The following is a 57671-nucleotide window of genomic DNA, read 5'->3' as shown; positions in this document are numbered from 1 at the left end:
CAGAGGATTCTCCTGAGTGGTACGAGACGTGGGCAGGGATTCTGGCCATCCCCACTGCAATCCTGACTCTCGTCGGTGCTCCAATCCTCATTCGGAAGGCCAATCTCGAAGCACGAAAGACCAAGCTCGAGATCCAGGAGAAGGAGTTGGCGCTATCCACGGCGGCATCGCAAGCCGAAGCGGATCGAGCAGCTAATCCTCAGCAACAGCAGCTTGTGGACCTGGTTGCGACACCGCTTTTCGAAAGCAGGCGCGTACAGGAGATTATTCTACGATTCATCATCCTTTTCCTGGCGTTGCAGGCGTGGAACTTCGCTGAGAGGCTTCTTGACGTCCTTTCGAGCGGATTCGCGCTCATCGCTGGGGGCGCCGGCGAGAGCTTGGCCCTCTACCTCGTCTTCATCGCTCTGCAGCAGCTCCCTTCCGTGGGCTACTACCTGATCGTGCTCGGCCTCGGTGGGCCGCTCCTGATGGACATTCTTGATCACTTCGGGATTACCCCGACTCGGCTCAACTTCTTGCGCCAACCACAATGGTGGCTGTACCTAATCGTCGCCCTCGTCGTTGTGCTCGTGGGAGTATCCAGCCGGTTCGGAAACGTCTAACGCGGGACTATCGTCGCTCGCCTTTCGGCATCGCCACAACTCGTGCCCCGGCTCATCTCGGAGTGGGATCCAGATACGCGACGGGAGCCACGAGATTCCGGTGTATCTCTTCGACCACCCGCAGCTGTGACGCAGGCAGTGTTCGCTGTGTTCGTCACGAACAACACGTGCATATGGGGCTCGACCAAGACGGCACAGTTGACGGACGCTAATTGTCGACCGCAGGTGCATCCCACAAACTTGATGACGCCACCGCTACTTTTATGCCATGGTGTCAGAGCTCGATCGAACCATCCTGGCTCGGGACGTCTACCGTTCGTGGAGGGCGCGCGTTCAGGCAGCGACGGAGTCGGTGCGGGTGTTCACGCCGTACCTCGATCGCCTGCTCGACCGACTGCTCGAGAATGCGACGCTCGGTACCAATGCGCTCTCCGTCGTAACAGACCTATCACCAGCAAGCGGCGCCCTTGACTATCGCGGTCAGCTCATCGGCGTTCGATCGCTTCTCCGGCGCGGCATTGAGGTCCGGTCGATCCCGCGTCTCCATGCAAAGATTCTTGTCTGCGACGGCAAGCTCGCGACCGTCGGGTCGCAGAACTTCACCAGCTATGCCCGTCGAAGCAAGGAGACGACGATCGTCGTCCCGGACGACGTCTCGGACACAGCCTTCGCAGCCACACTCGAGGACTGGTATCAGGCGGCCACTCCCGTCAGCCTCGAGTTCGTGGAGAGTCTCCTCGTTGAGCTTGACGAGGCGACAAGGGTCGCTCGCGAGGCTCGTGAGCGACTGACCGAGGGCTTTGACGAGCACTGGAGCTCCTATCTCCAGACGCTTGAAGCCGAGCGGACGAAGCGGGAGGCGGCCAATCGGCAAAAGCCACTCGCCTTGCAATTAGCGCGTGCCATTCGGAGGAGTACGGACCGGCAAGCGCGCCCGTTCGTTTGGGCCAGGCTTCGACGGGCTGGCGCGTGGGACGAATACGAGACGCTGCTCGCTGACAATGACGCCACGCTCACGACTTGGTTGACGCGTGATGGCAACGGCGGCGTGTCGTATGCCGGACTCAAGCGGCTCAACTTCTACCCCATCATCCTGAACCCGTCAGGGAGGATGGGCTTCGGTCGTGTAGCCCAGACCCGGATCACGTACGTCCGGAGCTCGGTCAAATGGTCGCAGCCACGTGTGCTTTTCGGCCGAAGCTACAACGTGACGGTTCGTTTCCCTAGCGACGATCTTGAGTCCGCGAACGTCTCCATGACACTCGGTATGGCCGGCGAACCTGCGTATGCATCGCTCGAGCTTCGGTTGCGATTCGACGGGTTGGAGGCGACGCTCAACGACTGGGACATCACCACCGACCCACGCGCCCGGGCCTATGCGGAAGATGAGGTCGACGCTCAGGCCAACCGCCTCAAGGCGCTTGTCGATCAGTTGCATGGGCCGACGAGCCTGGCGGCGCTGGTGCGAAGCTCCTTCGCCGCGTTTACATTCAAGGAGCTCGGTCTTGGCAACCGAAATGCCGATGATTTCTTCCCGCGTGGGTGGGTGCGTATCACGAGGATCGATTATGGCGAACGACCAGTGCTCGTCGTGACTGCGAATAAAGGCTGAGCTCGAAAAACGCAAAACGAATCAGTGGAATGCCGTCGGTCGCCGCGACGCTGTCTAATGCCGCGAGTTTCACAAAGAGGTCGACTGTTGTGGAATATACAACGCGAATTGACATTTCAGACCAATTGCTCATACTCAGTCATCCACTCCTCATCGGGCTGCGGTGTAGAGGATCCCATCCCGGGCTCATCCACCGCTTCCGATGAGGAGGCTCACATGAGTGAGAACAGTCCCGCCGCCGGCTCAACGACGGCACCGAGTCAGATCCGCACCCTCGCGGTGCGTATCGCCGACGACCTGCGGGCCCAGCTGGACGTTATCGCCCAACTGAATGACCGCAGCGTCACCGAAGAGATCCGCATCGCCCTCGAGGCCTGGGTCGAGACCAGCAAGTCCGACCCCAAGGTCCTCGAGCGGGCTGAGACGGTTCGAGCCGAGATCGAACGCGAAGCGAAGACCAAGCAGAGCGCGATCGAGGCCATCTTCGGCGGCACCAGCGGCACGAAGGCACCACGTAAGCCCTCGAGCGCCGCCTAACCGGCAACGCTCCCAGCGGGAGTGTGCGGCCACCCGGGGATTCGAGTGCTCCATGCACCGTCCCCGGGCGGCCGCCAAATCACCGATGCCACCTCGTGGCTGCCACGCGGCTTCCTGAGAGAACCCAGCCGGGTTCTCGGCCGCGACAACAGTTAGGAGGTGGGACGGATGGTCAACGGCATCGTCATCCCGATATACGACAACGAACCGATCACGGAGCTCCAAGTTGAAAAGCTCGAGGATTATCAGGCCGTGGTGGGTGGCTGGATCGAACCAGTCGACATCCCCGCGCTCGGCGTGACCATCTACGTGCACGAGGAGGGCCGCCTACTGAACCTGCCCTTCAACTCACGCGCCTCGTTCCTCTGGTGGTACTTCGTTCCCGAAGCTCGCCAGCGGGCAATGCTGGTTGGGCCGGCGCTCTTGGTGGGGTTGCCGAATCGCAGTGGTGAAAGCACCAACGTTCCAGGTTGGGTCGTCGAGCTTCTGACGCGTTCCGGTGTCTGGAGGGTCGAGGTGCTCACGGTCGGCGACCCGAAGTGGTACAGCAATCAGGTCACCTACGACGACTACTTCGAAGCGCTCGTGTGGGCCATGGTCACCTTGGAACGCTGGAGCGCCGCAGAGGACGTTCGTATCGTCCCTGTGTCCGCCGACGAAGTGACTATGGAAGCGGAACCACCCGCTGCCTGAGCTGACCTCAGGTACCAAGGCGGCGACCGCCCGGACTAGAGAACCTCAGAGTCCTCGTCCGGCGTGGTCGCCGCCCTCTTCATTTTTACATCCGACGGTCCTTGGGGCGCCTGCTGGCGCTTCAACGTGAGGCTCCTGGTCTGGGGAGGAATGGCTGCTACTTCACCTTGTGACGACGGAACAGGAGGACGACTCCAACCAGGAGCACAAGCGCCGACGGGACTAGGAGAAGCGTCCCCTGAGTCCAGCCGATGACCGCGCCAAGACGCTAACGTCCTGGGAATGTGTTCCTTGATAGATAAGGAGACTCGAAAAGAGCACCCCAACGACGCCGACTATGAAGATCGCGATGCTTAGCAGTTTCCTGTACATAGCTGCCCCTGACTATGAATCACGGGCGCGATGCAGTAAATACCGTTCTGTTGTGGTTTTCGCAACCCGCAAGGGAGTTCGCTTACCGAACAACAGCAACTATGCACGTACAACGAGCCGGGGCGGCGTGCGCGAGGCTACTCGATGATCTGTGGTTGAGGAGGGAGCGTGCGCTTAGCGGCTGCGGCTTCGCGTGCTTCCTGTAGAAAGACGGCGACGGCTTCTCGCTGGCCGTCATCAAGCTGGTCGGCTCTGCCCTCGAGCATCAGCGAGACCGACTGCTTCAGCTCCGGCGAGAGATCCTCGTCGGTGACTTCGGCGTGCGCAAGGAGCCATCTCTGCTGCGCTACGAAGTCCTCTGCAAGTTTGAGTTGGAGCTGGGCAAGGAGGAGGTCGCTTCTCGTCACGGCAATACCTGGTGCCGCAACCTCAACATCGGCGGCCGTCGACCCCGGCTCTGTCTCCTCGACTACCTCGACCTCGACGACGTTCGCCGCGAGCGCCCTTGCTCTGATCTCAGCACGTACGAGTGCATTGAAGCGCCGTCGTTCGGCGAATTCGCTCAGCTTCGCCTTGGCGGCCGGGAGGGCAACCTCCCTGACCACGGGGACCACGAACTCCCGTATGAGCACGGTGCTTAGCTCGATAATTGCGTCGGCAAGTGCTTGCTGGGCGGGTGAGGGCTCTCGCTGAGGACCGTACGCGGGATCGCCTTGGTACCTCCGGCGAAGTTCCGCTTCGTCGATTGGTCGAGATTCTGTCGGGCCTGCGACGTTCCTGGTGCCTTTGTTGCGGAGGAGGTCGCTCTCGAATGCATCAGACTTCGAGGAGTTGGAGCGATATGTGTCCTTCTTCCGCCGGACGAGACGAATCTCTTCGACGTACTCTTGGTCGCTCATGAGCACCCCGCGACTTGAGCGCGACCGAACTGCCCACTTACGGGCGTGGACAATTCATCAGTAGCCATGACCGCAGTGTACTTGTGGCTCCGGACAGGCGTCTCTCCTCATCGCTTCGGCTGGAGCCTGCGGCGAGCGTTCGTTCAGCAGCAAGACTCCAGGAGCAAACGCTCGCTTACGAGGCCGCCGCGCGATATTGCTCCTGCACGCTGGCAGGGATGCGACCGCGGGCGGGCACGTCTACTCCGTTCGCGGCAGCCCATGCTCGGATGTCGCGCGCATCACTCGTCCGGGATGCGGGGCGCCGCCCGGTACGTACGCTGGTCTTGCGGCCAGCATCGACGTACGACTGCATCGCCTTCCGGAACGCCTTCGCATTGCTCTTTGAGAGGTCGATCTCGTAACTCGTCCCGTCAAATGAGAACGCGAGAGTCTCGATGGCTTCGCTGCCGTCGATGTCGTCAACAAGCGTGACGACGGTCTTCTTTGCCATGATTATTCAACTTTCTGACGCCCAGACACCGCAGGTGAATGGGCATCTCGCAAGGGGTTACCTTTCACGATAGTCCCAACCGCGAAGAATTGCGCGGTGCCGTATCAGGCGGGAACAGCCGATAGGCGCTGGACTTCCGTTGGGGGGCGCGACGCGACACATGTAGCTGAAGCGAATCAAGCGACGAGAGGTGGATTAGGGGGCTGCAGACATAACTAGTGATCGTGGGTGGGCGATGCGGACCAATACTCGCAGGAGGGTGTCTACAGCGCGGGGTTGGTCGAGGTCAGGCAGGTTGGGGAAACCTAAGTCCGCCGCGCGCCGAAGACCAGCTGCCCTGCCAACGACGGAGCAACGGCCTCATGCTTGGCGTCACCCCGAGGACGGCTCGGCGCTTCGACACCCCGCCCTTCCAGACGCCACAGCACGAGGGCGCGACCGCGAGCCCAATCGGGGCCCGCCCTGAGACGCAGCAGCCCGCCGAGGCGTAGCCTGTGCGCATATCGACGCAAGTGGGAGCCATCGTGGCGGAGATAGCAAGAATTCTTCGAGATCTCGCAGGGCTCCAGCCCGCGTTTGAACAGGCGATGGGCCCGGCCTATCAAGATTTTGAGCGACGTCTCGAGTCTCTAATTCGTGAGCTTGAGAGCGATCCGACTCGGTACCCGAGATGGGAGATTCGGGCGCTCATAGAGGAATACCTTCCCGAAGACCTGGCGTGGGATCTCCTCGAGGACACGGTGCCGACGCGAGTCGGGGGAGCCTCGTGACGTCACCTACTTTCCCGGCGTCCCGATGAACTGGGAGGTCGGCGGTCGCACTACCTTGTACCTCATGGCCGATCATGAGCTCGAGGCAATGACGCTTCCCGACCTGCTCTCGCTTTATGGCGCCATTCAGAGGGAGTTTCAACGCCGCGGCGTCTCGCGCACCGCAGGCAGCATCGAGGGCGAGATCGGGGAGCGGTTGGCGCTTATGGTCTACGGCGGCACGCTGCCCCCGCCTGGAACGAAGGCTTATGACCTGATCGATGCCGCCGGCCGAAGGATCCAAGTGAAGACCCGGACCCTGCCGCGGGACGATGACCGGATGTTTCAGTTCCACAGCCTGGACATCGTCGTTGCCATCTGCATCCGGTTTGAGCGTGACACCGGGAAGCTCGACTGGGCACGTGAGTTCTCGATCGCCGAGCTGCGCGAGCTGGTGAGTCCCCACGCCGCCGGCCCACGGCTTTCAATGGCCAGGGCAAGAGTGAACGGTCAGGACGTGACAACCGCGTTCCGCCAAGCCTGGGAGACGCTTAAGGGCCTCGAGGATTGGCGCGGATTGCCAACGATTGCTGCTAACTCCGGACAGGATGAGCCGCCGCCTGAGTCGCAAGTACTTCACAGGAATTCCTGATCATGCGATAATTGCGGCAGCTTGCAGCGTTCGGTCGAGAACTTGAGTCTCCCGCCTGTATCGCGAATCGACATCACCGCCGCGCGCGGCACCCTTGGGCTGTCCCCTGTCGCCGCTACGGTTTGATGCGGAACCACACAACTATTGACCACGCGAATGCGTAGGAGACCCACGAACGATGCCCCCGACCACCAAAGAAGGACAACGAGCCGAGCTGCACAAGACGATCTGGCGGATCGCGAACGATCTGCGAGGGTCCGTGGACGGCTGGGACTTCAAGAGCTACGTGCTCGGCATGCTGTTCTACCGGTTCATCTCCGAGAACCTGACCGCCTACCTCAACGAGCAAGAACGTGAGGCGGGCGAATCGGACTTCGACTACGCCAAGCTCGATGACCCAGCGGCCGAGTTCGGACGCAAGGAAACGGTGGCCGAGAAGGGCTTCTACGTCCTCCCGTCGGAGCTCTTTCGCAATGTGCGGGCACGGGCTAAGAACGATGCCAACCTGAACGAGACGCTGGAGAAGGTCTTCAAGCACATCGAGGGCTCCGCAGTAGGGACGGACAGTGAAGACGACCTTAAAGGCCTCTTCGACGACCTGGACGTCAACAGCTCCAAGCTCGGCAACACGGTCGCCAAGCGCAACGAAAAGCTCGTGAAACTGCTTGATGCGATCGGCGACCTCCCGCTCGGTGACTTCGGCGACAACGCGATCGATCTGTTCGGTGACGCCTACGAGTTCCTGATGACCATGTACGCCTCGCAAGCCGGCAAGTCTGGTGGCGAGTTCTTCACTCCGCAGGAAGTCTCCGAAGTGCTCGCGAAGATTGCAGTCGTCGGAAAGACGCGCGTTAACAAGGTCTATGACCCCGCGGCGGGATCCGGGTCTCTCCTGCTCAAGTTCGCAAAGGTCCTCGGCAAAGAGAACGTCGGCGGGTTCTTCGGTCAGGAGATCAACCTGACCACCTACAACCTCGCTCGGATCAACATGTTCCTGCACGACGTCAACTACGAGAAGTTCGACCTGGCGCACGGTGACACCCTGCTCGACCCTGCGCATTGGGACGACGAGCCGTTCGAGGCGATCGTCTCCAATCCGCCGTACTCGATCAAGTGGGACGGCGACGCCAACCCGCTGCTGATCAACGACCCGCGCTTCGCGCCGGCAGGTGTACTCGCGCCCAAGTCGAAGGCAGACCTCGCCTTCACGCTGCACATTCTCAGCTGGCTGGCCGTCAACGGCACCGCCGCCATCGTCGAGTTCCCAGGTGTGTTGTACCGCGGGGGAGCGGAGCAGAAGATCCGCAAATACCTCATCGACAACAACTACGTCGACGCCGTCATCCAGCTTCCGCCAGACCTCTTCTTCGGCACCAGCATCGCGACCTGCATCATCGTGCTCAAGAAATCGAAGACGGATAACGCGGTGCTTTTCGTGAATGCGTCGAACGAATTCAAACGTGTGGCCAACAAGAACAAGCTCACCCTCGACAATCAGCAGCACATTCTCGGCGCCCTGGAAGACCGTGTGGACGTCGAGCATTTCGCTCGGCTCGTGTCAAACGAAGCCATCCGCGACAACGGATACGGCTTGGGAGTATCCGCTTACGTCGCGACGGAGGACCGTCGAACGGCGCTTGACATCGCCGGCCTGAACGCTGAGATCGAGGAGACTCTTCAGCGTCAGACCGCTCACCGAACTCGTGTCGACGCTGCTGTAGCGAAACTGATCCGGGAGTCACAGTCTGAAGGTGTGACATTTGCGCGCATCGGTGACATCGCGCAAGTTGGTACTGGCCGAAGCGATCGGAACCAAGCGGTTGACGGTGGCGACTACCCCTTCTATGTCAGATCTCAGACCGTCATGCAGATAGATACGTACGAGTTTGACGAGGAGGCCATCGTCATACCGGGTGAAGGTGGCATTGGTGAGATCTTCCACTACGCAAACGGAAAGTATGCGCTGCACCAGCGGGCCTACCGAATTCACTTCACCGATGAACGGGTGGACACGAAGTTTGCCTATTACTACTTCGCAGCTCATTTCAAGCAATTCATTATGCAGAAAGCTGTTAGCGCGACGGTCACCTCCATCCGCAAGCCGATGATTACCGACTTCCCGTTCCCAATCCCGCCCCTCGACACCCAGCTCGAAGTCGTGAGAATTCTCGACCAGTTCACTTCACTAAACGCCGAGTTGGAAGCGGAACTTGCGGCGCGTCGCGAGCAGTACCGCTACTTCCGTGATCGTCTACTGACGTTCGATAGGGCATCCCATGACTGAGATGCCGCTACGCAAGTATGATCCAATTGCCGTATCCGCCGAGAGCACGGTCGTCGCTGAGTACGTCGCCGAACCGTCACACGCCAGTGCCTACCAATCGGAAGCCGACCTCGAGCGCGAGATGATTCGCCTGCTCGAGTCGCAGGCCTTCGAGTACCTCCCCCTCATTTCGGAGGCGCAGTTGATTGCGAACCTCCGCAGCCAGCTTGAGGCGCTCAACGACGTCGTGTTCAGCGACAAAGAATGGGTGGCCTTCTTCAGCGAGAAGATCGCCGGCCAAAACGAAGGCATCGTCGAGAAGACCGTTCGTATCCAGGAGGACCATGTCCAGATCCTGAAGCGCGACGACGGCTCAACGAAGAACATCACGCTGCTGGACAAGACCAACATCCACAACAATCGCCTCCAGGTAATCAACCAGTACGAGATCGCCCAGGGGGAGGCGGAGGGTGGGGGCAACTTCGCGAACCGCTATGACGTCACCGTGCTCGTCAACGGCCTCCCGATGGTCCACATCGAACTGAAGCGCCGCGGCGTCGACATCCGCGAGGCGTTCAACCAGATCAACCGCTATCAGCGCGACAGCTTCTGGGCCGGCTCGGGCCTCTTCGAATACGTCCAACTCTTCGTCATCAGCAACGGCACGCTGACGAAGTACTACTCGAACACGACGCGCAATCGGCACCTCAAGGAGGGGCAGAAGGCCGCGCGGGGCAAGAAGACGTCGAACAGCTTCGAGTTCACGTCATGGTGGGCCGATGCTCAGAACAAGCCGATCCAAGACCTGAAGTCGTTCGTGCGAACGTTCTTCGCGAAGCACACGATTCTGAATATCCTGACGCGCTATTGCGTTCTCACGGCCGACCGTGACCTGCTCGTCATGCGGCCGTACCAGATCGTGGCGACCGAGCGGATTCTCCAGAAGATCGAGATCTCCACCAACTATCGAAAACTTGGCACGGTCGAGGCCGGCGGGTATGTCTGGCACACGACCGGGTCCGGCAAGACACTTACGTCATTCAAGACCGCTCAGTTGGCCTCGAAGCTGCCGAGCGTGGACAAGGTACTGTTCGTCGTCGACCGCAAGGATCTCGACTACCAGACGATGCGCGAGTACGACCGCTTCGAAAAGGGCGCCGCCAACTCGAACACGTCCACCGCCATCCTGAAGCGCCAGCTCGAGGATGCGAGCTCAAGGATCATCATCACGACGATCCAGAAGCTGTCAACGTTCATCAAGGCAAACAAGGGGCACGAGATCTACTCGGGCCATGTCGTGATCATCTTCGATGAGTGTCACCGCTCGCAGTTCGGTGACATGCACACCGACATCACTCGCGCGTTCAAGCGGTACAACCTGCTCGGCTTCACGGGCACGCCGATCTTCGTGGCCAATGCGGGCACCGGTGGCAACCCGCAGCTGAGGACCACCGAGCAGGCCTTCGGCGACAAGCTGCACACCTACACAATCGTCGACGCCATAACCGACAAGAACGTCCTGCCGTTCCGTATCGACTACGTCAACACCATTAGGGTCGGGAGCCCGGACGACAAGCAGGTCTCCTCGATCGAGACCGAGAAGACGCTGCTCGATCCCCGCCGGGTCAACGACATCGTGCGCTACATCCTGGAGCACTTCGACCAGAAGACCAAGCGGGCCTCGAGCTATGAGCACTCGGTCGTGACCAACGTGGCGGAGTCAGTTCGCGCACGCAGGCAAGCGGAAGCAATCCGCGAGAAGAAGCGGGTGCGAGGCTTCAACGCCCTGTTCGCCACTGCGTCGATCGACGCCGCGCAGCGCTACTACCTGCAGTTCAAGGCGCAGCAAGAGCAGCTGACCTCGGACCGCCGTCTCAAGGTCGGCGTCATCTTCTCGTACGGCGCGAACGATGCGAGCGACGACGGCATCCTCGACGACGAGGCGTTCGACACCGAGGGCCTGAGTGGCGACGCCCGGAGCTTCCTCGAGGGCGCAATTCAGGACTACAACGGCTATTTCGGCACCAGCTACGACACCAGCGCAGACAAGTTCCAGAACTACTACAAGGACCTGTCGCAGCGAATGAAGAACCGCGAGATAGATCTGGTCATCGTGGTCAACATGTTCCTCACAGGCTTCGACGCCACCACTCTCAACACCCTTTTCGTCGACAAGAACCTGCGCGCCCACGGCCTGATCCAGGCGTACTCGCGAACCAACCGAATTCTGAACTCGGTGAAGACGTACGGGAACATCGTGGCGTTCCGCGACCTCGAGGAAGAGACCAACGGCGCGCTTGAGCTGTTCGGCAACAAGGATGCCCGCGGCATTGTGCTTCTCAAGCCCTACCTCGAGTACTACAACGAGTACGCCGAAAAGGTGGCGATGCTCCTGCGTGAGTTCCCGCTCGGACAGCAGATCGTCGGCGAGGCGGCTCAGAAGGACTTCATCAACCTATTTGGCGCCATCCTGCGCCTGCAGAACATCCTCACCTCGTTCGACGACTTCGCCGGCAATGACCTTCTCACGGAACGCCAGGGCCAGGACTACCGGAGCGTCTACCTCGACCTTTATGCCGAATTCCGGAAAGGCCATGACGCCGACAAGGAAATCATCAACGATGACGTTATCTTCGAGATCGAGCTGATCAAGCACGTCGAGATCAACGTCGACTACATCCTCATGCTCGTTGCGCAGTACCGGACTGAGCGCGGCGACGGCGACGACAAGGAGATCCGCGCCCAGATCAGCCGAGCCGTCGACGCCAGCCCGACGCTGCGCAGCAAGCGCGACCTCGTCGAGAGCTTCGTTGACTCGGTATCGGTGGACGGCTCTGTCAACGATCAGTGGCGGGCGTTCGTCGCCGCCAAACGCGAGGCCGAGCTCGAGGCCATCATCGCCGATCTACAGCTACGTCCCGAGCAGACGCGGGCCTTCCTCGATGCCGCATTCCGCGACGGCCAGCTTCGCACCTCGGGAACAGCAATCACCAAGATTTTGCCTCCAGCGTCCCGCTTCTCGGCCGGAGGGGGCCATGCCGAGAAGAAGCAGCGTGTGATCGAGAAGCTCGGGGCGTTCTTTGAGCGGTTCTTTGGGTTGGGTGCGGGAGAAAAGGACTGATGGCTTCAGACTCGAAAGACAAGGCCAAGACCTTCGTCAAGGTTGTCTACTTTGATGAAGAATCAGCATCCGACTTGCTAGACATCGCGGCGGGTGGCAAAGAGACCATCGCGAGAGACCAGACGCGGGAACGCACCGCCGAGGTGGAAGCGAGCGCGAGTGCGAAGGCGGCCGCGAAGTTCAATTGGCTGCCGTTCTTTGGAGGCTCCGCCGAGGCCGGGGCAGCTGCGAGCGCATCGGCACTCGGGCGCAGCATCCTCAACAAGACGCTCTCGAACACCATCCTCACTGACTACCTTGCCAAGCTCGATGAGTTGAAAGGGATAAAGCGGCTGGGCGGCCTCAGCGTGAGTGCTCGCAGGGATTCGGCTGCTTGGATGAAGATGTACACGCCATACATGGCGATGATGAAGACCGACGAGCTACCGGTGAACCTCGCTGTGTTGGACGAGGCGCTGGAAGCGGCCAAGGGCTACTACGAACTGCTCGCGGAGGACGACGAGGGTGCCAATTGCATTCTGCGCTTCAACATCCAAGCTTTTCGCAACAACTACGGGCTTGTTGATCTCGGAAGAATGGATCTTGTCTTCCACGGGGTGCGAGTGGGGCAAGCATCTCAATCCAGCCTGACGATGCAGGCCGAGATGTCGCCAGACTCCGGCCCAGAGGTCACGGCGAGCCAGATCGTCCGCCGCGACGACGCAGTGGTGCAAGACGAGCAGCTCGACGTGTACGACGTTCTCTTGGCCGGGGTTGAGCATGACGCGTGATACCACGAAGGTCACGATCTATTACGGTCCACTCTCGTGGTTTGAGATGAAGGTCAAAGAGAGCGAAAATGACGGACTCCTGGAGGCGGTGTTTGAGCACGATGAGCGACGCCGTGAGCTTCGAGTTGTGCAGGACGGGGCTGAGCGTTCCGAGCCCGAGCCGATGGAGCGGCCCAAGCGACTCGTCGCAAAATCGGGCGACTACGCCAGCCTCCACGAGCATGTCATCTCGAACTTTCCAGGTCTGATCCGATCCCTAAACCCTGCCAAACTTCATCTTCATAACCCCCCGGAACAAGTGCACGCTCATCTCAAGCGAGCCTTCCCGGGTACCTCCGTCAAACGATTCAAGTACCCGACTGCCACACGTCAGACACTCGTCGACTTTCGAGACGGATTCGCGGGGCACCTCGTGGGACAAGAGGACGTGAGGGATACGCTTCTCGCCGCGCTCTACCCGCTTACCCGAGCGAGCCGTGACAAGCCGGTGGTAATCATGTTCTTCGGACCGTCGGGTGTCGGAAAGACAGAGACTGCGCAGTTCATCAACGGCCTGCTCGGCGGCGACCTCATGCGCAAGCAGTTCTCGATGTTTCACAGTGAGAACTTCGCCTCCTACCTCTTTGGAGGTCGACATTCCGAGGCATCCTTCGCTCGAGACCTCCTCGATCGAGAATCCGGCGTGATCCTCATCGATGAGTTCGACAAGGCAGCAGCTGTGTTCCACAGCGCCTTCTACCAGTTCTTCGATGGTGGTGTATTCGAGGATAAGAACTACCGCGTTGATGTCGGACGGTCCCTCATCATCTGCACCTCCAACTACGGCTCCGAGCAGGAGATTCGCAATGCGCTCGGGGACGCCCTCTTCTCCAGATTCGACGCCCTGATTCCGTTCCAACCCCTATCGGTGGACGAAGTTCGGACGGTCGTTCACCAGCTGGTGGATCGTCGGGTGAGCGAGCTTGATCGCCATGAGCAAGCGGCCCTTGACGCAGAAGACATCAAGGAGCGTCTCGAACCACTAGTCCGGAAGGCAGCAAACGTGCGCCGGCTCGGCAAGGTAACCAACGAAGTGATCTCGATGCTGTTGGTGGACGCACTCCTTGCATCCGAGCCGGAACGTGATCAGGAGTCAACCTCGAAGGAGACAGCCGGGTGAGCAACCTTTCCATGGCCAGCAAAACGTACCTCGAGGGCGTCTTCGGAATGTCCAACGGCCATGTGCTGGACTTCTCCAACGCCTCCTTCGCGAACTTCTTCCGCGACCTGAACATCGACATCTATGACGCCGAGCAGTACCCGGGCTTCGGCGATTCCAAGGCCAACCGAATGCGCGCGTTGTGGAAGAACGGCACCGATGCCGAGGTGTCATCGTCCTTGGTCGCCCTTGGGGAGTACGTCGAAGCTAAGACAGCGGTGGGCCCGTGGGGAGTGGACATCGACGACAACCAAGTCGCCCGTCTGCGTGAGATCGCGCGGGGCCTAGATGGTACGCATGGCACAACCGGGGTGGCCGAACCCTCGGCAGGATTCCCGCCCACCTTCACAACTGAAGCGTCTGTCACCGCCAACCGGATCCAGATTGAGATTCACGAGGACATTTACAGCCACATCGCCCAGTACCTCGCTGGCGGGGACTTCTTCCACGCAGTCGAGGAGTCCTACAAACTCGTGCGCGAGAAGCTTCGCGAGAAGACCGGCAGCGAGAGGGCTACGGACGCCTTCGCTCCCTCCAATCACGAGAATATCTTCGGTCATCAAGCTTCGACCGCCGTCGAGAAGGACTTCTTCGATGGAGTGAAGTACCTCAACATGTCGATCCAATTCCTGCGGAACGAGAAGGCTCATACGCCGGCGACACCGCTCGAGCCCAATCTTGCGATTCACTACATCTCGCTCGCGAGTCTGGCCTATGACCTGATCACGCGGTATGTGAGTGAGGCGACGATCCAGGAAATTGAAGAGCTCGTCCTTGAGAAGCGACGCAGTTTCCGATCAGCGGGAGCCTTCTATCGGGCCTTCGAGAACGGGAAGTGGCTAGACAGCATGAGCCTCCCGAAAGATCTTGAATCGTCATCGGTTCGCAGGATATTGAAGCACAAATGGCTCGACGAGGCCGACTTCACCCGAAGCTACGACTACAGCAACGTCGTGCTGATGCGACTTGAGCTCGTGGCTGAGGAACTTGCCGCTGCCGACTTGAACCAGTTGCTCGATCAGCCGACGCGCGACGCGAACGGTAGGGATCAGGCGGCTGGCATGCTGCCGTTCCTTGAGTTCATGCAACAGAAGTATCCGGAAACGATCTCGCCGAAAGTGGAGCGGTGGATGTCAGAGCAGACGCTCGAGTAGGCGAGATCATCCCCATGCGCCGATTAGAGGCGACTCGACACGTCAACCGCGGCGGCTGACCGCGTTGGCATAGAGCCAGACAAACTGATCCTGGCGAGTCGTTGGGTCGACGTACTTCACGAGGACAGCTCCACGCGTCCATGCGACTGCCAGCGCCTCACCTGCCGCGGCTCCTCATAGATCACGCGGTAGCGAATCGTGGCGACCACAGGGACGGGCTCATTAGGCGTGGTGCGGGGTCCGGTGGCGCGAACCTCGGTCGTCGTGAGAGACACCGGAGCACCGTTCTTTGCCCGCTCGAGTCGAATCTCGTCTGCGCGTTCGTCCGCTCGATCTGGATAGCGACGATTCGTACCCACTACGCGTACGTGGCTTCGACGACCCAGCCGTCGGGTTCGAGACGCAGGTCGAAGACGAGAAGGTCGTCGAGCTCGTTTCGCCCCGTCACCCGCCACCCGAGAGCGAGCAGGACGTCAGCTGGCGGATGACCAATGCCGGACGGCCACTCAGGCTCACGCGGCAGAGCAGTCGGTGTGTCGATTACGCGGTAGCAAGCACCGTGGTAGACGAGTCGTGCTGGCCGGCCGGAAGGGTCTAGCCAGACTGTGACTGGTTCTGTGCTGTTGATTGTGAGCATCTGTGGCCCTCGCGTTATTCGAACGTTTGTTCGAAAGTGTACGTCGCCGTGATGCGACACGCCAAGGACGCCGCGCGCCGGGGGAGACCACCGGCGACGCCGATCCTGTCGCGCGCCGGCGACCCGGCACCGTCGTGGATAACTCGCCGGGCGCTCCCGGTGAACGCGTATGCTCCCGGCCATGAGCACGATCATGGCGTTTCCGCTTCTCTTCACCGAGGAGTGGTGGCCGACGGAGCCGGAACTGCACTCCTGGGATCTGCCGCGTGTGCCCGTGACTGGCGACGCTCTTGAGATCGATCGCGTCAACAACGGTCAGCCAGGAGGCGGTCGGCGTCGGTCCGCACCTGAGGCGCAGCTCGGAATCTCATTTCAGACGGTTGCGCACCGCAGGTGTAGACCGCCAAGATTGCCTTGGCAATAAACCCATTGAGGTGCCCTGGGTTCGCGCTATAAGGCGGCGAACTCGGACGTTGGCCGTACTTTAGGCGGAGCGCGTCGTTCCTTTTCCAGTTACAGGAAGGGGCGGCGATGCCCGCCTGCACCAAACGGCCATTCCGAACCGCACTCGACGCGGCGCTCGTTCTTAGAGCACTTCGACGGGCGCATCCCGAACGCGGCGAGATAGGCATCCATCCCTGTGCCGCGTGCTCGGCGTTCCATCTCACGTCTAAACGGGGTGCTGCCTGCAACCGCTGGACCACCAACGCCCTAAGTCGGCTCGGCGCGTGAGAGACCCTGCTCGTGAGTTATCGCCATGGCGCCAGGTCGAGGGCGCCTCACTCGGCGCTCGGGACCTAATACCTCACGTTGAGGTTGTTCAGAGCTCGTCTCAGCCCTGGGAGGTTCTTTGCCTTGGCGTCGAGCTTCTGATAGATCGCATTCGAGGCTTGCAAGACACCCTTGTCGGAGAGGCCTCTCAGGTATGCGAGATCCTCCTTGTAGTCGTTGGGTACGTCGTCCAAGCGTTCTCCGATCTTGTTGATTCGGTCTCTACTTCGGCCACTTGAGCAGTTGGCCTCCGACTGAACGTGTCGAGGATTCGAGCACGCCAACCATCTGCACGATGTTGACGATCCAGGTTCGGTCATACTGCGTTACGGAGAACGTTCCTGTGACCGGGTTCGCCCCATCAAGCTGGAGGTGCGCCTTCCAGTAGGTATTGACGCGATTGCCTGCGACGAGGGTCAATCCGGTGCTCGGATTGAATTCCGATACATAGATCGAATGCACCAACGGAGGTTGCCCAGGGGACTCCGATTCCAAGAACTGCCGAAGGGGGACGCCGAAGCTCTCTTGCCCGTTCGTGTCGACCTGGGCCGCGATCACCGAGATCGCCTCCTCGGGCGTACATGGCATCGAGAACGTTCGCTCTTCGAGGTACTTATCACCCGGTCGTCCTGAACCTCCGGTTGCAGTTCGTGTGGGGACGGGATTCGGCGTCGCAGTGGTCGACGGAGGATTCGACTCGGCGGCAACTGTAGGGGAACTTGCCGCTTCCTGAGCGTCAATCGCGTTGCGCTTGCGTCGACGGACCGCGGCAATGATCGCGAACACCGCCAGGGCAGCGACACCGATCAACAAGCCGGTCGTGAGCAGATCGAAGCTCATCATCAACACCTAGCCCTCGTCTAGAACGTGGGGATACGAAGCCACCACACTGCCATACGGGTACGCGGCCAGGCATGCCCCAAAGCAGGGCACGACCGTGACGTGGCGTCAGGTAGGGGTCGACGTCAGGCCGGCCGAACCGCACCAAACCGTCCGACCGCCCGGCGCATGTCGCGCCGGACCGTCCTAGCGCCGCGGTCGTCGACGTCGGCGAGCACGTGCAGCGGAAGTCTTGCCCGAGCCGTTTCGGCGAGGTAATCGATATCGTCAGGCACCGAGCTTCTGGCGACTTCGGTGGCCAGGTAGACGCACAACAGAGCGCCCTCGGCGATGATCGCAAGAGCATCCTTGAGGTCATCGAGTGCGACGAGCGCATCGATCACCGAATCGATCACCGAATCGACCTGGTGCCCCGACCTGGCATATAGCAAGGTCATGCATCCGTTGGCGCGGTCATTGAGCGAGGCGAGACGCGAGTGGGCGTCGGCGTATTCGCAGAAGTGGGTATCCATCGGGCGCTCCGATCGTCATGGACGTCGCAAGCCGGGGATCCTCCACGGTGCCCCGACGGGGCATGACGTCCGCAGTGACACGCGTCTGTGAATACTTCTGTGGATAACCGCTCTTCGCCTGGCTGTGTATAACTGTTGAAAGTGGCTCCAGCGCCAGTTTCGTTATCGAGGCGTTATCTCCACGACTTTGTGCCGCGTCTTGCGGCCGCTCCTGCGCGACAGCAAAATGAGGTTTGCTTCTCCACTTTGCGTCACTCTTGACAACGGGGGTGGGATCATGCGCTTCTCTGAACCACAGACGCTGTTCGCGGGCGAAATGACTCACCAGATCGGGAGGATGTACGTCGACCTCGAGGCAGATCGGCTCGTGATCGGCAGCTATACCGGCGACCTCGTCACGTTCCACCGCACAAGCGTTGGCTGGGTCGAGGAGCAGTTGATGCGTATGCCGGAACCATTCGTGCCCGCGGGGCCGATCGGATACCCTGTCGCGCTCGCCGGGAACAGCCTTGCCATTGGGTCACACGGTGCGGGGCGAGTGGATCTCATGCGGTTCACGGGCTCTTGGGTCCCCGACGGCACCCTCTCGGCATCTGAGGTGGCCGGTGGATTTGGTGCGGCCATCGACCTGGACGGCGGGCTCCTCGCTGTGGGTCGCCCCTGGGTGAATCGGACGGATCCCAGTGGCGTCATCTACGCCGCTGGTCTGGCGTACACCTACAAGAACAATGACGGACGCTGGGAGGCGCTCGCTGAACTGAGGGGCCCAGCGGTCTCAGGTCATTTCTTCGGTGCGGCGGTGGCCGTTGATTCAGAGGTGAACCTCGTCGCCGTGTCTGGGAACGGATTCCGGCCCGCGGTCCACATCTTCAGGGTTACCGGTGGTTCGTCGCTTGGATCGATCGCAGAGCCGGCGGACACATTGGGGTTCGGCGACACGCTCGCGTTCGATGGGCGGTGGTTAGTCGTTGGTGCTCCGCGAACCAACGTGTTTTCGTTCCCCGCCGGAATCGCCTTTGTCTACGAATTGACACCCGGCGGGGTTCGTCTCCGTCAGACGCTCGCGAACCCGTCGCCGGGTGCCCTATCGAGGCATTTCGGTGCATCGATTTCAATTCGTGACGGGGCGCTTCTGATCGGAGCCAATCAGGCCCTCTTCGCCTACGAGGCCGACGTAAGGGGACGGTGGCGGATGGTTCGTAATCTCGCCAGCGACCTCGACGATCCAGCTGTGGCCTTTGCCACGACAGACGGCGAGAGCGTCGCCTCGATGTTCAATGTCTGGGACCGCCGCGGGCAGGGATGGAGAAAGCAGTCGACGCTTGTGGTCCGTGAACCCTCGCGCGGTGACGATTTCGGGGCGTCCGTTGCGGTGCGCGACTCGATGGCTGCCGTTGGTGCACCAGGCGACGACACTGCACAGGAAGACGGAGGTTCCGTTTACCTCTTCAAAGAATCGGCGGACGGATGGCATCAGACGGGCCGCCTGACCGTCTACGAGGGGTTTCCATGCCAGGGGTTCGGCGCGAGCGTTGTGTTTTGGGGAGACATCGTGGCGGTGGGTATGCCATCGCTCGACAGTGCGATGCCGCGGCCCGGCCGCGTCGGGCTGTACGACGTGACGAAGAACCCGCCCGAGTTGTTAGCGTATCTGGCTGGAGCCGGGCCAGGCATGGCCGACTACGACCGGTTCGGGATAAGCCTCGCAGCGACGGAAGAGGAACTGTTCGTCGGAGCCGGCAGGGACGTTAACTCTTCCGAGTACCAAGGCGGTGTGGTCTTCGTCTATCGACGTTCAGCCTCAGTTCTTGCGGTGCTGTCGCAGGTACTTACTCCGCCGCCAGGCGACCGTGCTTCCGGTTTCGGCGGCTCGATAGACGTCGACGGTGACACCCTTGTCATCGGTGCAGATCGACGCAACACCCCAGGAGCCACCGCGGCCGGCGCGGTGTACATTGCTGATCGCGTCGGCGAGAGCTGGGTCGTGCGACCGCCGGTGGCGATCGGTCGAGCGAAGTTCTCTCGGCTAGGTGCCTCGGTCGCCATCGGTGGCGATCGGATCATCGCTGGTGCGCCAAATCGCGAGGGTGCGGCGCTCGAGCCCGGTTATGTCCTTGTCCTTGGCCGGGGATCGGAGTGGACCCCCCTCCGAGAAATTCGGTGCGCGACACCAGATCGACACGATCATTTCGGCTCACACGTCCGCATCTCGGGACGGCATGCCATCGTTGGCGGAACCTGGAACGACCGCCCAATCGAGATTCACGACCTCGACGCGCCCTACCACCGCGAATTCGTCGACGTGCCGCCGGGTTCACGCGTCTTCGGTACGTCTATCGCCGTGGCGCCGGGACGATGGATGCTCGCCGCGTCCGAAAATGCAGATTCCCCCGTCGGAGTCGCGTCTGGGGCGGTGTACGCATTCCGCGAGGTGGCGGAGTGATACGCGCGCTGATGTGACTGAGTCGTTCCTGGTTCCCGGCAGCAGTGGGTTCCTCGGCTATCTGGAGGATGGTGGGCATCATGTTGAAGATTGAGATTCCATCGAACGTGCCGCGCGGAGCACGCCTGTCAGCGATAGCTGGCATCGAGTACCACGGTGAATGGGCCGACGGCGTGCATCGGCTGGCACCGCTAGTCCACGGGAAGGTCGCGGCTCTGCACCTCGAAACACTGGACCTTGCGACTTGCGATTTCAACGAGCAGATCGACTGGGTGGGCACGGATGATGGGGTGTTCGTCCGGGTCGGTGCGACGCTCTCACTCGACGGCGAGCCAGGTGGCTCATACACAATCGCCGCGCCGATCAATGATGATGGGGCCGTACCGGCACTGCGTGTCGGCGAATCTGACAACGCCCCTGGCATACCCGCCGACATTGAGCTCCACACGGCCATTATTCGCGAGGAGGGAAACTCGCCAGTGAACGCTGGCGGTTTCCGGCTCCTTCACTTCACACAGTCCGTCATCTGTAGCAGCGACAACCCCCACCCTGATGGGGCACGTCCGATCAGTGGCGGCCCGCCTTGGTGCTACACCGGCGAAGGTGCCGCCCTCAACAACCGCTTCGGAGTGCAGTTCGACCGGTACGGCCGGAGGATCTACGACTTCGAGCATGTGCTGTGGTATTCGGGGTATGAGGTAATCGCGTCGAAGCGGCCGAACACGAAGCGCTACCCGGTGCCCGTGCGTTGGTCGACGACCACTCCAATCCGTTGGCGCCCGTACCACGAGACGGCACCACAGGTGTAATCAGTCGCCGGACACAGTCCCGCCGACCTCGTTGCGGCCGGTCATGACTGCCCACCCCTCGATCGGAGCACCTGTCCACGGGTCGCGGTCCTGTACAACCAGCACCTGATGCTCCGTCCGCACGAGCGAGAGGACGGTATTGAGCTGGCCCACGGGCAGATTTAGGACCGCTATCGACCCTGCTACGCCGAGATCGGGGCCATTCGCCGGCAGCTCGAGATCATCCGGGAAGAACCGGATGCGAGCAGTCTCCACAGCGTGGTGACTGCCCTCTTGGAACGTGAAGCACCCGATCTCGGCGACCCAGGAATCGGATGCCTTGTACCGCACCGTGATGCTGTACTGCGAAATCTCTATCGAAGGCATTGTCACTCCTGTCGCGAACTGGCCCGGCCTGCGGGATCGATCAGTGTTCTGTGACGCGACGACGAATGGGCGAGCTTCGAAGCGAGGGAGTTTGCCCCTTGAGCTTGGGCTTGGGCTTGGGCTTGGGGCGTGGGGTTGCAGCCACTGCTTCTCGAATCCATAAGTCGACTTCGGGTTTATTGGCCCGGTAGTAGTCGGCAAGCTCGGGATCCCGAGGTGCCCACTCTCGGTTGTATGGGCGCCGAAAAGCGACCTTAAGCAGAGACTCCATCGATTCAATCGAATCATCGCTTCGTGTGAATCCGCCCATCGCGCGGCGACAGGCCAAGCTGTAACACACATCTGGCACGTTGCGAAAATCGCCGTAGATCGCTAAGGCTGCTTCCTCGCAGACGAGCCGCTCGATCGCAAGACCTTTGGGTTTGAGCGGTCGGGCCTCATTCCAGGCCTTCCTCTCCGCTCTGCGAAGCTCAGCAGGAGGCTCGAGTGATCCGTCTTGACAATCCGTTAGGAAGAGCGTGATGTCGGCGAGCATCCTGCGCTTATTGGTTAGGATCGGATTGGCCGAACGGTTGCCACGCACCTTGAGCAGGTAAGTGAGGAGAGGCGCCGTATCGATCTCGCCGGCCCGAGCATCCGCCTGAGCAATGCAATTGCGCTCCACCGCGACGAGTGATTGGGCAATTCGAATCAGTAGGTCGTTCCTGCGTAGTCGTCGCACCGGTGTGGCCATCGCATCCTCGACAATGTCATCACGCCGCGCGGAGTCGAAGCCAAGGCCGTATTTAATCCTCGTCCTACCGTGGCGCGTCAGTTCCAGCTCATCATGAAGAACCTGCGTCAGTCGCTTTCTATAGCGTTCCAGATCTGGTCCGGTTGCAAACCGATCGGTGATAAAGCGGAGCGTGGCGCTCGCGGCCCGATTTGCCGGGTCGAGAGCGACAGCTCTCATCAGTGTGGGCCGCCACTCGTCGGGATCAGTGGTCTCGGCTTGCAGCTGGGCACTCGCAAGATAGTGAAGGGCGATCGATTGAGCACTTGTCGCACCATGCAGACCGGGATCAAACTCCCAGCGGTACTGGTCACGCATAGCGGCGACGAACTCGCCCGCAACAAGGGCGGCGAGTCGATCTGCCTTCGACGGCAGTTCCATCGTAGAGAGGGATGAATAGTCCGAGAGCCGAAGTCGCTTAGCGACCAATAGCTTCCCATTTCGCGAAACCGCGAGAGAGACTGCCTCTGCCGACTCGTTCTCGACTCCCAGATTCCACGGCGTCGAGCCAAAGACGACCTTGACCAGCGATTGAACGGCAGCCACCGCCTTGTTCTCGGAGAGATTGCTCACGCTGTCGGCTGCGGTCTCAATGTCCGTTCCCACTGGGAATTCGAGCCCACGATCGGGACGGCCCGCCACCGCGTCGATGGTTGCCATGAGTCGCGCTGAGTCCAGAACCTCCCCTTCGCCCTTGCTGCTGGTGATCGTGATGTGCGTGCTTCGAGTGGTGGCGAACGCGTAACCCAGGAGTAGCACCGCCAGGCCCGCCCCGATGAGCAGCAGCCACCACTCTGGGGACGGAGATCCCAGCAAGTCCACGAAGAGTTGCCAAGGTGAGAGTGGTATCGCTACTTGCGAGAGCTCCTCTGTCCGCATCAGCCACAATCCACGTACCACGAAGATCGTTGGCGTGAGAAGGGCGAGGAGTAGTCCCAGGAACCATGCCATGGATCTGGTCACGGGATTGGACCGCAGGTTTCTAAACGGGTCGATGAGGATCGTCAGCCGGCCCAAGGCGATAATCGCCAGTGCGGAGAGCCCGACAAACGAGACGATTGGGAGAAGGGCCTGTAGGACTTCTTCGTCGAATGACGTCCACAGTTCCTCGAGGTCTTCGGGCGCCGTGGGTGAGAGCTCTGCCTCAGCAGACGACAGTTGGACGTCGCACGCCTCGGTGCTGCCCTGGACCGCTTGGTACGCCTTTATCAGTGCGGCAGCGTCAGCATGTCGATTTGCCAGACTCAACGTAGACGCCGCGTCGCAGGCGGCCATCGTCCGCTCGTCGGCATCGAGCGACGTCTGAGTGGCCAGACATCCAACCACCTGCGCAGCGACTACATCCGCGTCTGATCCAGCCGCTGAGAACAGTTCAAGTACTTTCGCACCCGCAGCCGCCGAATTGCTGCCAGCCGAGAACGTCGCGCACTCGTCCGCTGCGTCTGTTGCCACCGCGCGCCCCAATACTACTTCAGGGTTTGCGGATGCCGCCATGGATGCGCCGAGAGGTGACACGGTCGGGGTAACAGTTAGGAATAGCAGAACGCCGATGCGTGTCAAACGTTGCCACTTTGGCATCGCGGCCCCCCATGCTCGACCGATACCGTGGATGCCGCTCATAATGGCCGCTCAGCCGCCGAAAATCAATAGTCAAATCCATCCGGACGATGGCATCACGCGAGCGCTCCTCGTGGGTTGGCGTTGCCCGGTAACCACACCAACCGACGGGTCTTCTTTGGGGACCTTCAGGCTTACGAGTGACATCGCCGTGTATCGAAGGTGTGCGAGTCGGGGATTTAAGCCTTAGCGAGGTCCGCAATAGTGCGGACTCGCCTTGGCTCACGTGGTCAGAGTAGCTTGAGCCCACCGATACTCGGTGGCCGCACGCAAACGCACGGGAACGGCCGCTTGGGCGTCGGCAATCGATGCCTTGGACGCATCGTTTGGTCGCAGACCAACCTGGATTAGGAGCGCTGGCAAACACAAACGGTCGCCTCTGGGAGATTCTCGCGGTGCGCGCCATTGTCTCCAACTCGCTTCGTGCGTTCCATGACCTGAATTCGAAACCACTGAAGGTCACGGAGAAATAGGAGACACGAGAAGGGACTTCGATATGGCTGACAGCGCGACCATCCTGCAGGATGTAGGCATCAACAACCCGAGACGGAAAACCCTGGCGATCCTCGGTGACGGGTTCGACGCGGTCGGTCAGGCGGCCTTCAACAAGTTCGTCCAGGATGAGGTGATCGACGGGGTCTTCGGGTCCGGCTACTTCAACGAGGACTCGGCAGCGTGGAACATCATCCGCGTCAATCTCGAGTCGAAAGACTCGGTCGCAAGCACGCGCAAATGGAACCTTAAGGGGACGGACGCCGACACGAGCGACGACACCTCGACGGACGCGCTGAAGGACACCGCCCTCGGCATCATCTCCAACGGCACCTGGTGGCACGACTGGTTCGAGGACTCGGCGAAGACTGAAAAGGCCATTAAAGACGCCTGCGACAAGTGGGCGCCGGGATGGGACTTCATCCTGATCGTCGTCAATTCGCCACTCAAGGGCGGGCTGCGCAACGGCACCGTGCTCAAAGTGACCATGGCGGTGAACTGGGCAACGATCGCCCACGAGTTCGGCCACGGTTTCGGTGACCTCGAAGACGAGTACGGCAAGGTTGCAAAGGGTGCGTACTCGGATACTAACGAGCCCCAGAGGGTCAACGTCACGCTCACGAATACCCTCGAGGGTCTCAAGTGGGCGACGTTCGTCGCGCCGACCACCCCCGTGCCGACCGGCACCGGTGCTAACGCCGACTACACTGCCGGCGCGAAGCCCGCTGGCTGGGACGACTCATTGGACGCAGGCCTCTTCGAGGGCGGTGCAACATTCGCGACCGGCATCTACCGGCCGGCGGTCCGCTGCCGGATGAGGACTAATGCGAACGAGTTCTGCCCGGTCTGCTACACCGAACTCAAGCGAGGTAACCATGAGGCGACCGGTCGCAACTTCCGTCGCATCGCGGCCGGCCACTTCACCCCGGATCTCGCGCCGGAGTTCCTCGAGTACGGCGACCGTTCGATCACGCTCTACCGCAAAGCTGACGATGGCTGGCAGCACGTCCAGACCACTGCAGACGCCATGCCCGGATGGGACGTGAAGCCCGGCGATCAGTTCTTTACTGGCGACTTCGACGGCGACGGCCTGGATGAGGTCGTGGTGTACAACTCGGTCGACTTCACCTTTCCTTATCTTGGCCTCTTCGAGGTACGGCCCGACGGGACGCTCCACCTGCTCGCCCGATACGACGGCGACATCCCTGGCTGGGGCGGGTTCGCGCGTAACGACCGGTTCCTCGTCGGAGATTTCGACGGCGACGGCAAACAAGATCTACTTATCTACAATCTCGCCGACTGGTCGAGCCGGTACGTCGCTCTCCTTACATCGACAGGGCGCGGGTTCAAGCTAACGCGCTTGTACGAGAACGAGCTTCCGGGTTGGGGCGAGCTCGCCTCGTGGGACATCTTCCGCGTTGGGGACTTTACCGGCACGGGTCGCGACGATCTGCTCATCTGGAACGGACGGGACTGGAGCGAGAAGTTCCTCGGCATCCTCCGCCTACAACGCGGCGGCTTCCGCACTGTCCGCCTCTACGTCGATGACCTGCCCGGCTGGGGTGGGTTCGCCGCCAACGACCGCATCTACATTGGCGACTTCGACGGCGACGGAAAGGATGACATCTTCCTGTCCAACGCGGTGGACTGGTCGAGCTGTTACCTGGGCATGTTCCGATCGACCGGCAACGGATTCGCCCGAGTGCGGCTCTACGAGGACGAAGTCCCTGGCTGGGGCGGCCTCCGCGCCGGTGACCAGTTCCAGCCTGCCGATCTGACAGGAAGTGGGAAGGTGGGGTTGTTCGCTTGGAATCCCCGGGACTGGATCGTTGGTTACGCAGGACGAATGGTCTCGGACGGCACGCGCCTGCGTGCTGACTGGGAGGAGGATTGGATCGGCGAGTGGCATCTCGGTCCCTTCGACCGGTTCACCGTGGTGCCTCCACCACGCCTACCTCGATGGGGCGTTGGCGAGGTCATCACCCCAATAGGCACCGCGAAGCGCCACCGGGTGCCGAGCGGGCCCGTCAGCATGCTGGCGCACAACAACGACTGGCTGGGATCGATGACCACGACTGCGTCGGTGCGCCTCGAGAGAATCTACAACCAGTGGGTGCACAACTACCGCCACGGGCGAAACTGGTGACAGGGAGCGGCAGATCATGACCGATATCGAACACTCCGAGGGTGGGCGGAAACCGCGCAAGCAGGTCGACCTCGAGGCGAAGAGACCGCGCTCGCTCGGCCGGACACTGAGATCCCTACCGAAGGGCGAAACGAAGCAAGGCGGAATAGGACGGCCGCTCGAGGGAACCGAACCCCAGGCGCCGACTGGACTCTGGAAACGGCCGCCGTCACGGCGAAGGGCGGCGACCTGGAATGAGCGGCAGGAGTGGCCGATGCGGAAGCCTAACCCGGTGAGTGGCACGAACCGTGATGAAGCCACGCGCAGCGTTCGGTTCGTGCTTCGCATCGAAGGCGAACGGATCTCTGTGCTCGACAGTACGGTCGTCGACGCCCCGCCTCTCGTGCAGTCCACTGTTCGCGGCGCGAACTTCCTCGAGGTGAGCGGGCCGGACGGTCCGCTGGCGATGAGGGCGCTTGTCGATCCCGGCCTGGACATCGCGATTCCCGACCCCTCGTCCGACGGTGTCGAGAACGACCATCGGGTGAGTCGGAGAACGTCGTACGACCTCGTGATCCGCGTACCGCTCGCGGCCGTTGAAGCCCTCGACCCGGCAAGCATCACGATTGCCGTGTACGAGGCGACGGAGCACTTGGTCATCAACCTTGCAGCGCGGGAGTCGGTTACCCAGCGCGTTGGGCAGGAGATAGTAAGGACGGTCGCGGTCATCGAGGGGCTACGCCCCGAGGATCTGCCTCGCGAGATCAGCCAGCGCGGAGACCGAAAGCAGCGCGATACCGCGGCCGACGACTGAGCCTGCATTTCGTCGGTAGAGGACGCTTTCATGGCGGCGTCCAGGTTGGGATAGCTTCCGCCGAAGTGTCGAGCAGTTGTGTCGAGTCACGACGTCGAGAGCTCCAAACCGTCCCGACTGTCATGCAGCAGCGTTGCACGCCGCGAAAATGAGCAGTCACAACCCCCTATCGTGGATGCGATCTAGTTCGAGTTTCAGGAGGGCTTCCAGACCCTCGTTCCGGGGTCACTCCGTGAGCCCTGATCTGCTGCATGCTCGCATCCGGGACTGGGTTCCCCCGGAAACACCTGATTGACGTGGCCTAGCCGCCGATGCGGTTCCTTTGCGCGATGGCGGTGCCGATTCCGCCGATGTCCGGCAGGTCAACCTGAAGCTCGACGAACGCTTCGATCGCGGCACGGGCCGCGGGGTTGATCGCCGCATTCTCATTCAGGCGCGCGAGGACGCCAGCTTTCCATGCTTCGATTTCGACAGGCCCAGGTCCTTCCTTAGGAATCACGAAATCGCCGATGTCCACAGGAACCGGGATCGTTCGTTCGAGACACCGCGTTTCGGCGCGGATGTGCTCGATCCTGGGCCCCTCGTATGTCCCTTCGATGTCGAATATGTCGGTCGCTGCCTTCGTCTCGCCCAGGGCATCCTTCATCGTGACGCTGACTGCGGCAGCATAGGTGTCGCCAGGGGCAGAGGACAGCATCAGGGATCGACCGCCCGCAAGGAGTCGGCATCCGATACTGAACGGCGTCCCGCCGACATTGATCGGAACCGCTGTCGTCTTGTCGGTCACCGGCACACCGGCCACCGTCCACGAGACGACTGGATCGACGTATCCGACCACCTGCGCGACGAATGTCATGTCGGTGCGACTCGTCCACATGCCGGTCTCCATGACCTCCTGGCAGTAGTTCTTGCGAGTGCCCTTCACCGTTCCTCCCGTGGTGAAAGACTCCGCATCCGTCCTGACCAGCTTGAAGTACTTGGGGGCGTCGGGAGGGGGGACGCTACGCCCCGGCGGGGGAGCTTTCGGAATGTAGTTATCCATCAGCAGGAGGGCGTAAATCCGCTTCACCTTCTCCGGCTCCTCCGCCGGCGCGTTGTGACGCGTCACCGTGATTCCGTCGGCCGTGCTCGAGGTGTCGAATTCAAGGTAAAGGTCGTCTGCGATCGCAGGGAGGGGGGCTTGGCCAGGGACGTTCGGGTCGTAAATCCAGAGCTTGACGTTCTGGGCGCTTTGTTCGTACGCATACGCGAGCACCTGGTGGTTCGCGCCGATGTCGAACTGGGCCGACTGTACAAGTCCGACCGTCGCCAGTTTCCCGTTGTCGAGCAGCTCACGGATGCGAGGCCATTCCTCGCGGTACGTGACCCACGCCTTGCCTTTCATCACCCCGAAGGACTGCAGAACGCCCTCGTCGTCGTCTGGATAGATCGGCGAGGTGTACGAGAGCCAGCGATGCCCCCGACCGGTGAAATCGAAACTATCCAGGAGTCGCTCTCGAATGAAGAGGAACATCGGGTCGTCAGCCGAATCAGGGGGGACGTAAGCACCGTCGCGATTCTTCTTTGCCTCCGGCGGGATCTGATTGAGCGCGAAGTAGTCCATGACCGCATACGTCATGCCGCCACACAGACCAGTGTCGGCGTGTGTGAGCGGCAGCCAATCCGTGGAGGGAGTGATCCCCAGCGCGTCGGCCAGACCACCGCCAGTTAGCACGCCGCGGAAGCGGTTCCACAGTTCTCCGACCGTGAGGACGGGCAGCTGATCGCTCCACGACCCGTTCGAGAACTGGAATCCGTTCTTTGAGGGCTTGAAGCCCCGCACTGCGACCTTGCGGGTATTCCTGAACCTGATCTCGAGAACGGCACGGTTGTTGTCGTTCTTCTGACCTTTGGCGTCCGAATACGTGGCGTAGTAGCCGGCCGGTGCGTGCACGTGGAAGGTGTTCCCGTACTGCGACTCTCTCACCGGGCTGTTGGCAAAGATGTATAGCTCGCCGAGCACCTCCCCAGACGGGGCGACAACGTCATACCAGACTCGAGCCTCGACACCGGACAACTCCCAGATGAAGAGGTCGCCTTCGGCCTGCCAGCCGTGGTGTCCGCCGGGCAGTGTCTCCGACTGTACGACGGGCTCCCACCCGCCCGTCCAGCTCCTAGATGTGGAACGATGCCGGAGCCGAAGCGTTGCATCAGAGTCGTTAGCAACGAGCACGCGCATATAAATCCGGGACATTGATATCCCCTTCCCCCAGTTGGATTCAGGATGCCGTAATCCAGCGCGTTGCACCAGTAATTCTTCCCTCGATCCAGTTGGACGGAGGCTCGCCACTTTCTTAGCTCCAGTATGGCCGCAGCCAGGTTTGGTCAATTCATCAAGCGCACGATCCGCGAACGTTGGAAATGTTGCTAGGGAGAGCCTGCTGGAGTCAGCGCACATCCCGTGCCAAGACCCAGATTCGCCTCACGCCGAACCGGAGAGTGTCCGAAATCGATGGACGCGGGACGCACTCCAACGAGTTGCAACATGACTTGCAACGTCCTCGAACGTGCGGTGTCGCACGACCGTCGCGATTGGCCGCATGCCGCAGACCCTTGGCCCCTTCCGGTGCTCAGCTGAGATCGCAACCGCGCGACTAGCTAGCGGACGTTGGTGATTCGCGCGAACCATCCGAATCGACTACGACGTGAATTGGAGTTGTGATGGATAAGACTCCAGTGTCCGGTTGCTTGCGCTGTGCCGACGAGCGTCCAGGCAACATCCTGTCCAGGCATTGGGTCGAATGGGGTTGTGATCAGGTAGCCGTCGTATATTTCTGGGCCGACCCCTGTCGCGATATCTCCTGACCCGACCCAGAGCAGCACAAGATGCTGCGTCGTCTCATCCCAGATTCCGGTGAGTGCCGGGACATCTCCGGCACCGGAATAGCCAGCTGAGATGTTCGCCGATACTTCACCAGTGTCTCTGACGCCATTGATGAAGAGATGACACTCACGGCCGTCGATGTTCGCTTCCCATTTGCCCGTCTGCAATGGCATAAAGCCAACCACCCCCTTCGGCTGGCGCCAGCGTACACCGGGCGGGCCAAATCTGAAACAAAAATGCGTGCGTCACGAGATCCACTGGAGTCGCACCTTCTCCGTGCAAAATCAAATCGGCGACGGCGGTAGAGATGCCATCCCGAGCCGCCGGGCGTGCGGAGGTAAAGGAATCGGTGACGGCACTGAGGCGGTTCGTGTTGCCGCCCCCTAGGCTCCGAGCATTCGCACTACCAGAGGGGCGGTCGAAGCGTAGTCATCTTTGCGAGCCATACCCAATTCTGGGACAGCCGTCAAAGACAGCGGATGGCGGAGGTTGGCCCTCAGGTTCTATGCTGCGCGTAGGTGCGCCGCACGCCGGGACTGCAATCGTGGTTTCAGGATCGTCGCGGCACTGAGCTTCGGCACTTTCCCCGGGGGGAGGGGTGAGATGGGCACCAACCGTTCCACGCTGTTGTTCGTCCACGGAACCGGTGTTCGCGGGAAAGCATACGCGGCAACACTCGAGGCCATCAAGAAGACGGTGGACGATCGCGGGTTAGACGTCGATGTCAAAGGCTGCTTCTGGGGCGAGTCGGAAGGCGCGAAGCTTCGGCTGAATGGCGTTTCAATACCGGACTACCTTGCGGCCGGCGGCGGCCAACAACCATCAGCTGCCGACGAGGAAGTTGCGTTGTGGTCGGTTCTCTACACCGATCCGCTGTACGAACTGCGGTTGCTGCGGAACTACGATGACAGCACGACGGAAGTGGTGCTCGGCGAAGCACCGCCCGCAACACTCATTCGCGATGACGTCGAGAGGTTCACGGCAAGCGACGACCTGACGTTGTTGCTCGAATCCAACCATCTTATGGACTGGTTTCCACCTGCGCTCCAAACGGTTGCGTCCTCGCCGGAGTTCGCGCAGGCGCTGGACACTGCCCCGGCTGAACCACTCCTACATCGTCAAGCAATCGCCCGAGCGATCGTGGCACAGACACTCGTCGATTCAATGGAGGCGGGTAACGACCCGGTGAGCGGAACCGTTCGTGACGCCATTGTGGAGGCAGTTACAACCCAACTCCATGGTTATGGCATGGGTATATCCGACTTCCTGCTCCGGCCGTTCAAGGGTTTGGCTCTGCGCTATGCCACGTACCGGCTCACCAAAGACCGCGGCGACCTTACAGATAAGCTCACCGATCCCGGGGGCGACATCATGCGCTTCCTAGCTCGAGGTGATGACGCGCGTAGATTCCTGGAGCAATCGATTCAAGACTGCGGTGACGGTCCCGTCATCCTGCTCGCCCATTCGCTCGGCGGCATAATGTGCGCCGACCTGCTCGTCCGGAAGCAGGTTGACAACGTGGACCTACTCATAACAGTGGGTTCACAGGCGCCGTTTCTCTACGAGATCGGGGCGTTGCCAAGCCTTGAGCCGCCAGACTCTCTCCCGGATCACTTCCCACGATGGTTGAACGTCTACGACCGACGTGACCTCCTGTCCTACGTAGGCGCGGAGGTCTTCCCCGAGCGGGTGTCGGATCTCGAGGTCGACAACGGTCAGCCGTTCCCCTACTCGCACAGCGCGTACTGGTCCAACCCGGAAGTGTGGGCGGGCGTCGAAGGAGCGCTCAATGGCCACCATTGATGTTCGCAAGGTCCTGGTTCTCGCCATTGGACTTGAAGAATACGCCTACGGAAAGAAGTATTCGCTTCCTGGAGTCGCCTCGGATGCGGTTCGCTTTGCGCAATGGGCCGTCGACTGTCGGGTGCCGCCCGAGCAGGTATGGCTAGCCCGCTCCTGGTCTGGCGCCGAGACCCCGCCACCGGAGAATGTCCTCACGTTCGATGGCGCTCAGCATGATATTGAGGATCTCTTCATCAAGGCATCGAAAGTACGCGGCGACCTGCTGGTGGTCTACTGGAGTGGGCACGGAGTGCTCAACCGAAGCGGACAACGAGTGCTCTATGCCGCTGATGCGTATGCCGAGGCCCCCCGAGTGTTCGTCGTTGACCAGGTCCTTCGCTACTTGACCTCTGATGCTTTCCCTGGTTTCGATAACCAAGTCGTCTTCATTGATGCATGCGCCAACTTCTCTGCCGAGATGAAGATACCTGACGACCTCTCGTCGGGTCCGTTGAATCCGAACGGCAGAACTTTTAGACGAGTTTCGCAATCAACGCTGTTTGCGGCTTCGCAGGGTGAGTACGCAACGCACGATCGCCTAAAGCGGGAAGCGGCGTTCTCCAATAGTCTCCTTGAGTGGCTTAAAGAGAACGTGTGCCTCCCGATTGATTTTCCAACAGTTGTCCAGCACATCGACGACAGCTTCAAGGTACTGAACGCGAAGGGCGTCACACGACAGCATCCCGTGACTCGCATCTTCGAAACTGGCGGAGGTCAAAGGGACACTCAGGAGTTCGGCGGTGGGATTCCTGTATCCGGACAAACCCAGCAGGTCTTGTCCTCAGCAGGCATGTCGCCCAGACAACTCGACCGCGTCGAGCGCGAACTGAGAAGCGGTGCCGCGCTTACGGAGGCAGAGCTCCGCCAGGAGCTGATTGCCGCACTAGATGGCCAGATCGACGCCACCGGGCAAGAGACTGTTGATCTCGTTGCATTGGTCGTCACGAGTTACGACAACCGTCATCGCCTCATTGAGGGCCTCCAGGCTCGAGCGGCGACTTCCGCGGAGCGGAATTTCGATCTCGAGATCTTCCTAGAGCGTCAGCGCGCGGTGTCAAGCTTTGTCGAGGCGTTTGGCACTGTCAATCTGCAGCAGATGAACGAAGCAATTCGACTTGTCGTGCCGGAACTGGACTCGATGCCCGCCGACCTCGAGCAAGCGCTGGAGATAGCGGCTGGGTTCGGCTATGAGTCCCTCATCAAGTTCGCCGTAGCAGTTGAGTGTCTCACTGGTGATCAGCTTCCTGATGCCGTGTTCGCTCCCTACATCACCGGTCCCGCCTTGGGCTTGCTTCGGGCAGGTGCAGCTGCTGCCCCACCCGAGGGCGTCGCCAGGCTAGTGATTGAGATCCCGTGTGTAGATGGACCGGATGCTCGATTCGCGTGGCCGACCGAGTTCGTCGCCCATGTCAAGGACCCTCGCAATGGCTGGCAGCCGAAGACAGTCGTGCCATGTGATCGCACTCCTGACGGGTTCAGAGACGCCGCCGTCCCGGTCATTGCAAAGATGGCCGGCGGGTACGGCTCATTCACCGTCGGGTTCCTACTGCCTCGAGCAGCGTTTGTTGCGCTCCCCGAGACGTGGCCGTTTGCCGCCAGCCACTTAGAACTCACACGGCCACTTGGGGAATCATGGCCGACGGCGCTCCACGTGGCGGAGCGACGTGCATACGAGCCCGTGTTCAGGCAGTGGGACGAGGCCGTCAAACGTATTGCCCACAGTCTGCTGTTCAATTCGCCGACGCTCGAATGGATTCCTGGAGCATCGAGCGTTACGGCCATTCAAGACTCGATCGCCGGCAGCAAGGCCCACCTTCAGGGATTGGAGTTTGCAATCGGAACGGTCCCTGACGATCTTCGCCGGGATCCCCTCATCGCAAGCATTGTCGCCGGCGCGCCTTACATCGTCTGGGCCACCGATCCCCCCTCGGATTGGACCAAGACAAAGGAGATGCTTAGAAAATTCTTGAAGGAGGGCGATTTCAAAACGATTCCGGAACGCCTGCGGGCGCTACGGCGAGACGATCCCGAGGGGGTTGTGAGCACGTTGCGATTGGTGTGGGACGACCCCGATGCGCTGCCTGACCGCCGTTCAGAACTGCCAGCCATGGCCTAAGAGGTGACGACATGAACGATTGGCGAATCTATCGAGGCGACCGCAAGGTTCGAGAGATCAAACTTCCGGAGCCGCCACCATGGCGAGTGTTCTCGGACGATGGCGCCACAGGCAGCTCGTCGAATCATGCAGGGGCAACGTTTCAGGCGTCGCCCGAGGTTATCGATGCGGTGAATGCGGCGCTCATGCTTAGGAGACCTCTCCTAGTCACTGGGATCCCCGGATCGGGAAAGTCCTCCCTCATTGACGCCGTCGCGCTTGAGCTAAGCCTCGGGCCCGTATTGCGATGGCATGTTACGTCGCGGAGCACGTTGAACGAAGCCCTGTACCGTTACGATGCAATCGGTCGGTTGCAGGCAGAGAGAATCTCCCACGATGAGGGCTCAAGAACGACCACCACGTCGATTAGCGATTACCTCACCCTGGGTCCTCTCGGTACCGCACTTATTCCGCGAAGCAAGCCACGCGCTTTGCTGGTTGATGAGATCGACAAGAGCGATATCGATCTGCCGAACGACCTCCTCAACGTGTTCGAGCGTGGAGAGTTCGAAATCCCAGAGCTGACGCGGCACAACGAGGAAGACGTTAACGTGAGGGAGTTCGAGAGCGAAAACTGGGTGCGCATCCACAAGGGCAAAGTGCAATGCGCGGAGTTTCCGTTCGTCGTGCTCACAAGCAATGGCGAGCGTGACTTCCCCACCGCCTTCCTACGCCGGTGCATCAGATTGCGGATGCCTGATACTACGAAGGAGTTGCTGGAGGATATCGTGTCAGCCCACCTCGGCCTGCCGAACACTCCAGCGGTTTCCGGGCTGATTGACGACTTTCTTGCTCGGACGGACGGGGGAAAGCCCCAAGCAACGGACCAGCTCCTCAACGCTGTCTACCTTGTTACCCAAAACGTGCTGCCTGAGACCAACGCGGAGCGTCAGGCCATCCTCGAGCTTCTCTTCCGGGAGCTGACTTCGGAGTTCTGATGCTTGATCGACTTATTCGAGCGCTCCAAGTATCTGGAATCGAACCAGAATGGCGAGATCTTGCTGACATTCTCTGGCTCGCTCGGTTGGTTACCTCCGATTCCGAGATCCAACCAACTGAGCGGGAAGAAGAACGAGCCGCCGAGCCCGCACCAGTAGAGCCGCGACCGGTTACTACATCATCCAAGACAGCATCTGATGATGACGTCATCGAGGTCCCGCAGCCATCAGAACCCACAACTGAGCCACTGCCACCGACACTGGGCAGGACCGCATCTGCCGGGATCGGCGCAACGATAGGGCTCAACCTTCGCGATCCGCTCCGCAACGCGTTGCCCGGTGAACGTGAAATCAACCGTGCCATTCGCCCTCTGAAAGTAAAGCGCGCGTCTCATCGGCTTCGCACACTCGACGTCGAAGGCACCGTCGACTTCTACTGCGCGACGGGCCTCCTCTTGCCGGTGGAAGGCCCGGCCAAGGTTCGCTGGTTCGAGGAGCTTTCCATCGTTTTAGATGCAGGGCCAACGATGTTGCCGTGGGCATCGACCGTGAGTGCGCTGACCCGACTCTTCGAACGGTACGGCGCCTTCGATCGCGTCGTGCAGTGGAAACTCATTCAGGGGACCGCCGGCATTGAGCTCGTCTCGGCGGCAGGTAGGAAACACAGCATCCGAGAGTTGATCGACTACAACGGTCGCCGCCTCACCTTGGTTGTGTCCGATTGCGTCGGCGCAATGTGGGCCGGTCCGGACGCATGGACAGCCATCGACCTGTGGGGTCACAGCGGTCCGGTCGCCTTGGTCCAGGTGTTGCCCGAGAGGCTTTGGGCTGCGACGGCACTCGGAAACGTTGACGCAGGTATTTCGGCTGACCGTCGCGGGGAGCCGAATAGGAATCTGAACGTAAGGTTGCCGTGGTGGTGGGTGTCGTCGATGCCGGCGAGCGTGCTGCCCGTCATCAGCCTCGACCCCGATCGCCTCACCTCCTGGGCGCGAATGCTGATGGGATCTGGAGCGGCCGTCGCCGGGGTGACCCTACCTCGGTTGCCGCTCGGAACGGATCGAACGGATGTGCGTCAGCGGACACCCGAAGAGCGCCTTGAGGTCTTCCGCTCCACAGTGTCGACGGAAGCCTCCCGATTGGCCACGATGCTCTCAGCCGTCGAGGTGACACTGCCGATTGCTCGGCTCTTGCTGGACCGACTGGTGCCAGGTGCAAAACAGATTCACCTCGCCGAAGTACTCGCGGGCGGGCTGCTCACGGAGTCGGGATCCGGCGACGGCGACTTCGAGTTCTACCCAGGAGTTCGCGAGCTCCTTCAGAGGTATCTGAACGTGACGACGACGCTCGATGTGTGGAGGGCGGTGAGTCCATATCTGGAAGCATCGAATCCGTCTTCGGCACCGTTCTCCATCATTGAGGGCTCCGTAGCTGCGCCGACTGCTGAGATGAGCGCAGTCGTCAGCTCACTTGGTCAGCGGTTTGGGTTCCGAACACCGGATGCGATCGCTCGCGGGGCCGGCATCACTCCGCGGTGGGATACAGCCGCTCCTCCCGCGGGCACGGGTGATGACGTAGCTCCCGATCAAGAAATCAAACCTGATCAATTAGCCGACCTCAAACCCTGCGTCGTGATCCTCGAGGACGGAAAGCTCGCCACGGGTGCGCCCTTCGAGTCGCGCGACGTGGGCAGCTTTCGTACGACGGCGGCCGACATCGATGCCATCTTCGAGACGCACCTGCCTGCATTCATCGCCGCGCACGCGCCCGGTCCCGTGCCGGTCGTGCTCTATGCACAAGGCGGGCTCGTCGACAAAAGAACAAGTCTGGGTGTCGCAGTGCAACAGGTCGCCTGGTGGAAGGGGAACGGCGTCTACCCGATCCACTTCGTGTGGGAGACCGGCCTCGGCGCGGCGCTCTGGGACGCGCTGCAGGAGTGGGCAGCAGGCGGTCGCCGCGGCTGGGTGGACGAGGCGAAGGACTCGTTCGTCGAGGTGGCCGCGCAGCTGTTTGGCGGGGCTCGGATCTGGAATGACATAAAGCTCGACGCGGCCGCGGCATCCGTGAACGGCGGCGGCGGGCACTACTTCGTGCGCGCCCTCGCGAGGTTCATGGCCGAGCACCCGGGCGAGATCGAGGTGCACGCTGTGGGCCACAGCGCGGGCTCGATCTTCCACGCGTACCTGCTCCAGGCGGCACTCGTGGCTGGTGTGCCCAGAATCGAGTCGCTCAACCTGCTCGCGCCGGCCGTGCGGGTCGACACGTTCTCGAGGCTCGTGATGCCGCACGCGCGCAGCGGGAAGATCGCCCGCGTCGCGATCTTCACGATGGACGATGAGGCCGAGCGTGCCGACACCTGCCTGCGCATCTACAACAAGTCGCTGCTCTACCTGGTCTCGACGTCACTCGAGGCGCAGAGATCGACGCCTATCCTCGGCATGGCGAAGTTCCTCACTAACGACCCCGAGCTCGCCGACTTCTTCAGGGGCGCCTCGGCCGACGGCGACCTCGTGCTCGCTCCGAACGCGGTGGGCGTGCGCACGGCGAGCGCCGCGACCTCGCACGGCGACTTCGACACCGACGCGCCCACCATGGAGAGCGTCGGGCGTCGGGTGGCCGGCGTCGCCAACGTCACCCCATTCCCGAATGACCGTGGACGCACCAGAGCGCCCTGGCCAGCGTATGAAAACTTGCCCGCGGGTCGCGCGGGGTCCGCATCAGGTGGCAGAGGCGCCCGCCGAGCGCTCTGCATTGGGGTCGATGCTTACCCCGACGAGGGCGACCGCCTGCGCGGCTGCGTCGCCGACGCCCGCGCCTGGGCCGAGGCCCTGACAGCCGCGGAGTTCGAGGTGACCGAGATGACGGATGCCGCGGCCACCCGTGACGAGATCCTCCGCGGCATCCTCGAGCTCGTCAGCCAGGCCGCGCCGGGCGACGTGCTCGCAGTGCAGTACTCGGGACACGGCACGTTCGTCCCTGACCTCGACGCCGACGAGGAGGACGGCGACGTCGCGAAGGACGAGGCGCTGTGCCCCGTGGACTTCCGCAAGCAGGGACGGTTCATCATCGACGACGACCTCGCCCGCATTTGGGACGTGATCCCCGAAGGCGTGGCGTTCACCGCCTTCTTTGATGCGTCTCACTCAGGGTCAGCCAACCGGGCCCCGCGAATCGACCTCAGCCCCGTTGGCGACTCGTTGCCCCGGGCAACTTTCCTGACGATGGTCGATGACGTCGCATATCGAGTTAATCGCGGTGCAGATGTCGAAGGAAGTACAACCGACCCTCTCCGGAGCGCTGCGCACGCGACCGTCCGCGCTTCTGAGTCCCAGATTCCGGCGCCGATGCGCGCCAGCACGCGCCGCCGCGAGGTGCTGTTCAGCGCCTGCAAGCCCACCGAGGTGGCGTGGGAATCGAGCGAGCATGGCGACTTCACGCGCATAGCCCTGCCTCTCCTTACGGACGGCATTGGCAGGGTCTCGAACCGAGACTTCGTGCGACAGGTGGTCGAGCAATTCGGCCCAAACCGGCGGCAGACCCCCGAATTCCATGGCGAAGAAGTACTCGGTGGTAGCCTCCTCCTCACCTCCACAAGCACCTTTGCGCCGAACGTGCCACCTTCACAGGCTGGGATGGCCACATCTGAACCGCCCTCCGACGACCTAGGGCCAGGACGCGATGGAAGAGATGAGGCGTCTGTTTCCCCGGAGCAAGAACGGGCAATCCGTAGTCTTGCCGAGACGTACGACGCCACACGTGAATCGATGGTCTCAGGCCCCGAGCGCACAAGGGAGATGACCCGAATCTTCAACGCGATGGTCGAGTTGGCGTCCGATGTACGTCCACTGCTCGCGGAGCTAGAACGAAGTTCGTCCGCGGGGGAGCGACTTGCTGCGATTGCCATACTGAGCGCGTATCCAAGAGCCGATCGACTTGAATGGCTTGCCGAGCGGTTGGATAATCCCGACGTTGAGGCGCCTTTTATCGGGTATCAAGCCGCCCGCGCACTGACGCAAGCTGTTCGTAGCCTCCCTCTCGATGCCATGACATCAGTCGAGAAGGCCTTGTCGCATGCGCTCGATCTCGCACGCAAGCTGCCAGACAACCCGAACCGCATCACCACCTTGGAGTACGCGCGTCAGGAGGTGGCGTCTCGCACGGGCGACAGCGTCCTGGACCAAGAGCGAGGCGCGGAATCGTCGGAACATTCGAACACAGCGCCCGCGCCTCCTGATGCTTCCGAAGACGGGCCGATCGTGTCCGATGCAACCGGCCTCGCCGTGTACGTCTTTGCAGAACTCGCGCGGAGCCCCGGAACGCCTGGGAGCTTCGACCTGCGTGTCCGGCTAGCACCTCGGGCAAGCGAGCCGAAGAGCGAGCTGACAGCTTCTCAGTCCATCTCTACGGACCCCCGCCGACATATTGTTGCGACGATCGTGCCTCGAGGGTTCCGGCTGGCCAAGGAGGAGCCAAGAAGCGTCGAGCTGATCATTCCGGACGTGAACGACGTCTCTGAGCACGCCTTTAGGCTGATAGCGACTGAAGCCGGACCAGCGGAGGTGTCGTTGCTCCTAAGGCAGCAATCTGACCTCCCGCTCGCGACGTTGCGGCTAACAGCTGAGATCCCGGAGTCAGGTTCGGGGCCAGAACCGAGAACGGCCGTGGCGAGAATAGTCGAACCAGCTCGCGAGTTGGTCGCTTTGCCGAGCGTTAGAGTTGACGAGGCATTCGTAAAGGGTGAAACCCAGCTGTCGGTCCGCGCTAGTGTCCGCGGCGAAGAGGCCGAAGGTCTCCTTCAACTGTCGGACAAGAGGCGCTTCGTCGCGTCGTTGTACAGCCGAATTGCGGGCATTCGGACGGAGCTCGCAGACCTTCGCGACTCCAACACTCGGGCACGCACGGCGTTGCGACGGATGACACAAATCGGAAGCTCGCTGGCAAGGTCAGTCCTTCCACCCGAGGTCCTCAATCTTCTATGGCGACACCGCGACGAGCTTGACGGTCTTATTGTGCAGTCCAACGGCGAGTTCGACATACCGTGGGAACTTGTGCACCTCGTACCATCGCCCGGTGAGCGAGACAATGGAGAAGTTCGATTTCTCGGCAATACGGGATTGATTCGCTGGGTATACGACACTCCTCATCCGACGGAGATCCCCGTCGCCCCTGGTCGGGCCAGGGTCGTCTGCCCGTTGTATGTCGACTCTCGCCTACGGTTGGTCAGCTCGGCCGAAGAGCGGCGCCTGCTGGAGCATATGATCCAAGCAACTTCAATCGAGCCAGAAGATGCCTCGGGCATGCACGCGATGATGAGGGATGGTTTCGACCTCTTTCACTTTGCGGGACATTGTCGATGGTCTGAGGTCGAACCGCCACAGCAGGAGCTCCTGCTTGCTGAATTCAACCACGCCGCGGAGGAGGACCCGGCTTGGCGCTATACCGTCGATGACCTACGAGCTGACTTCGGTCTAGGAAATGGAATCGACATTGCCGCAGGACCGTTTGTATTTCTCAACGCGTTTGACGGCGGTAGAACTACCTCGGGTGAACGTTCGCTTGGCGGATTTGCTGAGGCCTTTCTCCGCGGAGGCGCGGGGGTACTCGTCTCTTGCTCTTGGTCACTCAGTGACGAACCAGATTCCGTCTTCGTGGAAGCGTTCTATCAGGCGTTCCTCGACGGTCAACCGCTTGGCGAAGCGACGAGGTCCGCACGAGCCGCAGCCCGCGATGCTGGAGACCTGTCTGAACTCGCATACGCCGTTTATGGACACCCCAGGGCGCGGCTGAGAATCACTTAGGGTATGCCGGTGGCGCAGCACGCTTATGCGTTCTTGGCTCTCGTGGGCTCGCGCAGCGTGACCCTAGCCTCGATGATCGCCACCCGCATGGTCTCTTGATTCACATCCATTCGCTTAGCAACCTGGGACAGCGACAGCCCGGATTCATAGAGTCGCGCCGCCTCACTCACCTGCTCTGGCGTCAGTGGCTGTCGGCGCACCACGACGTTGTTAGCTCGCAGTATCCCGATGATCGTGGATTTTGCAACGCGGTAGTCCTTGGCAAGTTGGGTCGTCGTCTCGCCGGCCTCGTATCGCTGTGCCACTCTGGCGCGTGATTCGTCGCTCAGACGGTTCCATGAGCGCTTCACTCTCGGCTCGAGGCTTCGCTCAGAATCCCCGATAGACCCTGAAATCTCGCGGATCTGCGGTGCCGTAACAGAGGTCGTTGATTTATTGGAACAGAGGTAGACAATCCCGACGAAAGTCCTGATGAACTGCGGTTCATCGGGACTTTCTTCGTTGCTCGGTGGGTCACCTCATCACGTTGCTCACTGCTTTCTCGTCGCGGGGCGGAGTCGGCGGGCATGTGGGCGTTACGCCGGTGCGGTGGTCGGCAGCGCCCCGATCTGATTCATCAGGGTGAAGAGGTCGCAGTACTGGGTGATCTCTGCGACACGTCCGTCGCGGATGAGCATGAGGTCCCAGGCGGCGAACCTCACGGCCCTTCCCGTGGCCGGCACGCCGGCGAACTCTCCGTGGTGCCGACCCTCGTACCGCAGCCAGGTGGAGACCAGGTCGCCCTCGGCCACGACGTGCCGCGGTGTGATGATCAAGTCGGGGAACGCCGAGATGAATGCGCCGATCGACGTCTTGAGTGCCGCCAGGTCGGATCCCGCACCGCCGTGGCCCAGAAGGTCGGGCGAGCAGATCGCGTCGAGGTCGTCGAGCGCGCCGGAGTTGATCGCCTCGTAGAAGCGAGCGGCGATGGCATGGGACTCGTGTGAATCGGTCACGTCAGCGGTCCCCACTCCGTGCGTCCGCCTTGGTGGCCCGGCTCTCGATGATCTCCTTCGCCCTGCGGAACTGTGCCTCGTCGGCCCGGCGGGCATCCATCGCCACCAGGGGCGTGAGCAGGCGAAGGAGTGCGCCTCTGAGGTGCAGGTCGGTGACGCAGGTCATGAGTGTGCTCGCGCCAGACTCGGCCTCCTCGAACGAGAAGTGCGATGTGGCGCTCAGCGCGCCACCGAACTCGATCTCGATCGACTCGGGTGGCAGGTATTCCGTGACCTCCCAGGGTGTGACGAGGACGCGCCCGAGTGCGCGCAGTTCGTCCACGCCGGTCGTCCCGAGTTCGACGTCATCTCCATCGAATGTCCGGCGCAGCAGTTCCGTGCTCCACTCCGGTGCGTTGCGAAGGTCCGTCAGGTAGGCGAACACCTCGGATCGTGGTCGATCGATCTGGATCGTGGTCTTGATCTCGGTCATCGTCGGCCTCCTCTCATCACTGACCACGCTCCCAGCACGCGCCATCCGCAACATCGGCCAGGTGACCTATTCCTGTTGCGGGCCGGCCCCGACCTGGGACGCGCTGACCACGGCGAAGGCGGCGATTTCGGTGCGGCTCCGCAAGCCCAGCTTCTGCAGGATGCTGCTCACGTGATGTCCGGCGGTCCTTCGACTGATGAACAGGCGCTCGGCGATCTCGGGGTTCGAAAGCCCCTCGGCGACGAGCCGCATCACTTCTTGCTCCCTGGATGACAGCTGCCCGACGGTCCGCTCCCCAGGCCCGGTGGCGACGCCCAGGCTCCGCAGGAACGCGCTCGCCTCGTCCGTGTCGACCGTGGAGCCCATCCGATGGAAGGCAGCGCGGGCCGCGCGTGCCTCGGCAACCGCTGACCCGGGGTCGGAATGTGCGATCGCGCGCGCGAACAGGAGTCGAGCGCGCGAGGCCGGCAGCGCCCTCGACGCAGCACTGAATCCGAGCATCGCCGCACGGAATTCGACCGCAGCCGACGCCGGATCCGCCAGCAGCGTCGTCTTGCCCGCCGCCAGATGAGCTTCCGCCGCATGCCGTGGGCTGCGGGTGCGGGCGGCGATGCCGGAGATCCGGACCGCGACCCGGTCGGCGCCCGTGACGTCGCCTTCGGCGAGCAGTGCATCCACGAGCATCGTGAGCAGGGGCAAGGATGCCACGGCACCCCTCGGCAGCTGCCGAACGGCTTCCGACAGTCGGCTGACCGCCAAGGGAGCGTTCCCGAGGGCCAGATACAGCGCCGCAAGCGGGCGGACCGCCTCGGGTAGATCTGCGATGGGGGCGAGCAGCGCCGATGCCTCGTCCAATCTCCCCTGAACGGTCCGCAGGTCGGCAAGAAGTGCACGGGGGTGGACGCATCGAGACCTCAGACCCGACCGATCGAGGGCCGCGATGGCCGCGAGGAGTGCCTCCTCGGCCTCGTCAAGGCGACCGATCGCCAGGAAGATCCCGCCGCAGCACGATCCGCAGAACGCCGAGAGTGTGGCTTGGGCGCTGACCGCGCCCTCCCCAGCGAGTGGACCGAGATCGAGTCGCGGGGTCCGCATCAGGTCGTCACTCCATTGCGTCAGCGACTCGCCACCGCCCAGGAGTTCGGTGGCGTCCACAAGTGCGCAGTAGACCTCCGCCAGCGTCCGTCGCTCGCGCGCCGCGCCGCTCGCGACGGAGGCCATTGCGCTGTCCAGGTCACGGATTCCCTGGTCGGGGTCTGCCTGTCCGATGACGAGCAGGCCACGGCGGGCCAGCGCGAGGCATTCCAGATCGACATCATCGGATGCTTTCGCTGCGGCGATCGCGTCGTCGTAATCGGCGGCGGCCCGCACGACGTCCGCGCTCGATTCCGCCTCAGCCACCAGCACCCATCCGAGAGCGGAGGACTGGGGCGCTCGCTCCGCGGCCTCGCGCGCGCGCACCCGCCATCCGCGGGGAACGGATCCCTCACCGCGTTGAGCGCGCTTCTCGCGCGCCACCCACGCTGCAGCGCGAGCAGCCATCTCGAAGTCGAGATTGCGTGCATGAGCAGCATAGGATCGGCCTCGAACGTCGACGGCCGTCTCCACCTCGCCGAGCCACCAGAGTGCTTCCGCGAGGCCGTCGAGGCTCACGCCGTCCGGCGAGTCGGCGGCAGCCTGCGCGAACGCATCCCGCGCGGCGACGAAGTCACCCGCCGCCAGACTCTCCGAACCACGCGCGAGGAGCGCTGACGTCTCACCCATCACCTCCATCGTCCTCCGGGACAGGACCCCTTGCCAGACCCCAGGAACGCGGTACGTCCACGCCGCCCTCTTGGCGGTCTGAAGCGAGCAGCACGTTGCACGTGCTGGTTGCGGTCGGACGTGGACTCACGCTCGGCCTCATCTCGCAGGCGTTCTCGCTCGCGGGCACGTTCTCGCTCGTTGGAGCGCTCGATCGACTCGACTGAGAGGCGTCCACCATCCGGATTCGACACCCCTGAGGATCGGGTGGTTGGATCGGGGCGATCACAACCGTCGTGCCCGAGGTGATCGGCTCCACCCCACTCGTCACGGCAATGGGACGTCGTGCTCATGCACGGCCGACTCCAGCGTCGTGCCGTTGAGCTCGAGGTACACGCGATGCTCGGTGATCGAGAGCGCCATCGAGTTGCGTCGTTCGAGCACGGCGACGGCGGCGTCGACGAAACCGGGGTCGAAGCTGAACAGGGTGATCTCGTCCGCTCGGTGGATCCGCTTGCCCGCCCACGCTGCGGCGACCTTCGCCGGATCGCGGTGTGTGTAGACGACGGTCCGCTCGGCCTGCATGCTCCCGTAGTGCAGTCGGGCCGCGTCGGGAGCGCCGACTTCGATCCATGCCGTGAGCCTTCCGGTGAGGTCGCGCACGTGCACCGCCGGTTCGTCCGTGGCGGCGATGCCGTCGCTGAACGCGATTCCGTCCTCGAACTCGAGGCAGTACGCGAGGAGGCGCGTCATCATGAATGCGTCGGTCTCGGAGGGATGGCGCGCGACGCGGAGCGAGACGTCCTCGTAGACGCCGCGGTCCATGTCGGCCAGCTGTATTGCGAAAGTGTGGATCGTTGCGCCAGTCGCCATGGTGAGCGAACCTACGCGTTCGATTCCTGTCAGCTCGACGCGGAACGTCCCGGTGGATCGTGAGATCCAGCGGGACGCTTCCGTCAGGTGGTCAGCCGGTCACCAATCTCGGGCAGGACTTGAACGCCGGGAAGTCTGGATCGGGCGCGATCAGCTCCAGGTAGATCGGCCCTGGGCCGATGACCACGAACACGCCGGTCCCGACGACCTTCACGTTCGGCAGGTCGTAGTTGAACTCGACGAGGAGTCCGGGCCCTGCATCCCCGGTGAAGGGGACGAGGTCACCAGTGACGAAGCCGGACGCGATGAGGGGCCTCGCGAAGTTGTCCGCCTTGCTTCCGCCGGAGATCCCGGGCGGGGCGAGCTCATCCTGGCCGGAGCACCACTGGCCCACGATCTCGTGCACGGTGGCCGACGCCGGTGCAGCCTGAACGAATACGAGGCCGACCGTCGCGGCCACGGCGATCAGAGCTCGCGCGACGAGGTGTTTCCTGTGATGTGGCATGTTCGCCTCCTGGGTCGCAGTTCCGTCCGGTCGACCGGCCGGACGTCCTCTGCGAGGCGACGGGTTGTGATGGAACGCGCATCGCCCCGTAGGGGTCACTCACGCCACTCCGCACGTTACACCCGGGCATGCGGTGCGGGGAATCATCGTCGAGGATGCCTCATGTCAATCGACGGGTTCGTCGAGCCGAGCGTCCTTCGTGGCTACGGTGCCTTCGACACCTCGATGACGACCTTCCCGGGAGGGCCCGCGGTGCCCCTGCTCGCGTAGGCGGCGCGCCCGTCGGACAGCGGATACGTCCGCGCGACCGCGACCTCGATCCCTCCCTCGGCGAGCAGCGCCGCGAGCCGGCCGAGATGCCCGGCATCGGGGCTGACCACGAAGAACTGCGCATCGACGTCGAACGCTCGGGCGAGGTCGGCGTCGGGGGCTTCCTGCAGCGTGATGACGCGTCCTCGAGGACGAACCGCCCGGTAGAGCCACTCGGGCGTGCCCGCCCCGACCGAGTCGATGGAGGCGTCGAAGCTCGCGGGCGGGATCGCAGCGGGCTCGTCGGCGACGAGCACCTCGTGCGCACCGAGATGCTCGACGTACTCGACGGCATCGCGCGACCGCACCGTCGCGGTGACCTCGATCCCCATGCGGCGTGCGAACTGGATCAGGAACGAGCCGACCGCACCGGTGCCGCCGCGGATGAGCAGCCGCTGCCCGGGTTCGAGTCGCAGGTGCTCCTCGAGCGCTTCCATCGCCGTGAGCGCGGGGAGCACCGCTGCGGCCGCCACGACGTCCGAGACGTTCGCCGGCTTGCGGGCGAGGTTCGCAGCGGGAAGGCGAACGACCTCCGCGGCGGCGCCGTCGTGGTCGAACGGTGCCAGCCCGAAGACCTCGTCGCCGATCGAGAGGTCGTGCACGTCGGACCCGACCGCGGTGACGACGCCGGCGAACTCGTGCGACGGGATGACCGGGGTCCGGTCGACGCCGTCGGCCTCCCAGGTCTCGGGCCACGTCAGCTCGTCGAAGGTGACAGCTGCCGCCCGCACGCCGACGCACACGTCCGCGCCGGTCGGCTCGGCCGGCACGGGCGCATCCTCGTAGACCAGCTGTTCGGGGCCGCCCCGCGCGTGCGCGCGGAGGGCCTTCATCAGTCGAGGCCGGGCGTCGGAAGATTCTGCGGTGTTCATGTGCATTCCTGTCGTCGCGTAACCGGGCGGATGCCGCGTGGCGCAAGGTTGACCAGCCGGCATCCATAGTTAACATTATCAAGTAAGCTTAACCACGTTCGCCGCTTGATGAAGGGTATGAGGATGGCTCCGTCGATCACGCCGCAGCCTATCGCGGGCACGGCCGTGGGCTCCGAGTCGCGCCCGTGGCGACCGATGGTCGCGCAGGACGTGGTCAGCCGACGCGTCTGGGAGCAGATCACCCGTCCGTACGAGGCATCCGTGCCGGCGGTCATCGCCGACCTCGAGTTCGACCTGCCCGATGAGGTCGTGGAGGACGTGACGAACGCACAGCAGCAGCTCGTGCGGTTCGACACCGAGGTCGGCTCCATCACGGCCCCGTTCGCGTCGATCCTCCTCCGGAGCGAGTCGGCGTCGAGCTCGCAGATCGAGAACCTGACCAGCGGCGCGCGAGCGATCGCCGAGGCGGAACTCGGCGAGCGCGCCGACGGCAATGCGCCGTTGATCGTGAACAACGTCCGAGCCCTGCAGGCGGCGCTCGATGCGGCCGACGAACTGAGCGCCGAGACGATCATCCGGATGCACCGGGAACTGCTGCATCGGACGGATCCCGGCATCACCGGCAGCTATCGGACGCAGCAGGTGTGGATCGGCGGCGGCAGCTACAGCCCGCACGACGCGGACTTCATCCCGCCGCATCACGAGCGCGTCGCCGCCGCCATGGCGGACTTCGAGGCGTACTCCGGCCGCGTGGCGACGCTTCCGCTCGCGAGCATCGCGATCGCGCACGCCCAGTTCGAGACGATCCATCCGTTCCCCGACGGCAACGGCCGAACGGGGCGTGCGCTCGTGCAGGCGGCGCTGCGACGCACCGGCCTCACGACGAGCGTGACGGTTCCGATCTCGGCCGGCATCCTGCAGCAGCGCACCCGTTACTTCGACGCGCTCGACGCCTACCGGGCGGGTGACGTGGTACCGATCGTCCGGGTGTTCGCCGACGGCGCCGTGCTCGCGATCGTGAACGGACGACAGCTCGTCGACGACATCGAGGCGACGCAGGCGCACTGGGCCGATCGGATGTCGGGGCTTCGCTCGGACTCCGCCGCTCGCGAGATCGCCCGGCTCGCCATCGGCCACCCCGTGCTGACGTCGACCTTCGTGCGACGCGAGGTCGACCGGTCGGGCCCCGCGGTGTTCCGCGGCCTCGACCAGCTGGTCGAACGCGGCGTGCTCACCGAGACGACGTCGCAGAGCCGCAACCGGCTCTGGGTCGCGCAGGACGTGATCCGCAACCTCGACGGGTTCGCGAGGCGGAGCATGCGCACCCGCTGAGCGCCAAGCCCTACGACTCGGTCACGCAGCGCTCGGAGAGGGCGTATCGCAGCAGCGCCATGTCGCCGACCTGACGGCTCTCGGCGAGAACGGCGTGACGCTCGGGCGTCCAGGGGAACGTGCCGTCGCCGATCAGCCGCGGCGCTCGCGGGTCGCCGACGAAGAACGGGGCGATGGCCAGCTGCAGCTCATCGACGAGGTCGGACGCCAGGAACTGCGTGATCATGGTGCGGCCGCCCTCGACCAGGAGCGTCCGCACGCCGCGGACGCCCAGGTCGTCGACGAGATCGGCCATCCTGATCTCCTCGCCCAGCCCGACCACGGTGGCGAGCCCACCGAGCCGGTCGCGGATGCCGCTGGCCGCCGATCGCGGGCAGTAGACCAGCTTCTCGGTGGTTCCGACGGCGAAGAACCTCGACTGCGGATCGAGGTCGCCGGTCGCGGTGACGGTCACCTTCAGGGGCGTCGGCGACAGGCCCTCGGCTTCGCGTCGGTCACGTCGCTCGTCGCTGCGCACCAGCAGCCTCGGGTTGTCGAGGCGCACGGTGCGCGCACCGACGAGGATGGCGTCGCTGTGCGCCCTCACCTCGTCGACGCGATCGAAGTCCGCCGCGTTCGAGAGCGCGAGACGAGGAGGGGCCGCGGTGTCGAGGTACCCGTCGATCGACATCGCCGCACTGAGGATCACATAGGGCCGATCCGTCACGATCCCACTCTCTCATGCACCCCCTCCGAGACGGCGGCGGATGCCGGCGCAGGGGTCCTCCGCGTGCGGTGAGCCGCGGATGCCACGGCGAGCACGAGTCCGGGTGCGACGGCGATCATGGCGAGCACCCCGAAGAGGGCGGATGCCGCGACCCCCGTCGCTGCGCCGAGACCGGCGACGGCGAACGTCCAGCCGGCGACGCCCTCGCGCGGGCCCCACCCGCCGAGGTTCAGCGGGATCGATCCGGCGAGCAGGATGACGAGCGCGAGGGCGGCGAGGCGGAACGGCGGCACGCTCGCCCCGACGGCGGCGACCGCGACGCCGAGGGTCGCGACGTGGCATCCGACCACGATGATCGAGGCGACCACGACGCGCACGAACGCACCCGGTGAGCCCAGGCCCGCCGAGAGCTCGCCGAGCTCGCGTCGGAGCGCGCGTCGCGCGCGGGAACTCGTCGCCGCCGCCGTGAGCACGGCCAGGGCGAGCACCGTGAGGCCGATGCCGAGCACCGGGAGCAGGTACCCCTCGAACTCGAGCCCGAAGCCCGCGAGCACGATGACCGCAAGCGCGATCTGCACGACCTGCCCGGCGGTGCGCTCGATGACGACGGCGCGTGCGGCCTGCGCGACGTTCCCCGCGTCGCGCCCCTGGGTGACCGCTCGCTGGACATCGCCGACCACCCCGCCCGGGAGCACGGTGTTGAGGAACTGCGACCGGTAGTAGTGTCCGACGGCGTCCCGAAGGCGGACGCCGACGCCGAGCCGCCCGGCGATGACGCTCCAGCGCCACGCCGCGGCGATCGTCGCGATGGCGGAGAGTGCGAGCGCGATCGCGATCACGGGGAGGTCGATGCTGGCCAGGCCGTGCAGGAACGGCTCGGACCCCACCTGGGCGACGACCGCGACCAGCACGGCGACGCCCACGAGCGAACGGGCCGTGAGGCGGAACCACGTCGACGACAGGATCGCGCGGACCCGGGATGCGCTCGCCGACGCGGACATCACGGCCACGCCAGGAGGTCGGTGTGCACGACGACGGCCGAGAGCTCGCCGCGACGGAACTGCTCGGATCGGAGCGCCCGATACGCCGCACCCTCGTCGCGCAGGTCGGCGCGGTGCTCGAGCGCCGCATCGACCCATCCGTCGAACCACTGCTCGAGGAGGACGGGATCGTGATCGCCGAGCCGCCAGCGGGTGTCGGCGGTCCGGATGCTCCAGCCCGCCTCGCGGAACAGGCGCTCGGCGCGCCCCACGCCCGCCGGCCCCAAGAGGCGGCGCCCGCCCACGAGCCGCTGCTGATGCTCGTTGAAGGATGCCGCGAACACCTCGTCGGGGGGATCCGGGGGATCGAGGCGCACCTCGCCCGTCACGCTCAGGCTCAGCAGCACGGGGCATCCGACCGCGAGGCACGCCCGGATCACCGCGCGAAGCTCCCTCGTCGTCAGCACGTCGAGCAGTGCCGACGCGGTCACGAGCGACGCGCCCGCGAGCGCGCCGGCATCGAGCCGTTCGAGCTCCCCGGTGCGCGTGCGAACGGAGACGGGCCGTCCGTCACGATCGAGCGGGACGACGCCGTTCGTCGCATGCTCGGTGAGGTCGGGGTTCCAGTCGTGCAGCACCCAGGCCTGTGGGCCGGGCAGCAGCGGCGCGAGCCATCGCATCATCGACCCCGTGCCGCTGCCGAGGTCGTGGACCACGAACGGGCCCGATCCGAGCCTGCGGGATGCCGCGTAGGCGAGTTCGCGGGACCGGGCGCGGGAGTCCTCCGCCTCGCGCAACGCGAGCCAGTCGCTGCTGACCGCGATGATCTCGCTCATGCGGTGCGCCGCCGCTCGCGTCCCATGGCGTCCGTCGACGGGCGGACCTCGCGCAGCACCGCGGCGACGGCCGTCGCCGTGACATCCCAGGTCCGCGTCGCGAAGGCGGCTCGCGAGCGCATCGCCTCGGCCTTGAGCACCGCACCCCACCCGCGATCGACCTGCCAGCGTCGCAGTACCGCGCGGAGCGCCACCGGGTCGTCCGGTCGGGTGAGGATGCCGCCCCGGCTGCCCGCGACCGCCTCGGTCACGCCGCCGACCCGCGCGGCAACCACCGGGATGCCACGAGCGAGCGCATCGGCGACGACCATCCCGTAGCTCTCGGACCGGGACGGGACGACCACGAGATCGGCGCTCCGGTAGGCGTCGTCGAGTCGGCGACCGGTGAGCACCCCGGTCAGGTCGACGCGCTCCGAGAGCGCTGCCGTCCGGATCACGGCCCTCACGCGGTCCGCGAACTCGCGATCGGCGTCGAGCGAGCCCGCGATCGTGCAGCGCCAGCCGGGCAGGTCGGTCATGCCCGCCAGCGCGTTGACGAGCACGTCCTGTCCCTTGTGCGGCGCGACGGCGCCCACGCACAGCAGGTGGCCGCCCGATCCCGATCCGGGCGTCGCCGTCACCGGGTCGGTACCCGGGATCGCGACGGCGATCCGATCGGGCTCCGCGAGCCTGCGAGCGATGAGCTCGGCGCGGGTCCACTCGCTGGTGGTGATCACACGCCGCGCCGCCTGCAGGGCCACCCGCTCGCGGTCGGCCGTTCGCGCGTGGCCGGGCGCGCGATGCAGGGCGCCGGCGACCATGTGCGCCAGCACGACGATCCGAAGGCGTGTCGTCTGGGCCCGCAGCACCTCCGACGCCGCCACGGCGAGCAACCCGTCGACCAGCACGAGGGCGTCGTGGGGAAGCGCGGACATCGCGTGCGCGGCATCCGTCACGCGGTTCGCGGCGACTGGAACCAGCCGCACGTCGACGCCCTGCGCCCGCAGGCCCTCGGCGAGGCGCCGGTCGTAGACGTTGCCGCCGCTGACGCGGTCGTCGTCGTCGATGCCGTCGGGGACGAGGAAGTGCACGGTCGGGTCCGTCATCCGTTCACCTCCCGCTCGTAGCTCGCCCAGGCGATGTGCGATTCGTGCAGGGTCACCTCGATCGACGAGATGCGACCGCCGGATGCCCCGAGCCGGCCGGTTTCGGCGCGGTCGGCGAGTCGATCGGCGATGACCTGGCACAGCCGCTCGGTCGTCGTGTTGACCCCGGCGAACTCCGGTTCGTCGTCGAGGTTGCGGTAGGTCAGCGCGCCCGTGATCTCGCCGAGCGCCTCGGACGCCAGCGCGATGTCGACGACCACGCCGTCGGCGTCGAGCGCGCTCGCACGGAACGACGCGTCGACGATGAAGGTCGCACCGTGCAGGCGCTGCGCCGGGCCGAAGGTCTCTCCCGAGAAGCTGTGGGCGATCATCATGTGGTCGCGCACGGTCAGGGTGAAGGTCACGAGGCGTCCGTCCAATCGATCGTGCGGCAGAGCTCGGCGTCGGGTTCGGCGGCGAGCGCCGCCATCACCGCGGGCAGCTCGCTCCATGGGGAGTCGCCCGTGAGCAGGGCGTCGAACGCGTCGTCGTGCAGGAGCTCGAGGGCGAGCGCAAGCCGGTCGCGCGTCGACCGCGTCCCGCGTCGGCGCCGGGCCACCGCACCCACCTGGCTCGACCGGATGGTGAGGCGGCGCGAGTGGAAGTCGGCGCCGAGCGGCAGCGTGACGGGCCGGTCGCCGTACCAGCTGGCCTCGATCACGTCCCCGTCGGTCACGACGGATTCGAGCGCGAGCCGCAGCCCGGCCTCCGACCCGCTCGTGTTGACGACGAGGTCGCGCTCGCCGGGTGCGTCCCCGGGTGCGGCGAAGCCGACGCCGAGTCGGTCGGCGACCGCGCGACGCGACGGGTCCACGTCGACGAGCACGACGTCGAGGCCCGGGATGCCGCGGGCCAGTCGGGCCACGCAGCATCCGATCATGCCGGCGCCGACGATCGCGACCCGGTCGCCCAGGAGCGGCGCGGCATCCCACAGCACGTTCACCGCGGTCTCGACGGCGCCGGCGAGCACGGCACGCCGGGCTGGGACGCCGCTCGGCACGGGAACCACGGCGTCGGCGGGAACGATGAAGGCCGACTGATGCGGGAACAGGGTGAAGACGGTCCGGCCGCGGAGCGCATCGGGCCCGTGCTCGACGACGCCGACGTTGAGGTAGCCGTACTTCACCGGCCCGGGGAAGTCGCCCTCCTGGAACGGCGCGCGCATCCGCTCCTGCTCGCCGGCCGGCACGCGACCCAGGAAGACGGATGCCTCGGTGCCGCGGCTGATGCCCGTGTACCTGGTGCGCACGAGGACCTCGCCGTCGCCGGCGCGCGCGATCGATTCGCGTCGCAGGGCTCCGACGCCCGGTTCGTCGATCCAGAACGCCACGGCCTCACGCAACGGTGCTTCCCCCTCGGTGAACCATCCGGCGATCTCCTCCGTATACATGAATATGCTCCGTGCGACGCTCCCGAACAAGGACACGTGATGACGGGCGACGAGGTTCAGCTCCCTCCCATCGGGTCGGCCCTCCTCGGGGCGGCGGGCGTCGCGGCGATCTGGACCGCCGGCGGACTGCCCGCGATCGGCTGGATCGCCGCGCTGGCGTACCTGACGGTGAGCACGGCACTCCTGCTCCGGGCGCTGCACGTCCGACATGCGGTGCGCTTCGGCTGGGCGAACGTCGTCACGGCGACGAGATCGGCACTGGTCGGCATCATCACCGGCCTGGTCGCCGCGTCCTTCGTCGCGCCGATCCCGGTGCCGCTGCTCATCGGCCTGGCGGTCCCGGCGCTCGCGCTCGACGCCGTGGACGGCTGGGTCGCACGGCGCACCGATTCCATCACCGAGCTGGGGGCGCGTTTCGACATGGAGGTGGACGCGTTCCTCCTCCTCGTGCTCAGCGCGTACGTGGCGCAGGTCCTCGGGCCGTGGGTGCTGGCGATCGGCATGATGCGCTACGGGTTCGTCGTGGTCGGGTGGATGCTTCCGTGGCTTCGCGCGCAACTCCCGCCGCGGTACTGGCGCAAGGTCGTGACCGCCGTGCAGGGGATCGCGCTGACGCTCGCGGCATCCGGCCTGTTCGCCGATCTCTCGGGCGTGCTCGTGGCCGTCGCACTGGCCCTGCTCGTGGAGTCGTTCGGCCGTGACGTGGTGTGGCTGGCGCTTCGCAGCCGCGGCCGCGTGCGCACCCGCAGCCGCGCTCGCCCGGCGGAGGTGGATGCGTCGTGATCGACGCGCCCACCGGCCCGGGTGAGGAGGAGCTGCGGTCACGCCGTCCGCGGCGCGCGGAGCACGACGGCCGTGGCGAAGGCGAGCACCACGATGCCGATCGACTCGATGACGACCGTCTCGGGGACGAGCGTGAAGTTCCACGTCTCGGTGATGCCGAAGAACCCGACCGTCAGCGCGAGCAGGAGCGCCGAGAGCGTCGCGATGACGAACAGCAGGCTCAGGACCGTCGTGATGCTGAGGAGCCGCCCGCGCAGGACCAGCATCCCGATCGCCAGCACGAGCCCCGCGATGGCGTTCAGGACGAACAGCACGCCGAGCAGGCCGCCGACGCCGATGAAGACGAGGTAGAGGTGGATCCCGCCGACGACGAGGAGCACGATCGCGCTGAGGATCTTCATGACCCACAGCATGGTGGAGCTGGTTCTCGTCGTCGTACTCGTGTTCCCAGTCATGGTCAGACCCGCTTCCGATCGAAGCCTCCGGCGGAGACGCTAGGAGTGACACGAGACGGCGGGGGAAAGAGTTCACCGGGCGGGAGGATGACCGTGCGCGAGCGGGTCTGGCTGGTGGTCGCGGTGCTGCTGCTCATCGTGGTGCCCCTCGTGCCGGCGGCCATCACGCACGGCTCGCCGGCGCCGCTCATCGGGCTTCCGGTGGAGTCCATCATCGTGCTGGCCCTGCTCGCGCTGCTTCCGTGGCGGGCCGCCCGCCTCGTCGTCGCAACCGGCTTCGGCGTCCTCGTCGTCTTCGCGCTCGTGCTCGCCGGGATCGATTCCGGCTACCGGACGGTGCTCGACATCCACTTCGATCCGCTCGATTGGCAGCAGCTGGGCGACGCGTTCGGGGTCGTCCGGGGCTTCATCGGCGCGCCAGCCGCCAGCGCACTGCTCGCGCTGCTCGTGCTCGTCGCGGCCGGCACGATCGTCGTGCTCTCGTGGGCGGCGCTCCGCGTGGCCGGTGCGCTTCGGCCGCACGTGCGTGGCACGACCGTGCTCTCCACGGTCGCCGCGGCGTGGATCATCGCCGCCCTGGTGGGCGCGCACGTCGTCGCAGGCCAGCCGGCCGCCGCGGCCGCCTCCGTCCGGGCGATCTCCGCGTCGGCGACGCGCGCCGCCGAGGGCATCGCCGCGGTCGCCGAGCTCTCGCCGCAGATCGCGAACGACCCCTACCGCGACCTACCCGGCTCCGAGCTGTTGACCGCATTGCGGGGCAAGGACGTCGTGGTCGCATTCATCGAGAGCTACGGTCGGGTGGCGGTCGAGGGATCCGACGTGTCGGCGGGCGTGCGACGGGTGCTGCGCGACGGCGAGGAGCAGCTCCGTGCCGACGGCTATGCGTCGCGGAGCGCGTTCCTCACCTCCCCGACGTTCGGGGGGCTCAGTTGGCTGGCGCATTCGACCCTCCAGACCGGGCTGTGGATCGACCGGCAGCCGCTCTACAGCAAGCTGATCCGGAGCGATCGGTTCACGCTGAGCGACGCGTTCGGCTCGGCCGGGTGGCGCACGGTCAGCGTCATCCCGTCGAACACGGACCCCTGGCCATTCGGCACCTCGTTCTACCACTGGGACACGCTGCTCGACGCGCACGACGTCGGGTACCGGGGTCCCTCCTTCGGCTATGCGCGGATCCCCGATCAGTACACCTGGAAGCACTTCGCCGACACCGAGCTCGCCCGCGACGCCCAGCCGGTCATGGCCGAGATCGACCTGGTCTCCTCGCACACCCCCTGGGCGCCGCTCCCGAAGCTGGTGCCCTGGTCCGAGATCGGCGACGGCTCCGTGTTCGATCCGCAGCCCGCGCAGGGGCCGTCGGCGACCGAGGTCTGGCAGGATCCCGACCGGGTGCGCCAGGCGTACGGGCAGTCCATCGAGTACTCGCTCGGAGCGATGCTCGACTTCCTGCACCAGACCGACGATCCGAACCTCGTGCTCGTCCTGCTGGGCGACCACCAGCCGGCGACGATCGTGAGCGGGCAGGGCGCCGGCCACGACGTGCCGATCAGCATCATCGCGAAGGACCCGGCAGTGCTCGCGTCCATCGACGGATGGCGGTGGCAGGACGGGATGCTGCCCTCACCCGACGCGCCCGTCTGGCCGATGAGCGACTTCCGCGATCGATTCCTCGACGCGTTCAGCGCCGGGTGACGCCGAGCCTGCACGGATGCCGCGCCGCGGTGTCCGAGGCCGGTGACACGATGTGCGCATGACCAGGTACTGGCTCGGGGTGGTGCAGCGCGCGCACGTGCTGCGTGGCGTGGAGTGGGGGATCGCGCAGACGAACCACGGCAAGCGGGCCGGCGTGCAGCGCATGCAGCCGGGCGACGGCTTCGTGTACTACTCGCCGAAGACGAGCTTCCCCGACGGCGATCCGCTCCGCGAGTTCACCGCGATCGGCCGCGTCGCCGACGGTGACGTGTACCAGGCCGAGGAGGATCCGAACCTCATGGCCGGCTTCCGTCCGTGGCGCCGCGCGATGGCGTACTCGTCGCACGCCCGCTCGGCGCCGATCGCGCCGCTCCTGCCCGTGCTCGACCTGACGCGCGGGAATCCGAACTGGGGCTACCAGCTGCGACGCGGCCACCTCGAGATCACGAAGCACGACTTCGCCGTCATCGCCCGCGAGATGGGGGCCGACGAGCTCGTGGGCTGAGGCGAGCCCGGCGGCGCGGAGCAGCCCCGGCGGGATGGTCCCGCCGGGGCTGCTCTGTGCGACCGATCTACTTCGACATCGCCGCGATCCGCTCCGCGACGATCGTTGCGATCGCCACGATGTTGGTCCGCGTCCGCTCGAACGGCTCGCGATACCACTCCTCATCATGGGGCGCCGGCGGGACGATGATGCTCACCCAGTCGTCTCCGACCGTGAAGTCGAGTCGGCATTCGAAACGCGGTTCATCGCATCGGAGCAGACCGGATCCGTTCGAGGCTCCTGGCAGCTCGATCGTTGCTGCGCCATCCGATACCCATGCCGCTTCGTATCGCGAGGTTGCCCAGGCCCCATTGGGCAAGACGCCGATGGACCCGAACCCCACGTCGCCGTCGACGTACAGCGTGCAATGGCGCGCCCCCAGTTGGTTCTTCGCATACCAGTACTGTCCGACCCTCGGCCCGTCCGACATCTCCGCGACCCGCAGTTCGGCGACCCCGACGAGCGGCGCGATGGCTTCGGATGGCGCGATGGTGTCGCAGCCGGATGCAGCGACCGGGCTCGGTGCTCGCGGCACCCACCGATCGGCGATCGAAGCGTCGCCCAGGCGCTCGACGAGCGGATCCGTGAGAGCACGGAAGGACGCGCGCAGTTCCTCGTCGGAGACGTCCGCGGCGACGATCCCGACCGCGTAGAGCTCGACCCAATTCGAGCCGATCACGCCGAACAGCTCGCAGTACCCGACGCCGATGCCCCCGGCCGACACGCAACGCGGTCCTTGCACGTTCGATCCATACGTCGGGTCCCGCAGTTGGTAGGTGTCGACGTAGCGGATGGCCTCGTCGATGCCTTCTGGAAGCACGCGAAGTGAAACGGTCTGACGACCGGCATCGGCGGCCGCCGGATCGTCGGTTTCGCTCCACCAGCTGCACTCCAGCGCACCCAGCTGTTCAGTGACCGCCCGATCGGCGGGCGAGGACCCGGCCGAGGCTGGAACGGTCGATGGGGTCGCCGGTCCAGCCAAGGGCTGGCCCGCGTCGCCGAGAAATGCCACCAGCGCGGTCGTGTCGACGAGGTCGTCGCAGGTGAGCCCGATCCGCGGCGTCGGCCCGGGGTCGGGTGCGGGTGGCGCGGTCTCCACCGGGAACGTGCGCTCCGGCGTTGCAGAGGCGGTAGGTCGCGTGCTCGGC

Annotated in this window: 45 protein-coding genes and 1 pseudogene (2 of these 46 running past the window's edge); 23 read left to right on the top strand and 23 right to left on the bottom strand. The window is 63.8% G+C overall.

Annotated features, from left to right (window positions below; translation table 11 throughout):
• The 4 genes from FYC51_RS18875 to FYC51_RS18860 form a co-directional block, all read left to right on the top strand.
• Positions 1 to 605, top strand: the 3' portion of a protein-coding gene (locus tag FYC51_RS18875) for a hypothetical protein (protein ID WP_148735287.1). It extends 34 nt beyond the left edge of the window; the window shows 605 of its 639 coding nt (coding positions 35-639); the start codon falls outside the window, past its left edge; it ends in the stop codon at positions 603 to 605.
• Positions 606 to 873: 268 nt separating this feature from the next.
• Positions 874 to 2217 (top strand): phospholipase D-like domain-containing protein, encoded by a 1344-nt coding sequence (locus FYC51_RS18870; protein WP_148735285.1) that lies wholly within the window; start codon positions 874 to 876, stop codon positions 2215 to 2217.
• Positions 2218 to 2433: 216 nt separating this feature from the next.
• Entirely contained in the window at positions 2434 to 2754 is a 321-nt protein-coding gene (locus FYC51_RS18865) for a ribbon-helix-helix domain-containing protein (protein WP_148735283.1), read from the top strand.
• A gap of 168 nt (positions 2755 to 2922) precedes the next feature.
• Complete coding sequence (locus FYC51_RS18860; protein WP_148735282.1) at positions 2923 to 3447, top strand: DUF3846 domain-containing protein; 525 nt, start codon at positions 2923 to 2925, stop codon at positions 3445 to 3447.
• Between the two features lie 509 nt (positions 3448 to 3956).
• Here the strand turns inward: FYC51_RS18860 and FYC51_RS18855 are convergent.
• Both FYC51_RS18855 and FYC51_RS18850 read right to left on the bottom strand, forming a co-directional pair.
• Positions 3957 to 4718 (bottom strand): hypothetical protein, encoded by a 762-nt coding sequence (locus FYC51_RS18855; RefSeq protein ID WP_148735280.1) that lies wholly within the window; start codon positions 4716 to 4718, stop codon positions 3957 to 3959.
• 175 nt (positions 4719 to 4893) lie between these two features.
• A complete protein-coding gene (locus FYC51_RS18850) occupies positions 4894 to 5211 on the bottom strand; it encodes a histone-like nucleoid-structuring protein Lsr2 (protein ID WP_148735278.1) in 318 nt (105 codons plus the stop codon).
• Positions 5212 to 6045: 834 nt separating this feature from the next.
• On the opposite strand from FYC51_RS18850, the gene FYC51_RS18845 reads away from it, so the two are divergent.
• The 7 genes and pseudogenes from FYC51_RS18845 to FYC51_RS18820 all read left to right on the top strand — a co-directional run bounded on the left by FYC51_RS18845 (position 6046) and on the right by FYC51_RS18820 (position 15118).
• The gene (locus tag FYC51_RS18845) at positions 6046 to 6612 is read left to right on the top strand and encodes a DUF6998 domain-containing protein (protein ID WP_148735276.1); all 567 of its coding nucleotides are present in this window, start codon (positions 6046 to 6048) and stop codon (positions 6610 to 6612) included.
• A 178-nt stretch (positions 6613 to 6790) separates the two neighbouring features.
• A pseudogene (locus FYC51_RS18840) lies at positions 6791 to 8341 on the top strand (type I restriction-modification system subunit M); the annotation flags it as partial.
• Positions 8342 to 8365: 24 nt separating this feature from the next.
• Complete coding sequence (locus FYC51_RS19855) at positions 8366 to 8896, top strand: restriction endonuclease subunit S (protein WP_338014713.1); 531 nt, start codon at positions 8366 to 8368, stop codon at positions 8894 to 8896.
• Positions 8889 to 11996 (top strand): type I restriction endonuclease subunit R, encoded by a 3108-nt coding sequence (locus FYC51_RS18835; RefSeq protein ID WP_148735274.1) that lies wholly within the window; start codon positions 8889 to 8891, stop codon positions 11994 to 11996. Before FYC51_RS19855 ends, FYC51_RS18835 begins: the two co-directional genes overlap by 8 nt.
• Positions 11996 to 12766, top strand: a complete 771-nt coding sequence (locus FYC51_RS18830; protein WP_148735272.1) for a DUF6414 family protein — start codon at positions 11996 to 11998, stop codon at positions 12764 to 12766. The genes FYC51_RS18835 and FYC51_RS18830 overlap by 1 nt, the downstream gene beginning before the upstream one ends.
• Positions 12756 to 13925 (top strand): AAA family ATPase, encoded by a 1170-nt coding sequence (locus FYC51_RS18825; RefSeq protein ID WP_148735271.1) that lies wholly within the window; start codon positions 12756 to 12758, stop codon positions 13923 to 13925. The genes FYC51_RS18830 and FYC51_RS18825 overlap by 11 nt, the downstream gene beginning before the upstream one ends.
• Positions 13922 to 15118: a TIGR02391 family protein gene (locus tag FYC51_RS18820; protein ID WP_148735270.1), complete on the top strand. Its 1197-nt coding sequence runs from the start codon at positions 13922 to 13924 to the stop codon at positions 15116 to 15118. The genes FYC51_RS18825 and FYC51_RS18820 overlap by 4 nt, the downstream gene beginning before the upstream one ends.
• 1630 nt (positions 15119 to 16748) lie before the next feature.
• Here the strand turns inward: FYC51_RS18820 and FYC51_RS18815 are convergent.
• The gene (locus FYC51_RS18815; RefSeq protein WP_148735269.1) at positions 16749 to 17366 is read right to left on the bottom strand and encodes a hypothetical protein; all 618 of its coding nucleotides are present in this window, start codon (positions 17364 to 17366) and stop codon (positions 16749 to 16751) included.
• Between the two features lie 125 nt (positions 17367 to 17491).
• A complete protein-coding gene (locus tag FYC51_RS18810; protein WP_148735268.1) occupies positions 17492 to 17878 on the bottom strand; it encodes a hypothetical protein in 387 nt (128 codons plus the stop codon).
• Positions 17879 to 18155: 277 nt separating this feature from the next.
• Between FYC51_RS18810 and FYC51_RS18805 the strand changes: the two genes are divergently transcribed.
• Positions 18156 to 20321, top strand: a complete 2166-nt coding sequence (locus FYC51_RS18805; protein ID WP_187432731.1) for an FG-GAP repeat protein — start codon at positions 18156 to 18158, stop codon at positions 20319 to 20321.
• A gap of 80 nt (positions 20322 to 20401) precedes the next feature.
• On the top strand, positions 20402 to 21130 hold the full coding sequence (locus tag FYC51_RS18800) for a hypothetical protein (RefSeq protein WP_148735265.1): 729 nt from the start codon (positions 20402 to 20404) through the stop codon (positions 21128 to 21130).
• Here the strand turns inward: FYC51_RS18800 and FYC51_RS18795 are convergent, their stop codons facing one another.
• Together FYC51_RS18795 and FYC51_RS18790 are read right to left on the bottom strand one after the other, a co-directional pair.
• Positions 21131 to 21496: a hypothetical protein gene (locus tag FYC51_RS18795; RefSeq protein WP_148735263.1), complete on the bottom strand. Its 366-nt coding sequence runs from the start codon at positions 21494 to 21496 to the stop codon at positions 21131 to 21133.
• A gap of 40 nt (positions 21497 to 21536) precedes the next feature.
• Positions 21537 to 23888 carry a hypothetical protein gene (locus tag FYC51_RS18790; protein WP_148735262.1) on the bottom strand — a complete coding sequence of 784 codons (2352 nt, stop codon included), beginning with the start codon at positions 23886 to 23888 and terminating at the stop codon, positions 21537 to 21539.
• A gap of 493 nt (positions 23889 to 24381) precedes the next feature.
• Here FYC51_RS18790 and FYC51_RS18785 point away from each other — a divergent pair, with 493 nt between their 5' ends.
• Together FYC51_RS18785 and FYC51_RS18780 are read left to right on the top strand one after the other, a co-directional pair.
• Entirely contained in the window at positions 24382 to 26523 is a 2142-nt protein-coding gene (locus FYC51_RS18785) for a M64 family metallopeptidase (protein WP_148735261.1), read from the top strand.
• 16 nt (positions 26524 to 26539) lie between these two features.
• The gene (locus tag FYC51_RS18780) at positions 26540 to 27316 is read left to right on the top strand and encodes a hypothetical protein (protein ID WP_148735260.1); all 777 of its coding nucleotides are present in this window, start codon (positions 26540 to 26542) and stop codon (positions 27314 to 27316) included.
• Positions 27317 to 27617: 301 nt separating this feature from the next.
• Here FYC51_RS18780 and FYC51_RS18775 read toward each other — a convergent pair whose 3' ends face one another.
• Positions 27618 to 29549 (bottom strand): hypothetical protein, encoded by a 1932-nt coding sequence (locus FYC51_RS18775; protein ID WP_148735259.1) that lies wholly within the window; start codon positions 29547 to 29549, stop codon positions 27618 to 27620.
• Positions 29550 to 29953: 404 nt separating this feature from the next.
• Complete coding sequence (locus FYC51_RS18770) at positions 29954 to 30352, bottom strand: hypothetical protein (RefSeq protein ID WP_148735257.1); 399 nt, start codon at positions 30350 to 30352, stop codon at positions 29954 to 29956.
• A 430-nt stretch (positions 30353 to 30782) separates the two neighbouring features.
• Between FYC51_RS18770 and FYC51_RS18765 the strand changes: the two genes are divergently transcribed.
• Genes FYC51_RS18765 through FYC51_RS18750 form a run of 4 tightly spaced genes read left to right on the top strand, consistent with a single transcriptional unit; the run spans position 30783 to position 40912 of the window.
• Positions 30783 to 31982, top strand: a complete 1200-nt coding sequence (locus tag FYC51_RS18765) for an alpha/beta fold hydrolase (RefSeq protein ID WP_148735256.1) — start codon at positions 30783 to 30785, stop codon at positions 31980 to 31982.
• Entirely contained in the window at positions 31969 to 34137 is a 2169-nt protein-coding gene (locus FYC51_RS18760) for a VMAP-C domain-containing protein (RefSeq protein ID WP_148735254.1), read from the top strand. Before FYC51_RS18765 ends, FYC51_RS18760 begins: the two co-directional genes overlap by 14 nt.
• An 11-nt stretch (positions 34138 to 34148) precedes the next feature.
• Positions 34149 to 35114: an AAA family ATPase gene (locus tag FYC51_RS18755; protein WP_148735253.1), complete on the top strand. Its 966-nt coding sequence runs from the start codon at positions 34149 to 34151 to the stop codon at positions 35112 to 35114.
• Positions 35114 to 40912 (top strand): SAV_2336 N-terminal domain-related protein, encoded by a 5799-nt coding sequence (locus FYC51_RS18750; RefSeq protein WP_148735251.1) that lies wholly within the window; start codon positions 35114 to 35116, stop codon positions 40910 to 40912. Before FYC51_RS18755 ends, FYC51_RS18750 begins: the two co-directional genes overlap by 1 nt.
• Positions 40913 to 40935: 23 nt before the next feature.
• Here the strand turns inward: FYC51_RS18750 and FYC51_RS18745 are convergent, their stop codons facing one another.
• From FYC51_RS18745 to FYC51_RS18715, 7 genes are all read right to left on the bottom strand, one after another.
• Complete coding sequence (locus FYC51_RS18745; protein WP_148735250.1) at positions 40936 to 41262, bottom strand: helix-turn-helix domain-containing protein; 327 nt, start codon at positions 41260 to 41262, stop codon at positions 40936 to 40938.
• Positions 41263 to 41487: 225 nt separating this feature from the next.
• Entirely contained in the window at positions 41488 to 41907 is a 420-nt protein-coding gene (locus FYC51_RS18740; RefSeq protein WP_222863301.1) for an ester cyclase, read from the bottom strand.
• Between the two features lies 1 nt (position 41908).
• Entirely contained in the window at positions 41909 to 42379 is a 471-nt protein-coding gene (locus tag FYC51_RS18735) for an SRPBCC family protein (protein WP_187432730.1), read from the bottom strand.
• A 66-nt stretch (positions 42380 to 42445) separates the two neighbouring features.
• A complete protein-coding gene (locus tag FYC51_RS18730) occupies positions 42446 to 44143 on the bottom strand; it encodes a helix-turn-helix transcriptional regulator (RefSeq protein WP_187432729.1) in 1698 nt (565 codons plus the stop codon).
• 306 nt (positions 44144 to 44449) lie between these two features.
• Complete coding sequence (locus FYC51_RS18725; protein WP_148735246.1) at positions 44450 to 44995, bottom strand: YaeQ family protein; 546 nt, start codon at positions 44993 to 44995, stop codon at positions 44450 to 44452.
• A gap of 91 nt (positions 44996 to 45086) precedes the next feature.
• Positions 45087 to 45455, bottom strand: a complete 369-nt coding sequence (locus FYC51_RS18720; protein WP_148735245.1) for a hypothetical protein — start codon at positions 45453 to 45455, stop codon at positions 45087 to 45089.
• 248 nt (positions 45456 to 45703) lie between these two features.
• Positions 45704 to 46642 (bottom strand): NADP-dependent oxidoreductase, encoded by a 939-nt coding sequence (locus tag FYC51_RS18715; RefSeq protein ID WP_148735404.1) that lies wholly within the window; start codon positions 46640 to 46642, stop codon positions 45704 to 45706.
• A gap of 162 nt (positions 46643 to 46804) precedes the next feature.
• On the opposite strand from FYC51_RS18715, the gene FYC51_RS18710 reads away from it, so the two are divergent.
• A complete protein-coding gene (locus tag FYC51_RS18710; protein ID WP_187432728.1) occupies positions 46805 to 48013 on the top strand; it encodes a Fic family protein in 1209 nt (402 codons plus the stop codon).
• Positions 48014 to 48023: 10 nt separating this feature from the next.
• On the opposite strand, the gene FYC51_RS18705 is transcribed toward FYC51_RS18710, so the two are convergent.
• From FYC51_RS18705 to FYC51_RS18680, 6 genes are read right to left on the bottom strand one after another with little or no spacing between them, the layout of a single operon-like run.
• On the bottom strand, positions 48024 to 48719 hold the full coding sequence (locus tag FYC51_RS18705; RefSeq protein WP_148735243.1) for a RibD family protein: 696 nt from the start codon (positions 48717 to 48719) through the stop codon (positions 48024 to 48026).
• Positions 48716 to 49720 (bottom strand): lysylphosphatidylglycerol synthase transmembrane domain-containing protein, encoded by a 1005-nt coding sequence (locus tag FYC51_RS18700; RefSeq protein ID WP_238476491.1) that lies wholly within the window; start codon positions 49718 to 49720, stop codon positions 48716 to 48718. Before FYC51_RS18700 ends, FYC51_RS18705 begins: the two co-directional genes overlap by 4 nt.
• A complete protein-coding gene (locus FYC51_RS18695; protein WP_148735241.1) occupies positions 49720 to 50535 on the bottom strand; it encodes a small ribosomal subunit Rsm22 family protein in 816 nt (271 codons plus the stop codon). Before FYC51_RS18695 ends, FYC51_RS18700 begins: the two co-directional genes overlap by 1 nt.
• Complete coding sequence (locus FYC51_RS18690; RefSeq protein ID WP_148735240.1) at positions 50532 to 51620, bottom strand: glycosyltransferase family 4 protein; 1089 nt, start codon at positions 51618 to 51620, stop codon at positions 50532 to 50534. The genes FYC51_RS18695 and FYC51_RS18690 overlap by 4 nt, the downstream gene beginning before the upstream one ends.
• Entirely contained in the window at positions 51617 to 52024 is a 408-nt protein-coding gene (locus FYC51_RS18685; protein WP_238476457.1) for a 6-pyruvoyl trahydropterin synthase family protein, read from the bottom strand. Before FYC51_RS18685 ends, FYC51_RS18690 begins: the two co-directional genes overlap by 4 nt.
• Positions 52021 to 53049, bottom strand: a complete 1029-nt coding sequence (locus tag FYC51_RS18680; protein ID WP_148735238.1) for a zinc-dependent alcohol dehydrogenase — start codon at positions 53047 to 53049, stop codon at positions 52021 to 52023. The genes FYC51_RS18685 and FYC51_RS18680 overlap by 4 nt, the downstream gene beginning before the upstream one ends.
• A gap of 39 nt (positions 53050 to 53088) precedes the next feature.
• On the opposite strand from FYC51_RS18680, the gene FYC51_RS18675 reads away from it, so the two are divergent.
• A complete protein-coding gene (locus FYC51_RS18675; protein ID WP_148735237.1) occupies positions 53089 to 53832 on the top strand; it encodes a CDP-alcohol phosphatidyltransferase family protein in 744 nt (247 codons plus the stop codon).
• A gap of 38 nt (positions 53833 to 53870) precedes the next feature.
• Here FYC51_RS18675 and FYC51_RS18670 read toward each other — a convergent pair whose 3' ends face one another.
• The gene (locus FYC51_RS18670; protein WP_238476456.1) at positions 53871 to 54233 is read right to left on the bottom strand and encodes a hypothetical protein; all 363 of its coding nucleotides are present in this window, start codon (positions 54231 to 54233) and stop codon (positions 53871 to 53873) included.
• A 147-nt stretch (positions 54234 to 54380) separates the two neighbouring features.
• Here FYC51_RS18670 and FYC51_RS19375 point away from each other — a divergent pair, with 147 nt between their 5' ends.
• Together FYC51_RS19375 and FYC51_RS18660 are read left to right on the top strand one after the other, a co-directional pair.
• Positions 54381 to 55979: an alkaline phosphatase family protein gene (locus FYC51_RS19375; RefSeq protein ID WP_187432727.1), complete on the top strand. Its 1599-nt coding sequence runs from the start codon at positions 54381 to 54383 to the stop codon at positions 55977 to 55979.
• Positions 55980 to 56037: 58 nt separating this feature from the next.
• Entirely contained in the window at positions 56038 to 56484 is a 447-nt protein-coding gene (locus FYC51_RS18660) for an EVE domain-containing protein (RefSeq protein ID WP_148735235.1), read from the top strand.
• 67 nt (positions 56485 to 56551) lie between these two features.
• Here FYC51_RS18660 and FYC51_RS18655 read toward each other — a convergent pair whose 3' ends face one another.
• Positions 56552 to 57671 carry the 3' portion of a hypothetical protein gene (locus FYC51_RS18655; protein ID WP_148735234.1) on the bottom strand. Its footprint extends 188 nt past the window's final position, so the window shows 1120 of its 1308 coding nt (coding positions 189-1308); its start codon lies beyond the right edge, outside the window; its stop codon occupies positions 56552 to 56554.

Source organism: Agromyces mariniharenae, assembly GCF_008122505.1.
Taxonomy (GTDB): Bacteria; Actinomycetota; Actinomycetes; order Actinomycetales; family Microbacteriaceae; genus Agromyces; species Agromyces mariniharenae.
The sequence above is the reverse complement of the archived record's forward strand: the minus strand, read 5'-3'. Positions and strand labels throughout refer to the sequence as shown.

Bases quoted from the DNA above. Each gene is read 5' to 3' on its own strand.
- FYC51_RS18870 (WP_148735285.1), top strand. From the start codon at position 874: ATGGTGTCAGAGCTCGATCGAACCATCCTGGCTCGGGACGTCTACCGT.
- FYC51_RS18865 (WP_148735283.1), top strand. From the start codon at position 2,434: ATGAGTGAGAACAGTCCCGCCGCCGGCTCAACGACGGCACCGAGTCAG.
- FYC51_RS18860 (WP_148735282.1), top strand. From the start codon at position 2,923: ATGGTCAACGGCATCGTCATCCCGATATACGACAACGAACCGATCACG.
- FYC51_RS18855 (WP_148735280.1), bottom strand. From the start codon at position 4,718: ATGAGCGACCAAGAGTACGTCGAAGAGATTCGTCTCGTCCGGCGGAAG.
- FYC51_RS18850 (WP_148735278.1), bottom strand. From the start codon at position 5,211: ATGGCAAAGAAGACCGTCGTCACGCTTGTTGACGACATCGACGGCAGC.
- FYC51_RS18845 (WP_148735276.1), top strand. From the start codon at position 6,046: ATGGCCGATCATGAGCTCGAGGCAATGACGCTTCCCGACCTGCTCTCG.
- FYC51_RS18835 (WP_148735274.1), top strand. From the start codon at position 8,889: ATGACTGAGATGCCGCTACGCAAGTATGATCCAATTGCCGTATCCGCC.
- FYC51_RS18830 (WP_148735272.1), top strand. From the start codon at position 11,996: ATGGCTTCAGACTCGAAAGACAAGGCCAAGACCTTCGTCAAGGTTGTC.
- FYC51_RS18825 (WP_148735271.1), top strand. From the start codon at position 12,756: ATGACGCGTGATACCACGAAGGTCACGATCTATTACGGTCCACTCTCG.
- FYC51_RS18815 (WP_148735269.1), bottom strand. From the start codon at position 17,366: ATGAGCTTCGATCTGCTCACGACCGGCTTGTTGATCGGTGTCGCTGCC.
- FYC51_RS18810 (WP_148735268.1), bottom strand. From the start codon at position 17,878: ATGGATACCCACTTCTGCGAATACGCCGACGCCCACTCGCGTCTCGCC.
- FYC51_RS18805 (WP_187432731.1), top strand. From the start codon at position 18,156: ATGCGCTTCTCTGAACCACAGACGCTGTTCGCGGGCGAAATGACTCAC.
- FYC51_RS18800 (WP_148735265.1), top strand. From the start codon at position 20,402: ATGTTGAAGATTGAGATTCCATCGAACGTGCCGCGCGGAGCACGCCTG.
- FYC51_RS18795 (WP_148735263.1), bottom strand. From the start codon at position 21,496: ATGCCTTCGATAGAGATTTCGCAGTACAGCATCACGGTGCGGTACAAG.
- FYC51_RS18790 (WP_148735262.1), bottom strand. From the start codon at position 23,888: ATGAGCGGCATCCACGGTATCGGTCGAGCATGGGGGGCCGCGATGCCA.
- FYC51_RS18785 (WP_148735261.1), top strand. From the start codon at position 24,382: ATGGCTGACAGCGCGACCATCCTGCAGGATGTAGGCATCAACAACCCG.
- FYC51_RS18780 (WP_148735260.1), top strand. From the start codon at position 26,540: ATGACCGATATCGAACACTCCGAGGGTGGGCGGAAACCGCGCAAGCAG.
- FYC51_RS18775 (WP_148735259.1), bottom strand. From the start codon at position 29,549: ATGTCCCGGATTTATATGCGCGTGCTCGTTGCTAACGACTCTGATGCA.
- FYC51_RS18770 (WP_148735257.1), bottom strand. From the start codon at position 30,352: ATGCCATTGCAGACGGGCAAATGGGAAGCGAACATCGACGGCCGTGAG.
- FYC51_RS18765 (WP_148735256.1), top strand. From the start codon at position 30,783: ATGGGCACCAACCGTTCCACGCTGTTGTTCGTCCACGGAACCGGTGTT.
- FYC51_RS18760 (WP_148735254.1), top strand. From the start codon at position 31,969: ATGGCCACCATTGATGTTCGCAAGGTCCTGGTTCTCGCCATTGGACTT.
- FYC51_RS18755 (WP_148735253.1), top strand. From the start codon at position 34,149: ATGAACGATTGGCGAATCTATCGAGGCGACCGCAAGGTTCGAGAGATC.
- FYC51_RS18750 (WP_148735251.1), top strand. From the start codon at position 35,114: ATGCTTGATCGACTTATTCGAGCGCTCCAAGTATCTGGAATCGAACCA.
- FYC51_RS18735 (WP_187432730.1), bottom strand. From the start codon at position 42,379: ATGACCGAGATCAAGACCACGATCCAGATCGATCGACCACGATCCGAG.
- FYC51_RS18730 (WP_187432729.1), bottom strand. From the start codon at position 44,143: ATGGGTGAGACGTCAGCGCTCCTCGCGCGTGGTTCGGAGAGTCTGGCG.
- FYC51_RS18725 (WP_148735246.1), bottom strand. From the start codon at position 44,995: ATGGCGACTGGCGCAACGATCCACACTTTCGCAATACAGCTGGCCGAC.
- FYC51_RS18715 (WP_148735404.1), bottom strand. From the start codon at position 46,642: ATGAAGGCCCTCCGCGCGCACGCGCGGGGCGGCCCCGAACAGCTGGTC.
- FYC51_RS18710 (WP_187432728.1), top strand. From the start codon at position 46,805: ATGGCTCCGTCGATCACGCCGCAGCCTATCGCGGGCACGGCCGTGGGC.
- FYC51_RS18700 (WP_238476491.1), bottom strand. From the start codon at position 49,720: ATGTCCGCGTCGGCGAGCGCATCCCGGGTCCGCGCGATCCTGTCGTCG.
- FYC51_RS18695 (WP_148735241.1), bottom strand. From the start codon at position 50,535: ATGAGCGAGATCATCGCGGTCAGCAGCGACTGGCTCGCGTTGCGCGAG.
- FYC51_RS18690 (WP_148735240.1), bottom strand. From the start codon at position 51,620: ATGACGGACCCGACCGTGCACTTCCTCGTCCCCGACGGCATCGACGAC.
- FYC51_RS18680 (WP_148735238.1), bottom strand. From the start codon at position 53,049: ATGTATACGGAGGAGATCGCCGGATGGTTCACCGAGGGGGAAGCACCG.
- FYC51_RS18675 (WP_148735237.1), top strand. From the start codon at position 53,089: ATGACGGGCGACGAGGTTCAGCTCCCTCCCATCGGGTCGGCCCTCCTC.
- FYC51_RS18670 (WP_238476456.1), bottom strand. From the start codon at position 54,233: ATGAAGATCCTCAGCGCGATCGTGCTCCTCGTCGTCGGCGGGATCCAC.
- FYC51_RS18660 (WP_148735235.1), top strand. From the start codon at position 56,038: ATGACCAGGTACTGGCTCGGGGTGGTGCAGCGCGCGCACGTGCTGCGT.